Raw genomic sequence first — 55,378 nt, 5'->3', positions numbered from 1 at the left:
CCGGCTCGGCGGAATACTCCACGCGTACTCACATGCGGCTTGATCTGCACGGATGGAATTTTCGGCAGGCGCAATGCCGGTGCAGGGCGGCGCGTTGCTGTCGTGGTGGGCGGGCGGCCTGCTGTTCTCCGCCTACGTCGCGGCCCTGGTGACGGCCGCCCGCCTGATCACGCTACGCCGGGACATCACGTGAGCGCGGGACGCTCCGGGAAAGAGGGTCGTTCACGGTCGCACTCGGAACCGGGAGCCCCTGCGTGCCGGCCCGGACCCACCGACACGCAGGGCAGCGGCCGTCCACATGCTGAGTGCGCCGGTGCTCTTGCGAATGCCGACACCTACTTTGTCGTCATTCCGGAACGTTTCCTGATCTCGCCGAGGGTGAGCTGGCTGGCGCGGATGTCGGAGATCAACACGTACGCGACCAGCAGGAGGCCGAGACATAGAGCGGCGGCGCCCCACCAGGGGATCTCGGCGAGCAGCAGGTAGCCGTCGCGGTTGCTCAGGGACCTGATCACCACCGTGACCGCGGCCACCACCACGATGCTCATCAGCCAGCTCCGCAGGCGTGGCAGGCTCCCCCTGTTCCACAACCGGATCCGCCACGTCATGAACACGGCCAGCACGCCGAGCAGCGCGCAGAATCCGATCAGCCACCAGGGCAGCGCGAACGACTGCTGTTCGGCGATCCGCGCCTGGGCGGCGCGCAGCTCGGCCTCGGCCTTGCGCTGGGCCGTGACGGCGGCGTCGAGCTGCTTCTTGAGCTGCGCCACGCTCTTCTCCTGACGCGCGGGCGGCGGCGTGGCGGCCTCGGTCGGCAACATGCGCGCCACGACGGTCAACATGATCGCGACGAACGCCAGCGCCAGCACGATGGCCATGAACAGGTCGATGAACCGCAGGTCGAGCGGCGGCGCGAACGACCTGGCCGGACGCTTCCTCACGGCTCCCTCACCAGCGTGTACCTCTGGGGCCTGCTCTCGGCGGCGCTCAGTCGTTCCACCGCCGTACGCAGCGCGTCGAGGCCCTTGACCAGCTCCTCCGTGCTGCCCCTGGACTGGGCCAGTTCCTGCGTCAGCCCCTGCATGGCCGGAGCCGTCCGCTTCGCGGGCAGCCGCGCGACATAGGTCAGGAACACCTCGTCCGCGGCCACCACGCCGGCCCGCTCGGCCCGCTCGACCAGCGCCATCGCGCCGAACGCGAGCACACTCAGGAACAACGCGATCAGCGTGACGCCGAACGCCGACGCCAGCTCCGGCAGCACATGCTGCTTGAGCGCGGTGATCAGCACGGACGGGTCGCCCTGGCTGTCCAGGGCACTGGAGAACGAGCTGACCATCTCGGCCATCGTCAGGGCGGTGCCGATGAAACCGAAGACCGGCAGCGCCCAGATGAGCGTGTGGTCAAGGTGGTGCTTGTTGGCTATCTCGCCGTCGTCCAGGGCTGAGCGCGCGCTCAGCACCGCCTCGCAGTCGTTGCCGGCCTCGGCCGCCTCCCGGAACAGCTTGAGCCGCCGCGCCACGAGCGTGTCCTCGTTCGCCTTTACGGCCTGAACGTTCACCCTGGCCCGGGTGATGGCGGCGTTCTCCCGCCGGATGTCCGGCACCGCCCGCGCGATCCTGAGCATCGTGGTCAGGAACACCCCGATGATCACCGTGACAACCAGCTCCGCGGCCGCCGGGGCCGTGGTCGCCCCCACGGACACCAGCACCGTTTCCACCACTCCGGCCACCATCAGCAGCACGGAGCCGATCAGGGCGACCACCGGCGCGAACACCGAGTGATGCCAGTTGTACCTTGACACTCGTCAACCTCACTCCGGCACAAGAACTGTCAAAGCAATACCCAAGCACACGTAAAGCGACTATTGGTGACAGGGAGGCATCAGATCGCTGAGAGGCCGCTGCGCGAGTTGATGTCCCTTTCGCCGCTTGGGGTTGATCGAGCAGGCTGGCCGGGAGCGTGGCGGTAGAGTTACGAACGCGGCTGACAAACAGTCCGGGCAGTTTGGCGGGGTCGGCTGCGCGGGCGAGCGCGGCGCAGTTGGCGGCGTGGTCGAACAGGTCGTGGATCGAGGCTGCGGCGCCTTTGATCTCGGGCGTCATCCAGGAGTGGTCAGCCACCGTCAGGTCCTATCGATGCGGATGACGGCGGGCACCGGGAGGTCGAGGGCGCGGACCGCGGCTGCGGTGAGGAGCGCGGCCTGCCGGTCGCTCATGAGGTGGAACTTGAAGCGGTTCTCGCCGAGCGCGACGGCGAAGTCGAGGGCCGCTCGTTGAGTGATGCTGCTCTTGTCGAACGCGGCGCCTCGTGGACGCGGTCGCGTGCTCCGGCGTGCAGCCAAGGTGGTCATCGCCTGGGGGCCGGACAGCCCCTGCATGACCATCGCGGCCAAGGGTCGGGTCAGTTGGCGCTGGGCACGAGGCCATCAGCGCTTCGACGGCCTCAGGAAGTGCTGACCACCTCAGGTCAGCGTGTCGGTCACCGCGCTCACCCTGATCCGGTCCTGGCCAGCGAGCCGTCATCCACAGCCGAGACCAGACTCAGGCCCGCCCCCGCTTGACCTGCGGCAACGAGGCTCGAATGTCCACCGTTGCACCACTCCTACCGACACCCCGTGTTCGCCCCGCAACGTCCACGTCGCAGCGTCGCGACCCTCCGCTTCTTGGCCGACTGCGCCTGCCGACAATCCCGTCCGGCCAGGTCAGGGTCTTGTGGAGCGCAGAATGGCGTGGGTGTCTTCCAACGCCAAGGGAGCGAATCGATGTGCGGCATGATGATCGTTCGTGCTTCGCCTGGCCTGTCTCACTGTCACGAACGCCTTCGCCGCGCTACGGCTGCTGCCAACGAGTGATCGGGACAAGGATGTTGAGATTCTCGCTCTGCGTCATCAGATCATGGTTCTGCAACGGCAGTTCGGTGCCGATGTACGGGTGAGATTCGCCCCCCCGAAGACCGCATCTTCTTGACGGCGCTCCTGACCTCGTTGCCCCGCGCGGTCCTGCGTCGGCTGCGGCTTGTCGTCCGCCCGGACACCATCCTGCGCTGGCATCGCGAGATCGTGAGGCGGCATGCCCGTACCTGCCGGCCGAAGCGACCTGGGCGCCCGCCCACGGTGCGTTCTATCCGTGCGCTCGTGCTGCGCCTGGTCCGGGAGAACCCGTCCTGGGCTACCGGCGGGTGCACGGCGAACTCACCATGCCCGGCCTTAAGGTCGCGCCGTCCACGGTCTGGGAGATCCTCAAGCAGGAAGGCATCGACCCGCCACCCGAGCGGGCCTCCACCACCTGGGCCGACTTCCTGCGCTCACAAGCCGACGCCCTTCTGGCTTGCGATGTCATGGAGACCATCACCCTGAGCGGGCAGCGCCCGTACATCCTGGCCGTCATCGAGCACGCCACCAGACGCGTCCGTGTGCTCGGCACCACCGCGGATTGAGTTACCCAGGCGGTAGGAAACCTCGTCATGGATCCGGAGGACGCGGGCTGCCGGGCACGGTTCCTGATCCGAGATCGCGACGGCAAGTTTCCCGCTCTCGTGGAGGAGATTCTCACCGGCGTCGGCATCCAGACCGTACTCACTGGTATCCGGATGCCACGGAGGACTCCATCATGGAGCGGTGGGTGCAGACCTGCCGTGGCGAACTTCTGGACCGATGTCTGCTCTGGGATGAAGGCCATCTACGGCACGCCCTGACCGAGTACGAGCGCTTCTCCAATGAGCATCGCGCCCACCAGGCCCTCGACCAGGAGGCCCCACTCCGCGCTGTCCCATCCCGATCACCGAACCAGCGCGCATCATCGACCTGAACATCCACCGACGCGACCGGCTCGGCGAAGTCCTCCACGAGTACTCACATGTCGCTTGAACTGCACGGATGTAATTTTGGGCGGGCGCAGGACGAACTTTCGGCACTCACAGCGCTGGCGGCGCGATTGAAGCTGCCGTGCTTGGCCACCTCGCGCAGGATGCTCAGCCGATGAACGTCGATCAACAGTTCTCCTAATGGCCGATTGAGTGGATCGTCACTACCGCTGTCGACTACGTAGTCGGCATCCTGATGCCATGAACGAGATCTGCGTCATCGGCGGCAGCCGCGACTTCGGGAGGCGGCTGGCCGAGAACCTGCGCGACCACGGAGCCCGCGTCACGGTCGTCAACCGGGACTCGTCCGCGCCGCCCGAAGGGGTCACCCACCTGCGCAATGGCCGGGGTGACGAGAAGGGCATGCGGCTGGCGCCGCCAGCCGTGCGAGTCATGTGGAGCGCGGACCTCCCTTGTTCGCCTCCTGTCCCGAAGGCACATGGGAGGTCCATGGTGAGGAAGCGTCCGAAGCTGTTCATCGGGATGGCGGCCGCGTCGGCGGTTGTCCTCAGTTCGGGCAGGAGCCAAGCGGCGCAGGCAGCGCAGCTCAACTCGGCAGGTGGCCGGACAGCCAGCCTTGAGTCTGCCCGGTTGGCGTGCGTACGGGTAATCAACGATCGGTTCTAAGGAGATGGACATGTTCGGCAAGAGGACCGGCGCCACCCTGGGGATCATCGCCGCCACGACTTTCGCCCTCAGCACGCTGACCGCGAACCCGGCAGCTGCATCAGGTCAGTCAGCGGCGGCCGGACAGGCCGGTGTGCCGTCGTGCGTCGACTACTGGGTGTGGACCTACCGCACGGCCAAGCACGTCACCATCGCCAACAACTGCCGCTACAGGGTCAGGATCAAGGTGGTCATCGCCTGGGGGCCGGACAGCCCCTGCATGACCATCGCGGCCAAGGGTCGGGTCAGTTGGCGCTGGGCACGAGGCCATCAGCGCTTCGACGGCCTCAGGAAGTGCTGACCACCTCAGGTCAGCGTGTCGGTCACCGCGCTCACCCTGATCCGGTCCTGGCCAGCGAGCCGTCATCCACAGCCGAGACCAGACTCATCGGATGGCGGTGCGGCGCCGGGGGCTACGTGCCGGGCAGATCGCGGCCAAGGCCCTGGCTCCAGTCGGCCGGCGCCCAGCAGGTTCGGACCGACCTCGGCCCCGCGTACGATCGTTGTGGCCGCCTTTCGCGAGGCTCGGGGGCGGGCTCGCTCAGCGCGGCCAGGCGTCACGGGGGACGCGGTAGAGGACGCGTGGCGTCGCGAACCAGTCCCGGTCGAGGTACCGGCCCGTGATCCGCCCCGCCAGGATGAGGAAGTACTCCACCAGCTCCTGCAACCCGGCGTCACCCAGGTCCAGGTCCTGGGCGTAATCCTGGAACACATCCGCTCCTACCCTGCCCAAATCCTCTCCGTTGTGGTAGTAGAGCATCCCCTCGTCGGCAAGCCTGTACACGTCGGCCATGTGCCATGAGTGAGGATGCTCTTTCCTTCCGCGCTTGCTTCTTCGGACAGTGTGAAGCCCCTGTTCATGGTGACTGAGACAGACCAGCCCGGAGAGTGCGTCCCGATCCAGGCCAGAGTTTCCTGCTCGTCATTGTCGATCAGGTCGAATGCGGTATCGAGATCGCAGAGAACTCCAGAGCCTGGATCCACCCGGAAGCGCTCTGCGGCTTCATCGATCTTCTCCGTATCGATCCATGCCACATCGAAGCGGTTGTTCAGACGGTACTCATCCAGGAGATCCCACTGGCTCTCTGCGGGCATCGCGTGTGACGGGTTCAACAGACAGTTCTTTTCGAGGTTCGAGTAAGTCTGTGAGTGGAGGCGGATGACCGCCTCCACTCACAGACATTCGGCTGGGCTACCTGAGCTTTGTCCGGATCAGCTCACGATCTTGACCCAGAACTGGTCGCCGGTCACGACACGATAGTCGGCATAGAAGCTGTCGAGAGCTTCCCGATGATCCCGGTTGTGATTCGTGGGAACCGCTTGGAGGGAGTAGTTCCCGTCCTTCGTGCCGGCTTCTTCCTTCGTCGATGCGAACGGATACTCGTCACACTGAAGCCAGCCCGCCCGCGGAACCCCGTAGTCCTATTTCGTCGCCGTCTTGTATTCATCCCAGAAGTAGTACTTGCAGTGATTCACTGGAAGAAGCTCCGGTTGTAATTCCCGCCGTCAGTGTTGACCTTGGTCAGCGCCGCACCGCCCCTGGCCCAGTTTCCGGGGATCACTTTGCTGATGGGGCTCACCGTGCTGGGTCTTCAGAGGTAAATGCATCGGGTCGGCCCAGTTGTGGCCGGGGCGCTTCGGCGGCGCGGTGCCCGCGTTGACCGACGGGTTGAGCGCCTTCTCGATGTGCTTGATGACTTCGAGGAAGGTGGCGTTCCTGCTCTTGGACATTACAAACACGCGGGAGACGCCGAGGTTGATGCAACCACCTTTCCGTTGCCGCCTTCCGAACCCGGCTTTCTCCCAGTCGCACGCACCGCTGCCGACCTCGGCTTGGCGGATCCAGTCGCGCACCGCGGTCTCAGTCAGATCGAAGTCCTTGGCCACCTGGCCGACCGAGCGGTCACCACGCCAGCACAACTCGACGATCTCGGCCTTGAACTCCCGAGTGAACGAGCGGCGCGGACGCGGCTTCTTCGTCCCCATGCTCTCCATCATGGACATCCCTACGATCGATTTGTCTGGAGTGAGTCGCTCTGGATGCCCAGGACGACGGGGTGTGGCTGATGGACGTCCCCTGCTGCTGTTGTGGCTTGGAGGGAATAGCCACCCCGTCGTTCTGGACGCCCTGGCCGCTGTTTGAGATCTGATGCGAATCGTCGCTGTTAGGGACCTGCCGGCGGGGTCGTCCACGGGGTTGACCTGCGAAACGAGAAGGCGGGCCAGGGGACGGCGACGAGCGGGTGGATCGGCACCGACGCGGGCAAGAGCAGCCACCACGCGGTGGCGATCGATGCGGCGGGCAAGAAGCTGTGGTCGGTCAAGGTCGGCAACGGCCAGCGGCGGATCGAGGAGCTGATCGATCGCGCCACGCGGACGGCCACCAAGACCGATCGTCAGGCGCTGTGGGCGGTGAACCTGGTCAGCCCGGTCGCCGCATTGCTGCTGGCCACTCTGCTGACCAGCGGCCAGAACGTGGTCTATGTGCCCGGCCGGATGGCCCACGGGATGGCCGGGATCTTCCGCGGTGAGGGTAAACCGACGCCAAGGAGGTCCGGATCATCGCCGACACCGCCCGCATGCGCGGCGAGCTGACCGATCTCACCGCCACCGGCGAGCTGGTAGTCGAGCTGACCCGTCTCACCTCCTACCGAGCCGACGTGATGGCCGACTGGGTTCGCTGCGTCGACCGGCTGGGCGACCTGCTCACCGGCATCTTCCCGTCGTTGGAGGCCAGCTTTGACTTCTCCATCCGCTCGGCGCTGATCCTCGTATCGGGTACTGAACGTCCGAGGAGATCCGTCAGGGCCGGCACGACGGGCTGACCGCCTTCCTGCAAGAGCGGGGCGCCTGGCACAAAGGCATCGACGCGATGGCCGTCACCGCACTGGCGGCCTTCGTCCAGCAGACGGTCGCGCTGCCCGGCGAAGCCATCACAGCGATCCTGGTCAAGAAGCTCGCACGTCAACTGCTGGGGCTGGATCGGGAGATCAAGGACACCGACAAGCTGATCGCTGAACGGTTTCGCCCGCACCCGCAGGCGCACATCATCGAGAGCCTGCCCGGCATGGGACCGCTGCTCGGGGCCCGGTTCCTCGTGGCCACCGGCGGTAATGTCCAGGCGGCCTTCACCCACTCGGGCCGACTGGCCTCCTACGCCGGGCTGGCCCCAGTGCCGTGCGATTCGGGCCGCGTGACCGGCAACAACCGCCGGCCCAAGCGGTTCAACCGGCCGCTGCGCCAGGTGTTCTACATGGCCGCGCTGTCCAGTATCCGCGCCGATGGCCTTTCCAGGGCCTTCTACCAGCGCAAACGGGAAGAGAACAAGCTCCATACCCAGGCCGTACTCGCACTCGCGCGCCGACTGGTCGACGTGCTGTGGGTCCTGCTGCGCGACAACCGGGTCTTTCGCCGGTCCCTCCACAGCGGGTCACGGCTCTCGCCGCTTGACGTGGTCATTGAGATTCCTTCCGGAGACGAACCCCTGATCTCGGATGTCCGTCAAACCGGATCAAGCCCAGGAGCACTGCGGTCAGACTGGCGGGCACGTGCAGCGGCAGTTCCCGCTTGGCGCAAGCGCAGGATCGATCCCAAGACGCGCCGCTCGTATGAGGCGCATACCCGGGCTCTACTTCATCCCTTATCTGGGTGAGATCCGGCTGGATCGGTTGCGGGTGTCGGACGTCACGGGGATGTTTGATGCGAGCGAGGAGTTCAACGACGTCATTAGCAAGGTCAGACGCCGCAGCAGGCCTGCATCTACCAGATGCCGAGGGGAACGCGGCACAGAAGATGACGTCTGTCGAACCATTCCTCGGTGAGAGGCATACCGGTAATACGGCCGATCACCGTGAGATAGGCGTCCTCCTGGGCCCCCGACGGCCCGTCGAATGACAGACCTGCCATGTTGCGCGCGAACAGCCCGCCAGGCTGTGTCGGCGTGTGGTTGAACGCGTGGATGTCATCTGTTCTCTGGGTGTTCTCTACAAGCACGAGATCTTCGATTCCCTCCACTTCTGTGACGCACATGAACAGCAGCCGCTCGCCGTCTCTGGTGAGGCTGGCGTGGACGGCGGGGTGGGCGGCATAGTTTCCGCTGATCTGCAGGATGTGTGTCCACTGCGGGCCATGGCGTCCCACCCAGAGAGCTTCCTCGGGCTCGTCCCCAACTCCGAAAGGGTAGCTCAGCATTGCTGAAGGGAAATCGCTGCGAGATATGGTTTCGGTACCGAGTCGGCGCGCCACTTCTTCTTCATCAGAATGGTCGATCCACACGCTGATGAAGTACTCTTCTAGGCCTTTAGTTCGGACAATGTTCCAAATGTGTCCGGACACAGTTCCTTCGTTCTCGAATGGTATGGGTGACAGTAAGCGGGCTGCCCAGCCTACAGCCGAAACTGTGGGCTGGGCAGCCTCCTGGGCATTTCAACTCGGGCATGACGCGTACCAGGAACGGATCGTGCTCGTTCACTACGCGATTGCGTGAATAGAATCTGCTGAGCCAGATGAACCCGTGATTGCGGTTCTGGGTACCGGACCGCCAGCTGAGATCACGAAGAACCCGCAAGTCAGACGCCGAATCCAATTAAAGAGCCCACACGATCCGGACAAGCAGAGTTCGTGTTCCCTGTCCCGAACGTCAGGTACACGACGCATTGGTTCTGGGACCGAAAGGATTTGGCGCGAGCTCAGACCTTCAGGTGTGACAGTTCCCAGACGTTCAGGCTCTACGCCAGCGGCTGCGTTCTGGTAACCCTACGCCCGGTCTTGATCTTCGACGAAAACAGTTCAAGTGAAGGCCAGATTGCTCGCCACATCTGGACCGCACTCTACGACTTGGGCCTTACCTGGCCCAAGGTCGGCAGCGGGCCTGCGAAGAAGATACCTGGCGCCTTCATTCCAGATGGCCCATCATGTCACGGTCTTTGCCTCAGGCGGAGCATCAGCGATGATGTCGAGAAGGCCAACCGCAAGATTGCCATCCCTCAATGCAAGAGGATCCGCAACTATGTCAATCCGGACAGTTGAGATGAATATCCTTTCGCCACAACGCTCCAGGGAGGCCAGCCATGAAACTACCGGATGCAACTACTCGATGGCGCTGGTTCACCAAGACCAGAACTGCTCTCAAGGTGGCACTATTACTCAGTCGTACCAGCGCAACCGAATTCTCAACCTTTACGGCTACTGGTAGATGTCATTCGCCAAGGTGACAACCGACCGTACAGCGGCGCTCCAGGCACCGTTGCTCGCGACCCAGCGTCAACTCCCATTAATCTGGCGACCTGCACTGTCGACGGCGTAGCCGCGAATGAGCTCAGCCCCGGGAGCCGAAGCGGCTCCCGGGGCTATTCTCGCCTTGACCCTACGAGGAGTCTAGAATGTCTTTCTTTTTGGCGTACCGTGGCCTCATCGGGTCGTTATTCGAGGTGCCTGTCTGCCTCACGTGGGTGCGCGGCAACGACGTCGACGGCATCGTGCGTGCTTTCGGCGGGCGACCAGATCAGATCAGCGAGGGCCCCTATGAAGAGGTGTATGAGGCGTATGAGATGGCGGCGGACGAGGGCGTCGTCCTTATCTCACCGGTAGAAGACTGGATCATGACAGTTGAACTGACGAGATATCGGGGAGCGGGACGGGATACCCTGCGCAGCCTGTCCGCGGGTGGCGAAGCCTTGGCGCTTGCATGGACTGGCGAACTCGACGCGGCTTTCACGTATGCCGTCGCCGGGCGACTGGACGTTTCCTTCGATCCAGTTCGTCAGATGACGGATGCTTACGAGGCCGAGTACGTGGAGTGGTCCAGCAGGTATGGCATCACTCGAGCACAGTGGCAGGAGGATTGGCGGGCGGCCGCGTTCACCATCGCGGAGACCATAACTGGCGTCAGCGTGGACCAGGCGTGGAAGGATGGACCACACCTCGTTCTGAGGATCGAAGACGCGGACGATGACCCTGACGAAAAGCCTCCGTTAAAGTTGCGTGCGCCGCAACAAGAACTGCTCTCCGGTCATCCACGGGTCGCCGCGCTCGCAGGCGCCCTCCCAGTCGAGGAGTTTTCCGAGGGAACCGTGATGGTGGCGCAGTTGGCGCTTGGGGCGGCAGAGCCTTGGGAGCAGCGCGAGCGATCGCTGCTTGACGAAGCGCAGGCCGCCATTGCGGCGGGCCGCAGGGGGGCTACGGTTCATGCGCTTCAGGCGGCTTTGAACGTGGTGGCGGACCAGTTCGCCGAACGGGCTACCCAGGTTATGCCCGCAGGCGTAGACCTTGATCACCTGGACCCAGACCCCGGTGCCGAATGGGGAAGGCTTCTCATCAAGCACAACGCGGTGAAGACACTGATCAGTGCCTTCGCCGAGGATCCGTATGAGGGAGTCACCCTGGCGATCCGGCACGCGAGAGTCGCCACCGCGCCGACACGCAAGCAAACCGACGACTACCGGCTGGTAGGACTCCTGGAAACGCTCGCCTTCTATGTCTTCAAGGGCTACAGCCCATAAGGCCCACTGCCCAGTGTTCAGCGTTCGCCAGTCGGGTCCTGCATCGCTTCAAAACTCAGCTTTGCACCTTGACCTGGAGCCGGGCTGAGCATCTTGTCCCGCTCGGAAGCTCGGTTTCGTGTTCTGAACTGGGCTTTGCTGCATGATCAGGGTGGCGGCTGCGACCATCGCGAGGTGATGTTGTCGCTTGTCTGCCGGTTGGTGAGGTGCTTGTTCGGCCTGCTGGCGGTGCTGGTTCGCGCTGATCTATCCAAGGATGTTGAGTTGCTGGTGCTTCGTCAGGAGAATCAGGTGCTCCGCCGTCGACTCGGTGACCGGCCGTGATGGGGTAATGCCGATCGGTTCTGGCTGGCGGCGTTGTCGCGGTTGGTCCACCGTCGTCGATTGGCGGAGGTGTTCCCGGTCACCCCGGCGACAATCTTGCGCTGGCATCGCAACCTCGTGGCGCGGAAGTGGACCTTCACCGATCGGCGAGGCCCAGGACGGCCCGGCACCCGCCAGCCGATCAAGACGCTGATTGTTCGGATGGGGCGGGAGAACCTGGCCTGGGGGCATCGGAGAATCCAAGGCGAATTGACTCGGCTGGGCTATAACTTCGCGGCCTCGACGGTGGGGGAGATCTTGCACGCCGCCGGTATCGATCCGGCACCCCGTCGAGCTGGGCGGACCTGGCGGCAGTTCCTGACCGCCCAAGCCCATGCGATCATCGCGTGCGACTTCCTGGTGGTCGAGACGGTGCAGCTCAAATGGACACTGCAGTAGGCCCGCAACCTGGTGATGGACCTGGGGGAGCGCGTGGCCGGGTTGCGGTTGGTGATCCACGATCGGGACCCGCTCTTCACCCCCGCCTTCAGGCAGGTCTTCACAGCTGAGGGGCTGCGGATCATCACCACTCTGCCGCGGACGCCGAGGATGAACGCTATCTGCGAGCGGGTCATCGGCTGTCCGGTGCCAGAAATGATGCAGAGGGTCTGACCTGGTCTTCTAGGCTCGGCTCTCGCGCTGTTCCGTCTTCTGTATCTGCTGGCGGTTCGGGTGTTCGGTTGGCTGGTGCTGCTCGCTCGGGGCAGTGCTTCCAAAGAGGTGGAGATCTTGATGTTGCGGCATGAGGTGGCGGTGCTGCGTCGCCAGGTCGCTCGGCCCCGGCCGGACTGGGCCGATCGGGCGTTGCTGGCCGCGCTGGCCAGGCTGTTACCCGCTCGCCTTCGGCGGCATCGCATCGTGACGCCTGGCACGCTGCTTTGCCGGCACCGCAGGCTGGTCAAGAAGAAATGGACCTTCCCCGCCGAGCACGGCCGGGCCCCAATCTCTGAGGAGATCCGTGATTTGATCGTCCGGTTGGCGCGGGAGAATGCACGATGGGGGCATCGGCGCATCCGGGGCGAGTTACTTGGTCTTGGGTATCGGGTGGGGGAGGGGACGGTCCGCCGGGTCCTGGCGGCGGCGAGGCTTGGGCGCGCGCCGCGTCGGGCTTCACCGACCTGGCGCCAGTTCCTCACCTCTCAAGCCTCCGGCATCCTGGCGTGCGACTTTCTCCACGTCGATACGGTGTTCCTCAAACGCGTGTACGTGCTGTTTGTCATGGAAAGCGAAACGCGGCGCGTGCATATCCTCGGTGTCACGGCTCATCCGACCGGTGCCTGGACGGCACAGCAGGCGCGCAACCTGCTGATGGAACTGGGCGAGCGAGCCGACGGGTTCCGGTTCCTGATCCGAGACAGGGATGGCAAGTTCGGCGGAGGATTTGACGATGTACTCGCCGGGGCGGACGTGCGTGCCCTCAAGATCCCGCCGCGGGCGAATGCGTTCGCCGAGCGGTTCGTCGGCACGCTCCGGCGCGAATGCCTCGATCACCTTCTGGTTCACGGTGAGCGGCATTTGCGACGGGTCCTGGCCGAGTACGAGCGCCACTACAACCAGCATCGACCGCATCAGGCCCTGTCGCTATTCCGGCCCCTTCACGATACTGCCGAGGTGGTCGATCTCACGGCTCGAATAGAGCGACGAAGCGCTGTCTGCGGCCTGATCCACGAGTATCGCAGAGCCGTTTGACACCGCGTGAAACCGCAGGCCAGCGCTATGAGCGAGTTTTAGCACCGGACAGGCCGCGAGCGGGTTGCCGCCGGTGCGGTTGCACGACCTGCGGCACGGAGCTGCGACGTTGGCGCTGGCGTCGGGTACGGAGTTGAAGGTGGTGCAGGGCACGCTGGGGCACGCGAGCATCGTGTTGACCGCCGATACCTACGTCTCGGTGCTGCCGCAGCTGTATCGCGACAGCGCCCGCGCGACGGCGCGGCTGGTGCTGAAGGCGGTGCGGGCGACCAACGGAAGATCGGCAAGGGTCGGGAGAAGCGTGACTCACGATCAGATGACGCGACTACAGGCCCGGGTGAAGCCGCAGGTCGGCGTCGTAGGGCGGGTGGGACTTGAACCCACGACCCACGGATTATGAGTTTCCTTGATCGATGTCAGCCGGTGTCGAGTGATGGCGATTCGTACCACCATTTGCGCGATTGTCATCAGCGGGATGTCGGTGCGTGCCGCCGCATACCGGCCTATGCCGCGTACACGCGAGCAACCGCCGAGCGATCATGCGTCCTTGGCGTTCGGTCCTGTCCGGCTGGCGCTGGCACATCGTTGCGTCCCCTCGGTGCAGACCACGAGGTCGTTAGGAGTTGAGCGACCGCTCAAATCGGGCTGAGCGTTCGCTCAGACGAGGTCAAGTCAGGTGGACGAATTTTCGGCACTCACAGGGTCATCGGCACCCTGCGCCGCGAACTCCTGGACCGGATCCTGATCCTCAATGAACGCCACCCGGCCGTCGTGCTCCACGACAACGGTCGCCGGCCACACCAGTCCCGGCTCCATCGTCCCCCGGACACCACTACGCAGCCCGCCCGCGACGTGACCGAACTCAATGGCCATCGATCCATCCGCCGAAAACCTGTCGTCGCAGGCATGATCAGCGAATACCACCACGCCGCTTAACCACAGCTCAGGGCATGTAACTCAATATTCGAGCGGTACAGGCTGTAGTCGATCGCGGCCCTGATGTTGGCGCTCTCGTCGTTCTCCTCCAGGCGCGCCGCCGCGACCGGCGCACCCAGACCGCCACGATCGCCTTGTCCCGGAGCGTCCACAGTTCCTGGCCGAAGCGTGAGCAATCGGTTGTGTGCCCTTGGCAGGTGTGGCGCGGCGAACGGGTATGTCCTGAGCCGCTGGAGGAGCGGATATGCATACGGTGACGATTGATCTGGCGAGTGACGGCGGCAGCCTCAGCTTCCATGAGCCGAGTAACACGGTGTGGTTTGCTACGTCGGCCGGTGAGGTGCGGGCCGTGCGCCTGATGGATCGGCGCGAGTGGCTGTGCGGGAGTGGCTTCGACGATCCGGTGGAGGCGGTGCCTGTGCAGGACGGGCTCGCAGTGGCGGTGGTCGAACGCGACGGAAGAGTGTGCGTGGCCCGGCGCGAAGCCGCGGACGCTTTGGACGCGGCGACCGTGGCTGATCTGGGTGAGCCGGTCGTGGCGGCGCGCCTTCACCCGGACTTCGGCGTGCTGCTGGTGCTCACCGGGGATGGGCTGTACTCGGTGGATCTGACCGGCGGGGTCGTGAGAGCCGTTGCCACGGACCTGTCGGAGGGGCTCGGTCTGGCCGTGGACGATGCGCGCCGCGAGGCATTCGTCCTGCGGGCGAAGCCGGACGGGACGCAGGGGGTGTCCGTGGTTGCCCTCGACAGCGGCGATGTCCAGGATCTGCCGCAGTCGGTCTCCGGGGCGGTTTGCTTGGTCACGGCGCCGCTGGGAGATCATGGGGTGCTGGTGGTCGACGGGGCGGGGTCGGCGGCTGTTCATCGCGCCGATGGCACCAGCGGTCCCGGCGTCTCGCTCGGTCATGTCGTGAGCGGCATGGCGCGATGGGGAACGCTGCTGCTGGCGCTGGAGGGCGGACGGCTGCACGCGACGGAATGGGATCTCGACCCGGGGCCGATGCCGGTCACCGTCCCGCTGGGGCCCTTGTTCGTGCGCGGCTACGCTGATGTCCCGTTCGACCCCGCCGCGGTTGGGCTCGCGGTCGTCGACGTCGAGTTCGAGGTGGCCGAAGGCCCCGAGTGCGGAACGTTCTCGGCCGGTATCGAACCTGGCGGTGCGGCGGTGACCGTCCTGCTGGCGGCACGCCGCCAGGGCGAGTTCCACCTGCTGGCCAGGGAACGCGGCACCGGAACGGTGCTCGCCACCCGCAGGTTCCGCGTCACCGCCTGCTGGCCGGACGCCGAGGTGGGACCACCGGTCGCGGTGAGTGGTGAGGGGGCCATCCGGCCGCTGTGGGGCGGGGTGGGGGGCGTCGCCTCTTACACCCGAGGCAAGAAGCCTGCTCCGAAGGAGTTCCGGTTGGCGGTCGTGCTTGTCTCGACCAAGGACCGCCGGTTCGGCACGACGCTCGCCTCCACGCAGAGCACCTGGAAGGACTATGTGATCGGCTCGGGCACCTCCGCCCGGACATACCTGGAGGAGGTTTCGTACTTCAACCAGCCCGGTGCTGGGCCTGGGACGACAGGGACGACGGTGCGCCTGCTCGGCGGCCGGGTGCTCGGGCCAGTGGACCTCGACCACGGCTGGGGCGACCTGTTCAAGATGCGCAATGCGGGCAACCTCGACGGGGGCTGGACGAGCCTGTCCGGTGGCCCCATCACGATGGTGGAGGCGATCAGTTCCTACCTGTTGCACCAGCCGGACGGCTACGAGATCATGCGGGACGCGGACGCCCTCGTCATCGTGGTGCGCTCCGGGTCCGACATGCCCGTGTCGGTGGGCACCGGCAAGGTGCCGACGAAGTTCGTTTGGGGGCATGCCCGGCGCAGAGGGACGATGTTCTCGCTTAAGGCGCCCATCTTCCCGCCTGCGCCCCTGATCGACAAGCCCGGCCCGATTGTGGTGATGACGGACCTCTACCCTGCGGTGACGGGAAAGAAGGCCGAGCGCACCCTGTGTCACGAGCTGGGCCACGCCCTGGATCTGGACGATCTGTACGACGGCAACGGCACCTTCACCGACGAGGTGAAGCAGCACCTCGCCACTTGGGTCGATCTGATGCACACCTCCGACACGCTGCCCCACCTGTCGATCGCCAACCGGCTCCGGCTGGGCTGGGTGCGCCCGGCGTGGCTGCGCCGCTTCGACTTCTCCCTGAATCCGAACGGGGCCGTCGTCACGCTTCGCGCGGCGGAGGCGCTGAGCCGTACCGGGCCACCGCCCGGGCAGGCCGCCGGCATCGAGGTGCCGATCAACGATTCGCGCAGCTACCTGTTCGAGTACCGGCGGCAACAACCTGGCATGGTCGGCGACCAGGAGCTGAATGAAGTGACCTCGGGCGCCAACCCGCGGTTCGTGCTGGGCACCGACGTCGACGGGAGCGGCAAGTCGTCGCGACCCCCTATCCTCCTGCTGCCCGACGACAGCGACGGCGAAGGCCCCATCTTGGATGCGGGCGGAGAGGACTACGAGGACAACGACACCACCCACCCGGCCCGCATGTTCGATTTCCGGGTGACCGTCGAGTCGATCGGTACCCCCGACCCTGACACCGTCACTGTGAAGGTCGACTACATCGGCACGCACCGGCCCCAGCTTGTCGTGCGCCCGGCGCCGGGTGGCGACGACTTCAAAAGTCCCGACATCGAGCTGATCAACCCGCTGGGTGTATCTCCCACGAGCGGCTTCTTCATCGACAGCGTGATCAAGGGTGCCCCCAACGTGGTGCGGATCACCATCCACAACGTCGGCACGCTGGACGCGAAAGACGTCCTGCTCCACGTTAAGTGGATACCGTATACGACGAGTGCCGGGGGCTGGCAGACGCTGCCGGACCCGCCGCGGCTGCCGCTGGTTCCGGCCAAGGGCAAGACGTCGTTGACCGTCGTGTGGAACGTCCCCGCATCGCTTCAGATCAAAGGCGTGGAGGTCGAGCACTTCTGCTTCCGGGTGGACATCGACCGGTATTGGGATCCGGTGCACCCCGAGGATGGCGAGCTGGTGGTACACGACAACTGGGCACAGTCGAACTTCGCGACCACCTCGGTAGGGAGCGGATCACCCTCGCAGCGCATCCGCACCGTGCTCGGGGTCGCCAACGAGCTGCCTGTCGCGCTGACCCATCTGCTGGAAGGGCAGCAGTCTCGCGATCTGTTCCGGATCTACCTGGGGAACGCCTGGCTATGGCTGGACGCGGGGGAGAGTCGGTATGTCGACCTCGCCTACGAATCGCTCGCCGGGGACCCGATTCTCGGCGGAAACTTCGCCGAAGCGGCCGCGTCGCTCATCCAGGATCCGAACCAGGCGGTTATCTCGCTGTGGCGTGTCCCGCCCCCTGAAGCGGACTGCGCCACCCCGGCGCAGGCGTTCGGCGCCAACCTGCAGTTGCATGCCGGCCAGCGCTGCTGGTTCGAGGGCGTCCGCCGGGAAGGCGAGGTGATCTGGGCTCAACTGCTCACCACCGAGGAGTCCGAGGTGGTCCCGGTGACCCATGGCATCGTGTATCTATCGACCTGGTCCCCCGCTATGCCGGACATGCTTCCGGAGGTGACGACGGGCGAGGTGGAGGAGTCCGGTGTGGTTCGGGTGCGGCTCGGCAAACAGGCGCTTGCCCTGATCTCCCAGGGTGGCCCTCTGACCGGCTTGCTGGGCCGACCGGAGGACAGCTACTTCGCACGGGCGGTCTCCCCGCCCACACCGCTCGCGTAACCTGTAGGACTCAAGAACACGATTCGTCGCCAGAGCCGGGGTTCATCGCCTGGTCGGGCGTTCCTGGGACAGTGGGCGACTGGTTCGAGACGCCTGCGATCATCTTGCGTGCTCTTGTCCACGATGTACGCCGCCACTCGCCGTCTGCTGTCTCTGCCCGTGCTGTTGTTTCACAGTGAGGTCTCCAAGGAGGCGGAACTGCTGGTGCTCAGGCATAAGAACGCGGCCTTGCGCAGGTCTCGCGGGTGCGCTATGAGCCGGCCGATCGCCTGTGGTTGGCGGCGTCCTCGTCTCTGATACCCCGCCGCCGCTGGGCGGAGATCTTCTCGACTTCCCCGGCTACCCTGCTGACTTGGTACCGCAAGTTCGTGGCGAACGAGTGGGACTACAGCCGGCGTCGCCGCCCCGGGAGGCCGCCCACCGCGGCTGCGGTCAGGGTCCTGGTGCTGCGCATGGCCGCCGACGATCCCGCTTGGGGCCACCGGCGGATCCACGGCGAACCCGCCTCGGTCAAGAGAGCGCCGCTTCTACTGCGTGGAACATCCTGAACGAGGCCGGAATCGAACCCAGCCTGTGCCGCAACGGACCAACGTGTAAGCAGTTCCTGACCACCCAGGCCAAGCACATCGTCGCCGTTGACGTCCTACACGTGGACACCATCAACCTCAAACGCCTCTACGCCCTGGTCCTGGTGGAGCACCGCAGCCGCCGCGCCCACCTGCTCGGTGTCACCGCCAACCCCACGGGCGAATGGACCACCCCAGCCGCCCGCAACTTCCTCATGCACACCGACACGACGAACATCAAGTTCCTGATCCGCGACCGCGCCGGCCAGTTCACGGATGCTTGCGACACGGTATTCGCCGACGCTGGCCTGCGCGTCCTGAAGAGTCCGCCACAAGCTCCGAAAGCCAACGCATACTGCGAAAGGATCATCGGCACTCTACGACGTGAACTCCTCGACCGCAGGCTCATCCTCAACGAGCAACATCTGCGCCGAACCCTCACCCGATACCTGGAGTACTACAACACCGGCCGGCCCCACCGCGGCATCGGCCAGCTAAGCCCATCCCAAGCTGAAACCGGACCGCCATCGCCAGTTGACCTGGCCAGCCATCGGGTCCACCGCAGAGCCATCCTTGGTGGCCTCATCGACGAGTACCAGATCGCCAACTGAAGCCACCAAGAACCAGCAGGTCAGACACCGAATCCTATTTCTTGAGCCCCACAGGGGTCAGGCGAGGTCGAACCGGTCGAGTTCCATGACCTTGGTCCAGGCGGCGACGAAGTCGGCCACGAACCTGTCACGGGCGTCCTGGCTCGCGTACACCTCCGTGAGGGCGCGGAGCTCGGAGTTGGAGCCGAAGACGAGGTCGACCGCGGTGGCGGTCCACTTCACCTCACCGGTGCCAACGTCGCGAATCTCGTACACGTGCTCCTCCGACTCCGATGCCTTCCACCGGGTCTGCGGCGACAGCAGGTTGACGAAGAAGTCGTTGGTCAGCACGCCGGGGTGGTCGGTCAGGACGCCGTGCCGCGTACCGCCAACGTTGGTGCCGAGCGAGCGCAGGCCGCCGATGAGGACGGTCATCTCCGGCGGCGTGAGGTTGAGCATGTACGCGCGGTCGAGCAGGAGCACCTCCGGCTGGGTCTTCTCGCCGGAGCGCACATAGTTGCGGAAGCCGTCGGCACGCGGCTCCAGCACCCCGAAGGACTCGACGTCGGTCTGCTCCTGCGTGGCGTCGGTGCGGCCCGGGTGGAACGGCACCGTCACCGTCACGCCGGCCTCGCGGGCAGCCTTCTCGACGGCGGCCGAACCGGCCAGCACGATCAGGTCGGCGAGCGAGATCTTCGCGCCACCGGCCGCGTTGAACTCACGCTGGATGCCCGCGAGGGCGTCCAAAACCGTCGCGAGCTGCTCGGGCTGGTTGACCTCCCAGCTTCGCTGCGGCTCCAGACGAAGCCTGCCGCCGTTGGCGCCGCCGCGCTTGTCGGTGAACCGGAAGCTCGCGGCCGCGGCCCAGGCGGTTGAGACCAGCTGGGCAGTCGTCAGATCGGACTCCAGGACTTTCGCCTTGAGCGCGGCGACGTCGGCCTCGCCCACGAGTTCGTGATCGACGACCGGCACGGGGTCTTGCCACAGCTGCGGCTCGGCGACCCACGGCCCCAGGAATCGGCTGACCGGGCCCATGTCGCGATGCAGCAGCTTGTACCAGGCCTTGGCGAAGGCGAGCGCGAACTCCTCCGGGTTCTCCATAAAGCGAAGAGAGATCTTCTGGTACGCCGGGTCGACCCGGAGCGACAGATCGGTCGTGAGCATGGTCGGCTTGTGCTTCTTCGACGGGTCGTGGGCATCCGGGATGATCGCCTCGGCGTCCTTCGCGACCCACTGCTTGGCACCGCCGGGGCTCGTGGTGAGTTCCCACTCGTGCCCGAAGAGGATCTCGAAGAACCGGTTGCTCCACTGGGTCGGCACGTCGGTCCACGTCACCTCCAGGCCGCTGGTGATCGCGTCCGCGCCCTTGCCGGTGCCGTAGCTGCTCAGCCAGCCCAGTCCCTGCGCCTCCAGCGGCGCGCCCTCCGGCTCCGGGCCCACGTGGTCGTCGGCGACGCCGGCGCCGTGGGTCTTGCCGAAGGTGTGCCCGCCGGCGATGAGGGCGACGGTCTCCTCGTCGTTCATCGCCATGCGTGCGAAGGTCTCGCGGATGAAGTGCGCCGCCGCAGCGGGGTTCGCGTTGCCGCGGGGACCCTCCGGATTGACGTAGATCAGCCCCATCTCGGTCGCGCCGACGTCCGGCACCATCTCGCTGTCGGTGGCGTAGCGCTCGTCGCCGAGCCAGGCGTCCTCAGGACCCCAGAATATCTCCTCCGGCTCCCACACATCCTCGCGGCCGAAGCCGAAGCCGAAGGTCTTGAACCCCATAGACTCCAGCGCGACGTTGCCGGCCAAGACAAGCAGGTCAGCCCACGAGATCCGCTGGCCGTACTTCTGCTTGACCGGCCACAGCAGCCGGCGAGCCTTGTCGAGATTGGCGTTGTCGGGCCAGCTGTTGAGTGGGGCGAACCGCTGAGCGCCGTCGCCGGCCCCGCCGCGGCCGTCGTGGATGCGGTACGTGCCCGCGGCGTGCCAGCTCATCCGGATCATGAGGCCGCCGTAATGGCCGAAGTCGGCCGGCCACCAGTCCTGCGAGGTGGTGAGCGTCTCGGCGATGTCCCGCTTGAGGGCCTCGACGTCGAGCTTCTCGAACTCCTTGGCGTAGCTGAAGTCCTCCGGCAGCGGGTTGCCCTTGGTGGAGTGCCCACGCAAGACCGAAAGGTCTAGCTGGTTCGGCCACCAGTCCCGGTTCGTGTGCGGACGGCCGCCGGTCTTCGGCGTGGGCGAGTCGATCGCCGGGTTCTCGCTCTCGCTGCCGTGCGCGGTCGCGGAGCCAGGCGCTACCGGGCAGTCGCCAGCCGAATTCTGGTCCTGGTTGTCGCTCATCTGCTTCCTCCCGAACTTCCGGATCACTGGGTGACGCGTCTGGCCGCGCAGCCGGGGCAGCGGCCCCAGTAGACGACCTCCGCCTCGTCGACCACGAAGCCCTGGTCGTCCGCGGCGGTGAGACAGAGGGCCCGGCCGACGGCGCCGTCGACGTCCGCGATCGCACCGCATGAACGGCAGACGAGATGGTGGTGGCCGTCCCCCACCCGCGCCTCGTAGCGGGCGGTCCTACCGGCGGGCTCGATGCGCCGCACCAAACCGGCGGCGGTGAGCGCACGCAGCACGTCGTACACCGCCTGGCGGGAAACCCTGGGGAGTTCGTCCCTTATCAGGGTGAACACCGCGTCGGCGTCGACGTGCGCGTGATCGCGCAGCGCGGCGAGCACCGCCAGCCGCGGTTTGGTCACCCGCAACGAGGCCGCTCGCAACCGCGCCTCGACGTCAGACCCCATACCGTCAACATAGCCCCCCAAACTGGAATCACTCATGTTTGCCCACCGCACCGGCGTGCCGGGGTCCGCACGCGGGTCCTGCCCCCACCGGTCGGGTCCTTGGCCTCGGTGCCGATCTCGTGGAGTGCGCACGAGTTCGCGACCGGCGCCCTGATCTTTTGCCGGTCGGCGTCCACGGAGACCGCCCGGGCCGCCGGGACGGCCGCAGCCCACTCCACCACGTCGATCCCGGCCCGCCCGGCCTCGACGCGCAGGAGCGTGACGAAGGTGCTGTGGCGGCTTGACCGGGAGGGTATACGCAGATCAGGCTGGAAATGACACCTGATCTGGAGGTGGCGCCATGGCAGAAGTCCACGGACCACGACCCTCCGACCTGAATGGGGACGCGGTCCGAAAGCCGTTCGGCCTCTCCGGGGACTGCCTGAACGGCATGATCGGTGCGGCAATCATCCTCCTCGCCTGGTCGGCGATCGGATGGTGGATAGCGGGCCCCGTCGGCACGCTCATCGGCGCCGGAGCGGCAATCTGGGGCGGGCTCCTCCTGCTGTTCCGTCTGTGTCGCTGACGCGCATCGCCGGCAACGCCCAGGATGCGAACCGCAGGCCAGCCTCGTAGTGGACTTGCCGGGTGGCTGTGAGGCGGTCGGAGTCGCGGACCGCGTCCACATGGGCGTCGGCCACAGCCGTGCAGGTGAGCAGCAGTTCGCCGCGCGGCACCACCATCTGAGCTCCTGCCGGGAGCCGATCTCGGCTCAGGTCGATCGGCAGACTGGACGCCGCGAGGCGGTCGATGACGGGCCCCACACGCTGTTCTGGCGATCTACGGGTACTGCTCGGCGGTAGCGTCGACGACGCGTTCCGCACCGGGCAGGTAGAGCACCACGTGCCCGACGAACTGGTCGCCCTCCCCATGTGGCTGGGCTGACCCGTACACGGTGAAAGGCCGCGGGAGTCAGCGACAGTCAACCCCACCACTGAAGCTCCGCCGCGATGCCGAGGTGGCGATAGGCATGCTGGAGGGTCTGGCAGGCGTCGAGACAGACATTTGCGCGATGGCCGTGGGCCTTGGTCAGCCACAGCATCGGCAGCAGCACCGCCACCACCCGGGCTCATCCATCTCAACCGGCGGACGGTCCATGGCCCGGGGATCATGCCGCAGGTGCACCGCCACGGCACAGACCCAAAGCTCTTTACATGATCACCGATCTGGCGCTTGGTGACAGCCGCGTTAACGGCACCCCGTATGCGGTGGGCCGCGCGGCCCCCTTTCCTGCTGTTCAGGCTGCTGCTGCGTCTTCGATGGCGTCGTGCACGGTGAGGTAGACGTGCGGGTGCAGCAGGGTTCCACTGACGGCCAGCAGGTTTAGCGACCGGTTCAGTTGTGCCTCCAGGCACAGCATCGTGCCGTGCTGGGCAGCGTCCTGGCGGGCGCGCAGCAGGACCGACAGGCTGCTGCTGTCCAGGAACGACATCGCGCCGAAGCCGACGATGAGGCATGCGCCCGCATCCGTTTCCTGAGCGAGGACCTTGTCCAGGAAGATGGCGTTGGTGACGTCAACGTCGCCGACCACGCGGATCACGGCACGCTGCTGCAGATGTTTGCAGGTGACCGTCAGCGGTGTGGACACGAACGCCCCCTTACGGAACACGGGCGGCGTGGCTGGTTCCCGAGACCCTGATCGGGCCGCGTCGCCGGGGCAGGCCTCTGAGGGCCGCCCATCCACGGTAGCCCGTGGCCGGGCTGCCCGACACCTCGGGGCGTGAAGGCTGAGGCCGGCCGGGACGGGCAAGAGCGCCGGGAAAGGACCAGCGACCCGGGCGCTCTTGCCCCCTTCGATCGCGGGCCGGTTCCCCCCCCAGAAATCCGACCAGCACGGACTTAGTGCTATCACAGAGGCTTGCCAGGCAGGCGGCGCAGGCGGGGAGCGCGGCGTGGCGCGGGCGACAAGGGGCAACCGGGTTGGCCAGGGCGGGCTCCCCTCAACCCTTGTCTCCCATAGGCGGCGGGTACCTTCCACCAGCCACCGCCTTCTCACTATTCAGTTGCTGATCTCGACGCGATGATCGTTTCGGCCTGAATTAGGTGGTGCCGGGCAGCAACGGACGCATGAACGTGCGTTCGTGGCGCAATACGCAGCCGCTCTCGTCTCTGATGCGATCCGCTTCAATGAACTCGGGATCGCGGCCGAACAGCGTCCGGTACTCCTCGTACGCGGCAAGGCTGGGGAAACTGAACAGGGCGAGCGCCTTGTCGCTGGCGCCCTCCGCCGGCAGGAAGTACCCGTGGTGCGTGCCACCGTGCCGATCGACCAGTTCCATCCAGCGGCGTCCGAAGCGCTCGAATGCCTCGATCTCCGCCGGGTCGATCACATACTCCACCACACAAGTAATCACACGCACGAGGCTAATGCGGTCAGCGCCAACCGACCGATGACTCGTCCAAGGCGGGCGCAGGGTGGTCGCCGAACGGTGCTCGCGGGCGAACGGGGCGGCGGCGTTGTGGTGCGTAGGTGGCTACACCGGCAAAGGCAGCGGGGACGCCCGTCTTACGGAAGCGCAGGTGCAACCGGGCGGTGCCGTCGCTGAGGTCGACGCTGACCTCGTCACTGATCGGGCAGCAGGTCATGGCGGCCGAGACGGCGGGCGTCGGGCAACGTGGCCGCGTCGAAGCCGATGTCGATCAGGAGCTACCGGTTGCGTCGAAGGCCCCGAGCGTCTGGCAGGACTCGGTGAAGCCGGCCAGGACTCCCCGAGGCGAGGCGGACAGCTTCCGCTCCCGATCGACGAAGTACATGGTGACCGCATCCCACGCCTCGTCGCGGCCGGGGAGGCGGGGGCGGAGGGTCGCCGTCGTAGACAGGAGGATGCCGCTGCGGCCCAACCAGGTGGCTGAGGCTGCCCCGGGCGGTGATCTCGCCGGTTGCGGCGAGCTGGAGCGCGACGGCCGCGCCCTCCAGCATCGCCTCCTGCACCTCAGACCGCAGATATTCATATGGCCGCCACACCTTCAGGCCTGTGCGCCGCTGGTGGTCGGCCTCGCGCCAGATGCGTTCCATCATCAGGGCCCGGGCACCGGCGCTGGTCGGGATGGCCAGGCTGAGCTCGTCCGGCAACGAGCGCACCAGCCGAAACCACACACCCGCGTGCACGGTGATGGCCAGGGTGACCTTTCCGGCGGTCAGGGCCTGCCAGGTGCAACGGTCTATGGCCACCATCGCCGGCGTCGCCGACCGGTACGGCATCGGCTTGTTCCATCGCGGGGTGCCGGTGACCTCGTGTTCGACTTCGAGGCGGCAGCCGTGGTCGGGGCAGCTGAGCATAAGCGGGAGCACCGCCGCCAGCGAAACACCGCGGCCGGATTCCCTCGCGCACTCCGGATACATCCGGCGCCGCCACGCCTTGCGCGGCACCTGCGGGGTGAGGGAGCGTCCCGGCAGCCAGGCGCACCAGTCCTCGGTGCGGTGGCGGCCGGCCTGGCGCGGGGGCAGCAGGACGGAGTCCTGGCGGACATAGGTGCGGAAGGCCTCCGGCCCGTCGAAGGGGCCGAGGCTGTCCAGCAGACATGGCACCCATCCGGCGAAGGTCATCACGTGCAGATCCGCGACACTCACGCCGGTACGTTCGGCGAACGCCCCGAGCAGCTCTACCTGCGGATCCACATCCAAGTCCGGGCCCTCGAGACGGATCTTCCCTCTCTCGTGGGCCGGGCCGAGCGCGTCGGCCAACAACAGGGCGGCCGTAATGTTGTAGCAGGCGGCCAGACGGTCGATCCAGGACGACAGCGCCTCACCCGGCTGGGGCGGCGGGTGCAGCGGCCACCGCCGTACCGGCTCCGCTCTCACCGATACCGCCTCATGCCAGTTCGCGTTCAAACAGCCGGCGCCGCTCGGTCGGGCCGCCGTAACAAGCCATCAGCAGGGTGCGCTGGTCGATCGCCTCGCGCCCGGACACGATCGCGGCCACAGCGGCCGCGGTCAGCAACGCGGCGAGCTCACCGATCGTGCCCTGGCCACGGGTCAGCAGGTACTCGGCCATCTCGGTGGTGGCGATGTGGGACGGGCGGCGCAGCGGCAGTGCCGCGGCGAAACTCGCCAGCAGCGAGCACGCCTCCTCATCGGGGTTCCAGCGCGGCAACACGAACGGCTCGAACCGTTCTCCAGCTGGTCATCGGACCGGATCGCCAAGTAGGCGTCCCGGGTGCCGACCCCCGATTAGCGGAATCTTCAGCTCGTTGCCCAGGAACCGCAGCAGGTTCAAGAACTCTCGCCGCACGTCGCCCCGACCGGCCAGGACGTTATGGAGTTCGTCGATGACCAGAACGCGGACACCGGTCTGGCGCAGCAGCCGCAGCGCCGACTGCTCCTGCACCCCCAGATCGAGGCGGGCCCGCAGCGGGGGCGCCCAGCGCCGACAGCAGCGCGATGTAGAACCGCGACACCTTCGGGTCCGAGGGCATCTGCATCGTCAGCACCGGGAACTCCTCCCGGTCGGAGTGGGAGATCACCGGGTGTGACCGGAGGAACTTCTCGATGATCATCGACTTGCCGTTGTTCGTCGGCCCGAGCAGCAGCAGGTTCGGCATCCGCTGCTGGCGAGGCCAGCAGGTCCTCCAGCGGGATGAGGGCCTGGGTGGCGCGGGTGTAGCCGATCCACCGGTCCGCCATGTACCGCAGCCGCTCGGCCGACGGCAGCCGCGCGGTCCTGCGAGCGGCCTCGTTCAGGCGGGACAGATCCTCGAACTCCACCTCCCCGCCATCCGCCCTCACCACTGCTCGATCACCTCGAACGGCCGGGCCTGCCCACCTGGTGCTCAGCGACGCACGTGGTGCAGACAGCCGGGCGGCAACCATCGGCTCGGAAGGATTCCGCAGGGCCTGCGGCTGCTGTGACCTCGACGACGAGGTCTCGACCGCATGAGACGCATCCGATTCCCTCACGCTGAGGTGCGGCGTAAGGTCCGCACCCGTCAGGATCTCAACCCGTCGGTCACGGTGGCGGAATGGATGGAGGAGTTCCTGCGCCGCAAGCGCAGGATCGATCCCACCACGCGCCGCTCGTACGAGGCGCACATCCGGCTCTACTTCACCCCCCTACCTGGGCGAGATCCGGCTGGATCGGTTGCGGGTCTCAGACGTCGCGGGGATGTTCGATGCGATCGAGGAGTTCAACGACGTCATCACCGCGGCCCGCGCCAGCGGAGACCCCCACGAGCGGTTGGGGGTACGGAATCGCAGACCGGTCGGCCCGGCGACCATGCACCGCATCCGGGCCACGTTGCGGCACGCGTTGAATATCGCGATCAAGCAGGATCTGCTGATTGACTTCAACCCGGCCGCCGTGGTCGAACTGCCTGACGCCGCATCCCCGAAGGCGCTGGTGTGGACCGACGAACGCGTCGCCGAGTGGAACCGGACGCTGCAGCAGCGGCTCACCGTAGGGCAGCAGCGGCGCGGCAGCGAGCTGAGCCGGGCGGCGACGCTCAATCTCTACGCCTCCACGCGGCGTCCGTCTCCGGTGATGGTGTGGACGCCCTCGCACACCTATGCCTTCCTCGCCCACGCCGCCACCCACCGGCTGTCCGCGCTGTACCGGCTGATCGCGTTGCGCGGGTCGCGCCGCGGAGAGGCGGTCGGGCTGCGCTGGCGGGATGTCGACCTGTCGGCGGGGACCGCTGGGGTGCATTGGCAGATCACCCAGCTCGGCTGGCAGCCGATGCAGGGCAAGCCGAAGACCGAGGCCGGCGACCGCACCATCGCCCTGGACGACGACACCGTCACCGCGCTGCGCGCGCACCGCAAGGCTCAGGCCGCAGAGCGCCTGGCCGCGGGGGAGATGTGGGTGGACAGCGGATTCGTCTTCACCGACGAGATCGGCAGGCCCCTGCATCCGCAGCAGGTCAGTGACCAGTTCTATCTGCTGGCCTTCCAGGTGGGGCTGCCGCCGGTGCGGTTGCACGATCTGCGGCATGGTGCGGCGACGCTGATGCTGGCGGCCGGTGTCGATGTGAAGATCGTGCAGGAAACCCTCGGGCACGTCTCCTCCACCTTCACCCGTGACACCTACACCAGCGTCTATCCCGAGCTGGCCAAGGCCGCCGCCGAATCCACCGCCGCCCTGGTCAACACCGCGGCACGCAACGGCCAGACGGCGCGGTTGATCAACCTGCCGACCAAGACCGGCGACAACGCCTCCACCTGAACCCATTCGGCATGTGAAAGCGGGCCCGCCATGCCTTGGGCGGGCCCGCTTCATCGTTGCCAGCAGCTTCGTGCGGATGGCGACCGGGCTATGCGCAAGAGGGTGGCGTCGGGCCAGGCTCCTCGGGTGGGCGTCACCGGTGTGCCGGCTATCAGCCACATGCCGTGAACGGGCAGACAGTTGCAGACTCTGCCAGGCCCACACCTTGCGGGATATGCGTTTTCGAAGCACGGGCCCGAGTGGCTTGGCGGATGCGTGACCGAGCGGCAGAACAATCCTGATCGTCCGCCCTCAACGGGCGTTCCGGCAGGACCTTCACGTGGTCGTCTTAGGGGTCTGAGTTGAGATTGGCGGTCTCAATGATCTACCGGTTGACACCGTCCGTGCGCGCGAGCGACCACCGAGCGACCAACCATGATCAACATCGAGGTCGCAGCAGGCGAAACTCCGAGAAAGCCCAGGTCAGGCACGGTGCTAGAGAGTAGGGCGGGTGGGACTTGAACCCACGACCCACGGATTATGAGTCCGATGCTCTGACCGGCTGAGCTACCGCCCCTGGATGGAGTTGTACGGCGGCGCCTGTAGCACCGCCTGGGACATCATTCCATGCCCCGCAGCCTAGATGGAGTCCAAGGCGATCACATTCGTGGCTTTCTCGGCGCTCGGCCGAGGTAGTTTCGGACCTATGGCGGTCAAGCTGATCTATGAGACGCATGCCATCACCGTGGACAACGAGACAGGGATCGCCACGGGCTGGCTGCCGGGGGAGTTGTCTGCTCGGGGGCGGGAGCTGGCTGTGGAGCTCGGGGTTCGGCGGGCGGGCGTCGATGTGGTGTACAGCTCTGACCTGCGGCGGGCCGTACAGACTGCGGAGGTTGCCTTTGGGGGTGGGCGGGAGATTCTGCGGGACGCCCGGTTGCGGGAGTGTGACTACGGGATCTACAACGGGCGGCCCGTGGATGAGCTGGCTCGGCTCAGGCGGCGGCATATCGATGTGCCCTGGCCGGGTGGGCAGAGTTATCGGCAGGTTGTCGCGGAGACCGCCGCGTTTCTCGAAGAGGTGATGGAGCGGTGGCAGGGGCGCACGGTGCTGGTCATCGCGCATTCGGCCAATCGGTGGGCGCTGCAGAACCTGTTGCAGGGCGTGCCGCTTGAGGAGCTGGTGGACGCGCCGTTCGACTGGCGGCCGGGGTGGGAGTACTCGCTCGCCTGAGCCTTACGACCTGCGCTTATCGTGGCGCGGGCGAGCGAGTACTCGTATGTGGGGGCCTAATCTATGGGCGGTTGAGGCCCATGGTGTAGGCGCCGGAGCCGCTGTAGGCGTGGACGCGGTAGCGGTAGTAGCCGGCGGTGCCGTTGTAGCTCACGCTCTCATCGGGGTTGGCGCTGTCGCCGCGGGCCACGATGGACCAGGACGATCCACTCCACTTCTCCAGGTACAGGTCGAAGTCGACGCCGTCGGGGCCGTCCAGGCAGCCGGCGTGGGTGCCGGAGGCCGTTGACCGGTAGTAGGAGCCGTTCGGCTGGATCTGGTTCTGGTTCGAGGTGAGGGAGCCGGTGTACTTCTCCCGGTAGTTCGCGCAGCCGGTGGGCGGGTTGGGGTCGCCGCCGGAGGTGACCAGGGTGAGGCCGCCCACCGACAGCAGCTCGGCCAGGGGCTGGAAGTACGTGGTGCCGCCGCTGCTGCAGTTGCCGGAGCCGCCGGAGGTCATGCCCTGGGCCTGGTCGCCGGAGATGAAGGCGCCGCCGGAGTCGCCGCCCTCGGCGCAGACGTTCGTGCGGGTCAGCTGGTAGACGGTGCCCTCCGGGTAGTTGACGGTGGAGTTGAGTGCCTGGACGGTGCCGCAGTGCCATTGCGTGGTGGAGCCGGAGCGGCACACCGAACCGCCGGGTTGCGTGACGGCGGAGCCGCGTACCGGGAGGATTCCGGCGCTGTAGCCGTTGACGACGCCGGGGGCGGTCCACTGGGAGTTCGTCTCCACCCACGCGTAGTCGTCGCTGGGGAAGGACGAGATGCGGAAGACGCCCTGGTCGACCCGGTTGTAGCCCTGGGTGGCGTCACCGACGTCGCCGCAGTGGCCGGCGGTGGTGAAGCCGAGGGTGGTGCCGCGCCGGGCGGCGAAGCCGACGGAGCAGCGGTAGCCCTTCGACGGGATGTAGTAGGCGTCGCCGCCGCGGATGTCGTAGAACGGCTTGGGCCGTTCGGCCGAGAGTTCCACGCGTACGGCGGCCGCGTCCACGCCGCTGGCGGTGATCCAGTCGCGCGCCTCCTGTTCGGAGGCGGCCTGGACCAGGACCGCGTTGTCGCGTGGCGACAGCGCCCACGCGTGGACGGAGGCCGGCGGCTTGGCCCGGTCGAGGCCGTCCTTGACCGCGGTGAGCTGGGCCAGCGTCCTCGCGACCACCTTGACCTGGGCTCCGGCCGAGGTGATGGTCCTGGAGTCGGCCGCGTCGACGGTGGCCACGACGAGCGCGGCGTGCGGCCCCTCGTGCCAGGCGCCGGCGTAGCGCTCACCGAGCCGCTTCTGTAAGGACGGCGTGGTACGGCTCGCGCGCGCCTCGTTGGCCAGGCGGTCGAGAGCCTGTTCCCTGGTGATGCCGAGGTCGCGCTGGAGGGCGCTGATCATGCCGTCGGACGGGGGTTTGGCGACGGCGGGCGTGGTCGTGACGACCAGGGCCCCGATCGCGATCGCGACCAGAGCCGGGGTGCGACGAAGCATGGTGTCTCCTCGCTGCTGGGGGTGCCGTCACGGTAGACGGGGCCCCAGGGAGCGAGGAGTATCAGCTTGCTCATATCACCGGGTTATGGCGCGGTACCGAAACCCGGATTTCTCACCAGCCAATCCTGGTAGACGGGGCTGCGCCGTACCGCGTCGGCATGGGCGGCCTTGGCCTGGGCGAGGACCCACGCGGGGTCGGGGGCGGTGGGATGACGGCCGAGGAGCTGCCGCCAGCGCAGGGGCGCGCCGGTCAGCGGCACCTTCACCAGGCCCGCGGCGGGCTGGTGGGTGGCCTGGCAGAGTACGACGGCGCGGCCGACCTGGGCGAGGTGCGCGCAGGTCGAGACGTCGGTCTCGTAGATGGTGCCGGGGGTGAAGCCGGCGCGGGCGCACGCCATGGCGAAGCAGTCGGCGAAGCAGCCGTCGCCGGGTGTGACCGACCACTGCTCGCCGGCCAGGTCGCCCAGTTCGAGCTCCTTCTCCTCCGACAGCCGGTGGCCGGCGCCGAGCAGGACGAACACGGGATCGACGCTGATCGTCTCCCATTCGAGCGAACCGGTGGGCGCGCCGCTGTCACCGCAGGCGCCGATCAGCACGTAGTCGAGGCGGCCGAGGTCGGCCATGGTGGTCAGTTCGTGTTCCGACCAGGAGGTGTGGGTGGTGACGGGGCGCTCGGCGGCGAGGCGGTCGACGAGCCCGCCGAGGACGGGGCCGTTGGTGGCGCCGATGCGGTAGCGCACGGAGGGGGTGCTGGCGAATCGCAGGGCTTCATCCTGAAGTTCTTTGGCGGCGGGGAGCAGGACGCGGGCGCGTTCGAGTACCAGTTCGCCGAGGAGTGTGGGCCTGGCGCCGCGCCTGTCACGTTCGAACAGGGAGCCTCCGAGCACCCTTTCGATCCGTTTGAGCTGGGCGGTTAACGCGGGCTGCGCCAGGCCGAGCAGGTTCGCGGCCTTGCTCACACTGCCCGCGTCGGCGACGGCGCGGACGATTCTGAGGTGCCTGAGCTCGAGGTCCATAACGGGAAGGTAAGACGGCCTTTCTTGGGTCGCAATGGGGATAAGTCAGGAAATATGACAGATATTGTTGAGGCCCCCTAGGTTAGCCGGTTAAGCACGACTATACGGGGAGGATTTAGACATGAGTGGGCATGACGTGCGAGCCCGGTCCGACGTCGGCATTCATGTCCGCGAAGCGGTGGCGTCACTTGCCATCGCCCTCGAAACTGGCGGCCACACAGCCGCTGTCCAGAGCAGTGGTCTAGATGAGTCAGGGCCACCGCAGGGCGCGCAGGACTGCCGCCTGTTCGGCGGTGACCCCCGCCGCCCGCTGGGCCGCGGCCTGACCCGGCCCGAGCCCGGCCGCGCACCAGGCCGCCACTTCCTCCAGGGGCACCGCGCCCCACCAGTCGGCCAGCACCTCCAGGGGCGTTCGTCCCGCGCGTGCCGCCTCGGCCGCGGTGAACCCCATCGCCCTGAACACCTCAGCCCGCGCGGGCGGGATCCGGTGCCGGGCCCAGTCGCGGGCCGCGCCGCCGTCCCACCCGGCGTCGGCGTAGGCGCGCGCCACGTCCACCGGGGCTCCCGCCCGCAGCAGGGTACGCAACGCCGCCGCCTGCCCGGGTTCGAAATCGCTCAGCCGTATCCCCGGAAACAGCCGGGCCATCAGCGGCGGCCGGTGCGGAGCCTGGCCGGCCAGGTGGCGGGCGGCGGCCTCGCGGGGCTTCACCCCGTGCTCGTGCCAGCGCACCGCGTCCCGGGGCGTCAGCCCGCCGCGCTGCCAGGAGATGACGCCGGAGGGGGTGGCGCCGGTGGTACGCCAGAGCCGCGCGTCATCCGGATCTTCCACCCCGGCCTCCCGCCAGGCCGCCGCCTCCACCTCCCCGAACCCGGCCCGCCGCCACCGGCGCGTCTCGCCCTGCGTGAACCCCTTCCAGGCGCTCATGACTCCACCCGCACCACGTGCGCCCACGCGGGGACCTCCGGCGGATCGGGAGGGGCGATCAGGCAGACGACGACCGGGTGGCGAGGGCGGGAGGCCGGCCAGGGGGTGTCGCCGTCGGTCAGGACGACGGTCAGGCCGGGGCGGAGGGCACTGGCCGCCTTCAGGCCTTCGCGCAGGTCGGTGCCGCCACCGCCGGCCAGGGTGACCTCGCCGGCCCGCCGTACCCGCTGAGGAGGATGGGCGGCGGCGTCGCAGCAGATCACCTCCACCCGCGCGCCCGCCCGCAGCACGCCGTCCACCTCGCCCAGCACCCGGCGCAGTGCCTCCTCCCGGACGCTGCCGGAGGTGTCCACGACGACGGCCACGCGCGGAAGGGGCCGGACCAGGGACGGCAGCACCACGGACGGGACGGATCGGCGTGAGGGGCGGGCGTAGCTGTAGTCGGCGCGGCCGGTGGCACGGGCGAGGCCGTGGCGGACGAGGGTGGCCAGGAGGGCGCGCCAGTCCACGGCCGGGCGGAGCACCTGCCCGGCCCATCGCCGCCAGCCGCCGGGCGCCGTGCCCCGGTGGGCGTCGATCTCGGCGGCGACCGCGCGTGCCAGCAGGGAGCGTTCGACGTCGGTCATGACGGCGGGGCCGGTGTACGGCGGCGCCGAGCACGCGACCAGCCCGGCCGGAACGTCGATCAGGCCGACCAGCTCCAGGTACCGCTCGGCGAGCAGCCCGGCGGGCAGGCCCAGGGTGTCGGGGGAGACCGCGGGAAAGGGCGGCGGCGGGAGGTCGTCGTTGACCTCGGCGTCGGAGGCCAAGGACCACGCCTCGCCGCGGGCGCGGGCGGGATGGTCGCGCAGGAGATGGCTCACGTGGTGGATCAGCCACCATCCGGCCTCCTCGGCGGGCAGGTCGCCGGAGAGGTGGACGTTCCAGTTGGCGTCCACGCTCAGGCCGGGCGGGCCCGCGGGGTGCTCGATGGGGCGCAGGGCGAACAGGGCGGAGGCCAGGTACGGCGCCCGGGTGACGGCCCACAGGCGGGCGGCGGCGAGGTTCATGGCATCAGGCCCGCGGCGCGCAGGATCGGGGCCAGCTCCAGCATCGCGGCCGGGAGCGGGGTGCCCTCGGGGCGGCGGGAGGCCAGGGAGCGGGCGGCCCCCGCGGCCACGTCCGGGGTACGGCGGGCCACCCGGGCGACCAGGTTCCAGGCGCGTTGCCAGGATTCGCCGCCACCGTCGGCGCGCACGTGGGCGACGACCGAGCCGAGTACCGCGTGCAGCCGGTCCACCCGGTCGGGCAAGGGTGCCGCCGGGTCGGACAGCAGGCTCTCGGGGTCGGGGAGGTCGAGGTCGCGTACCCAGGACAGCAGCTCGAACCCGGCGGCCTCGCCCACCGCGCCCACCACCAGTTCGGCCCGCACCCGTTCCGGCCACTCGCCCGGCAGGCAAGCGGTGCAGGCGAGGGCGGTCGCCGCGAGTTCCCACGTGCGGGGGCTGGGCCACGCGCGCCCGCCGTCCTCCGGCACCGCCAGCACCAGCGAAGGGCGCACCCGCAGAAACGCCCCCACCAGTGCCCTGGCCGCCCCGACCGCGGCCGCGGTGGGCGCCCCGGCCCCCGCGAGATCCGGTACGGCGAAGCCCCCCATGAACCCGTCGGCCACCGAGGCCGCACTGATCGACCAATCCAGATGGACCAGCCGATTGGCCAGCGGCGCCGACAGATCCCACCCATCGGCCGCCAGCGCGGGCGGATTGGCCGCGGCCACGATCCGTACCCCGTCGGGCAGCGTGAGGTCCCCGGCCACCCGTTCCAGCACGACCCGCAGCATGGCCGCCTGCACGGCGGGCGGCGCCGTGGTCAGCTCGTCCAGGAACAGGATGCCGCGCCCGGCGGCGGCGAGCCGTTCGGCCCAGCGGGGCGGCGCGAACCAGGTGCCGCCGTCCCGCACGACGGGCAGCCCGGCGAAGTCACTCGGCTCCCGGACCGACCCCACGACGACCTCGACGGGCAGCCCCAGATGGTCGCCGAGGGCGAGCACCGACGAGGTCTTCCCGGTGCCGGGGGCGCCCCACAGGATCACGGGCAGGTTCGCGCTCACGGCCATGGCCAGCGCTTGCATGCGGACTCCTCTCGCGTCAACCTACATTGACGTTGTTAGGTCAACGTAGATTGACGCGAGGCCGGATGTCAAACCTCCAGGACGATCTTGCCGACGAAGTCCGAGCCCTGTGCCAGCTCGTGCGCCTTGGCCGCTTCCTCCAGCGGGAAGGTGCGGTCCACGTGCACGTTCAGCACCTTGGCGAGCTCGGCCAGCGACGCGTGGTCCGGTTCCACCTGGAAGCGCCGCCACCGCACGCCGCGGGCCGCGTACCGGGCGCCGTCCTCGTCGGAGATGTCGGCCGCGCCGAGGTAGGCGCCGCCCTCCTTCACCAGTGGCAGCGAGCGCTGCGGGTAGTCGCCGCCGACGACGTCGAAGACCATGTCCACGGGTTCGACCGCCCGCGCGAAGTCCACGGCGCGGTAGTCGATCACCTCGTCGGCGCCCATGCGCCGGACGAAGTCGTGCTTGCCGGCGCCGGCCGTGCCGATCACGTACGCCCCGCGCCGCTTGGCCAGCTGGACCACCAGGTGGCCGACCCCGCCGGCCGCTCCGTGCACGAGCAGGCGCTGGCCGGGCCGTACGTCCCAGGAGTCCTCCAAGCCCTGCCAGGCGGTGAGGCCGGACATCGGCAGCGCCGCCGCCTCCACGTGGCTCAGGCCCGCGGGCTTGCGGGCGAACTGGCGGGGCCTGGCCACCACGTACTCGGAGTAGGCGTTGGCCGGGTTCGGGAACAGGATCATGCCGAAGACCTCGTCGCCCGGCACGAACCTGCCCTGGTAGGCCCCGGACGCCTCCACCACGCCGGAGACGTCGAAGCCCGGGACCAGCGGCGGCGTCACCCAGTGCGGCGGATACGGCCCGCGCCGCAACTTCCAGTCGGGCGGGTTGACCCCGGCGGCGTGCACCTTGACCAGCACTTCGTTCGGCTCGGGGACGGGCCGGTCGACGTCGGCGAGCTCCAGGACCTCGGGCCCGCCGAAGGAGCGGTAAACGATCGTTCTCATGGCTGCCATCGTGGCCGCGGGCGGTATCACTTGTGAAGAAGGCACCCTTTTGATATCCAGGTACCTGATGGATACCACCTTTCCGGACCTCCGCGGGTACGGCGGCGCCGACGCGTTCCTGCTTGCCTGCAAGCCCCGGGCGATCCTCGACATGCTGACCGGCAAGTGGTCCACGCTGGTCATGGGCGCGCTCCTGGACGGCCCGCGCCGCTTCAACGAACTGCGCCGCATCCTCGACGGCATCACCCAGAAGATGCTCAGCCAGACCCTGCGCGCCCTCGAACGCGACGGCCTCGTCCGGCGCACCGTCTACCCGACGATCCCGCCGCGCGTCGACTACGAACTGACCGAACTGGGCCGCAGCGCGGGCGGCCTGCTCGCGGCCATCGCGGAGTGGTCGGCCGAGCACGCCGACGAGGTCTTCGCCGCCCGCCGCGCCTACGACGAACGCGCCGCGGAGCCCGTCCGGCCCATCTGATCAAGCCCCCGGCATCACCTGGGCAAGGATTGGCAAGCCGGCGCGCGCCGCCCTTCCGCCTGGGTACGGCTCGCCGTGTGAAAGCACAGGTTATCGGCGGTCTCCTGGCCGTCCTGGCGATGGCGACGGCCTGCGGTACGGCGGGCCAGTCGGGCGGCGGCAGCACCGGCGGCACCGCGCCGGGCAGCCCGAGCGCGATCGGCACCGTGGAGCAGGGCTTCAAGATCGGCCTTCTGCTTCCCGAGTCGAAGACCGCCAGGTACGAGAAGTTCGACCGGCCGTACATCACCGCGGGCATCAAGGCCCTGTGCCCCAAGTGCGAGGTCGTCTACAACAACGCCAACCAGGACCCGAACCTGCAGCAGCAGCAGGTCGACACCATGCTGACCAACGGCGTGAAGGTGCTGATCCTGGACGCCGTGGACGCCAAGGCCATCGCGGGCGCGGTCAAGAAGGCGACCGACCAGGGCGCCAAAGTGATCGCCTACGACCGGCTGGCCGGCGGGCCCGTCGACGCGTACACCTCCTTCGACAACATTCAGGTCGGCAAGATGCAGGGCCAGGCCCTGCTGGACGCCGTCAAGGCGGGCGGCGACCCCAAGCGCGGCCCGATCGTCATGATCAACGGCTCGCCCACCGACCCGAACGCCGGTGACTTCAAGAAGGGCGCCCACTCGGTCCTGGACGGCCAGGTGACCATCGGCAAGGAGTACGACACTCCCGACTGGAGCCCCGACCAGGCCAACACCGAGGCCAACGGCGCCTTCACCGCCCTCGGCGCGCAGAACGTCATCGGCGTCTACGCCGCCAACGACGGCATGGCCGGCGGCATCGCCAAGGCCATGCAGAACTCGGGCGTCAAGCCGGGCACCCCGCTGACCGGCCAGGACGCCGAGCTCGCCGGAATCCAGCGCATCCTGCTCGGCACCCAGACCATGACGATCTACAAGCCGATCAAGCCGGAGGCGCGCAACGCCGCCGAGATGGCCATCGCGCTCGGCACCGGTGAGGACGTCAAGGGCACCGCCACCGTCAACAACGGGACGAACGACTCGATCCCCGCCCAGATCATCCCGCCGATCGTCGTCATCAAGCAGAACATCGACGACACCGTCGTCAAGGACGGGTTCTGGACCGTGAAGGAGATCTGCACCCCGCAGGTCCAGGCCGCCTGCAAGGCCGCCGGGCTGGAATGACGTGGCACCGGTCCTGGCCCTGGAGGGGGTCTCCAAGCGCTTCGGCGCCGTGCAGGCGCTGACGGAGGTCTCGCTGGAGGTCAACGCCGGCGAGGTCCTCGCGCTGGTCGGCGACAACGGCGCGGGCAAGTCCACGATGATCAAGGTCATCGCCGGCGTCGGCCCATCCGACGAGGGGGAGATCCGCTGGCAGGGCCGCCCGGTCACCATCCACAGCCCGGGCGAGGCGCAGTCGCTCGGCATCGCCACCGTCTACCAGGACCTCGCGCTCTGCGACAACCTCGACGTGGTCGGCAACCTGTTCCTCGGCAACGAGATCCGCCGCCTCGGCGTGCTCGACGAGGTCGCCATGGAGAAGCGCTCGCGCGACCTGCTCAACACGCTGTCCATCAAGATCCCGAGTGTGCGGATCCCGGTGGCCTCGCTGTCCGGGGGCCAGCGCCAGACCGTGGCGATCTCCCGCTCGCTGCTCGGCGAGCCCAAGGTGGTCCTGCTGGACGAGCCCACCGCCGCCCTTGGCGTCGAGCAGACCGCGCAGGTACTCGACCTGGTCGAACGGCTGCGGGCCCAAGGACTCGGCGTGATCCTGATCAGCCACAACATGGTCGACGTCAAGGCGGTCGCCGACCGTATCGCCGTCCTGCGGCTGGGCCGGAACAACGGCGTCTTCGACGCGCGGAGCACCACGCAGGAGGAGATCATCGCCGCGATCACCGGCGCCACGGACAACGCGGTCTCCCGCCGCCGGGCCCGTTCCGAGGAGGGCGAATGACGCGGGAGAAGCCGGCGGGCCCCGCGGCCGAGGCTCAGGTCGACCCTCGGCTGCTGGTGCGCGAGAAGGGTTTCGCCGGCTACCTCGGCGAGTTCAGGCGCCGGATCAAGGGCGGCGAACTCGGCCCGCTCCCCGTGATCATCGGGCTGGTCGTCATCTGGATCGTCTTCCAGACACTCAACGACCGCTTCCTGTCGCCGCAGAACCTGTCCAACCTCAGCGTCGACATCGTCGCCACCGGCCTGATCTCGGTCGGCATCGTCTTCGTGCTGCTCCTGGGCGAGATCGACCTTTCGGCCGGCGCGGTCAGCGGCGCGTGCGCGGCCGTGCTGGCCGTACTCAGCGTCGGCCAGGGCTGGGACCCGCTGCCGTCGATGATCGTCGCGGTCGCGGTCGGCGCCGCGATGGGCCTGTTCCACGGCTTCTTCTTCGCCAAGATCGGCGTGCCGTCCTTCGTGGTCACGCTGGCTGGCATGCTCGCCTGGACCGGCTTCCAGCTCTGGGTACTCGGCCCGAACGGCACCATCAACCTGCCCGACGGCCTGATCTCCAGCCTCACCGACACCTACTTCGCCTACGTCATCGCCGCTTACCTCCTCGCCGCCGCCGCGACCGCCGGGTTTCTGCTCGTCTCGCTCGTGGGCAACGCCCGCCGCCGCGCCGCCGGGGTCCCCTCCCGCACGGTCGGCGACATCGTCTTCCGTACGGCGGTGCTGGCCGTCGTGGCGTTCGGCGTCGCCTACGTCCTCAACCTCTACCGAGGTCTGCCGCTCGCCCTGCTGATCTTCCTGGCGGTGGTGGTCGTCACCGACTTCGTCCAGCGGCGCACCAAGTACGGCCGCAGCATCTTCGCGGTCGGCGGCAACATCGAGGCCGCCCGGCGGGCCGGCATCAACGTGGCCTTCATCCGCATGTCCGTCTTCGCCATCTCCGGCGCCTTCGCCGCGCTGGGCGGCATCTTCGCCGCCTCCCGCATCTCCAGCGCCAGCCAGGCCACCGGGCAGAGCAACGTGCTCATGATGGCCATCGCGGCGGCCGTCATCGGCGGCACCTCCCTGTTCGGCGGCCGGGGCAGCGCCTACTCGGCGTTGCTCGGCATGCTGGTCATCCAGTCGATCGCCTCGGGCATGGCGCTGCAGGGGGTGAGCAACGCGATCCAGTTCATCGTGACCGGAGCGGTGCTGCTGGCCGCCGTGGTCATCGACTCGGTCAGCCGCCGCAGCCAGAAGGCCAGCGGCCGCGCCTGACCACCCGGCCGGGCGCGACAGACGCTCAGGGCCGGGTCAGGGCGCGGGCGGCCGCGGCGGCGATGGTGGTCACCAGGGCCCACCCGGCCACGATCACCACCAGGCTGACCGCCTTGGCCAGGCCCAGCGGGTTCCAGACGCCGTCGTGGCCCAAGTTGGCGAGCGGGATCAGCAGGTCGAGGGTGTAGAGGAACGGGTCCCAGGCCGGATGCTCACCGGCCTTGACCGGGCACAGGGACGGGCAGCTGACCGTGGCGAAGTAGACCGTCCCCGCCGCCAGGATCGCCACGAACGCCACGACGGCCCGCCAGGGCTGGTAGCCGTACCCGAGCACGAGGTCTTGGAGCGCCCCCCACGCCCGAGCGAGACCGCCCCGCGCCCGCGCGGTACGGCGCAGCTTCTCCCGCAGCACGCGCCCCGCCTCCCGGTGCAGCCCGGCGGCGCGGTAGGCGGCGGCGAGCTGCTCGTAGGGCTGTGGCGTGCCCGGCGCCGCCCCGCGTTCGAGCCAGGCAAGGCGCTCGTCGGCGCACTCCGGTGACAGGGGGTCGAGGCGCTGGTAGGCGAAGCCGTCCAGGTCGGTCTCGTGGCCGGCGCCGGGCTGGTCGGCGTACGCGGTGATGCGGGCGTTGCGCAGCGAGACGCGGCCGGAACCGCCGGGCGCGGGGGTGACGACGGCGGTGGCCACCTCCGCGTCCGCGAGGTCGATCATGGTGGGGTCGGACGAGGGGCGGATGAGGACGGCGCCGAGGTCGAGCTCCCCGGTGATCCGGGCGGCGCGCAGGCTGAGCGGGCCGCCGATCTCGGCCGTGGCGAGACAGGCGTAGCCGATGACGGCGCCCCTGGCCCACACGCCGTCGCCGATCCTGGCGGCGTGCAGGTCGAGGCCGCCGAGCTGCGCGCCCACCAGGTCGAGCTCGCCACCGATCGTGAGGCCGGGTCCGGCGTCGTCGTGGCGCGGGGAGCCGCGGCCGTTGAGCCAGCCGCCGGTGACGGCGAGGTTGGCGTTGAGGAACCCGGCGACGCGGGTGCGGTCCAGGTCGATGTCGATGTCGACACGCGCGCCCTGGATCCAGAGGTTCCCGTCGAGCACGGCGTCGCGCATCATGAACGTCCGGGCCCTGAGCAGCTCCGCCGACAGTTCCGGGAGGTGGGAGTCGTTGAGGCAGATCGCGCCCGCGGTCGCCGTGGTCAGGTTCACGCCGAGCTCGAACGTGCAGCCCACCAGGGCCAGCGCCGGCTCGATGACGGCGCCCTCCAGGTCGAGGCGGCCCTGGATCTCGGCTCCGGTGAGCTTCAGCGCGGCGACCCTGCCGGGCAGCGCGTCCGGGCCGTGCAGGAGGAGTTCGGCGACGACGTCCGCGCGGATCTTGCGCTCGGCCTCGTCCAGGGCGCCGAGGTCGAGCTCGGCGCCCTGGCGGAAGGAGTGCCAGAGGCGGGTCTCGGCGTGGTTCCAGTCCGTTGGGGGCACGAGTCACTTTCTACTCGCGCCCGACCGAAAAGCCCAGGGGAGATGACATGCGGGAATCGGCGCTCGGCCCGGCGCAGGCGCGGGCCAGGTTCAGGCAGGGGGAGCGGGTGCCCACGGCGGGCTGGTGCGCGGGCTGGACGCAGGCGAACCTCATCGCGCTGCCCGCCGCGTACGCCGCCGACTTCCGCCGTTTCGCCGAGCGCAACCCGAAGCCCTGCCCGATCCTGGACGCCGGTGAGCCCGGCGCCACCGCCACCCGGCTGTTCCCGGGAGACCTGCGTACCGACCTGCCCGGCTACCGGGTCTACCGGGGTGGCCGCCCGGTCAAGGACGTCGCGGACGTGGTGGCCGACTGGCGTGAGGACCTGGTCGCGTTCCTGCTCGGCTGCAGCTTCACCTTCGAGGCGGCGCTCATGGCGGAGGGCGTCCCGGTCAGGCACGTGGAGCTGGGCGTGAACGTGCCGATGTACCGCACCGCCGTGGCCTGCGCGCCGGCCGGCGTCTTCGCGGGGCCGCTGGTCGTCTCGATGCGGCCCATTCCCGAGGAGCTCGTGGACGTCGCGCGGGAGGTCACCGGCCGCTATCCGGCGGTCCACGGTGCGCCCGTCCACGTGGGGGATCCGGCAGCCCTGGGCATCCAAGACCTGAAAAATCCGGACTTCGGGGATCGGGTGCCGGTGGAGCCGGGGGAGGTACCGGTGTTCTGGGCGTGCGGGGTGACGCCTCAGCTCGCGATCGGCGCCGTGGACTTCGCCATCGGCCACCTCCCGGGGCATATGGCGATCATCGATGCCCGCGATGAGGACTTTCGAGCGACTTAGCGAGATATTTCGCCGTGTGGGTGGAGGCGTCGGCCAGCTCCGCCGGCGTGCCCGTGAACACGACGCGGCCGCCGTGCTGGCCCGCCTCCGGCCCCATGTCGATCACCCAGTCGGCGTGCTTGACCACGTCCAGGTCGTGCTCGACCACGATCACCGTGTTGCCGGCGTCGACCAGCCGGTCGAGCAGCGCCAGCAGCGTGTCCACGTCGGCCATGTGCAGCCCGGTCGTCGGCTCGTCGAAGACGTACACGTTGCCGCTCTCGCGCAGCCGGTGGGCCAGCTTGAGCCGCTGCCGCTCGCCACCCGACAGCGTGCTCAGCGGCTGCCCGACGGTCAGGTACCCGAGGCCGAGCTCGCTCAGCGCGCCGAACATGCCGAACACGCCGTCGGCCTCCTCCGCCGTCATGGCCAGCACGTCGGCGATCGTGCGGCCCTCGTAGCGGTAGGACAGGGCCGTCGGGTTGTAGCGGCTGCCGCCGCAGGCGTCGCAGACGGACGTGACCGGGTCCATGAAGGCGAGGTCGGTCTTGATCACGCCCTTGCCCTCGCAGGCCGGGCAGGCGCCCAGCGCGTTGAAGCTGAACCAGCCGGGCTCCACGCCGTTGGCGGTGGCGAAGAGCTTGCGGATGGAGTCCATGGCGTTGAGGTAGGTGGCGGGCGTGGAGCGGATCGAGCCGCCGATCTGCGACTGGTCGATCGCGATGCCGTTGGCGAAGGCCATGAGCGTGCTCTTGCCCGATCCGGCCACGCCGGTGACCGCCGTCAGCACGCCCAGCGGGACGCGTACCGAGACGTCGTGAAGGTTGTGGCGGGAGGCGCCCGCGATCGTCATCCAGTCCGACGGCGCGCGCACCTCCGGCTTGAGCCCCGTGGTACGGCGCAGCATGCGGCCGGTGAGCGTCTTCGCGGCGCGCAGGCCCGGCACGCCGCCCTCGTAGACGACCTCGCCACCGGACGCGCCGGCGCGCGGGCCCATGTCCACCACGTGGTCGGCCAGCTCGATGATGTCGCGGTCGTGCTCGACCACGATCACCGTGTTGCCGCTGTCGCGCAGCTCCAGCAGCAGTTCGCCGAGCAGGTGCACGTCGCGCGGGTGCAGGCCGACGCTCGGCTCGTCGAAGATGTAGGTGAGCCCGCTCAGCGAGCTGCCCAGGTGGCGTACGGTCTTCAGCCGTTGCGCCTCGCCGCCGCTCAGCGTGCTGGTCTGCCGGTCGAGGCTGAGGTAGCCGAGGCCGACCGCCTCGATGCGGCGCAGCGCCGCCACGGCCGGGCCCGCGACCGGGTTGCCGAGGCCCTCCAGCACGACGATCAGGTCGGCGACCTCCATCGCGCCGTAGCCGGCGATGTTGTGCGCGCCGATGCGCGAGGCCAGCGCGGCCCGGTTGAGCCGGGCGCCGCCGCACGTCCGGCACGGGCCTTCGGCCAGCATCTTCTTCGCCGACACCAGTTCCTTGTCGCGCTTGAGATAGAGGCGGTCGAAGCGGTCGGCCACGCCCTCGTAGGTGCCGCGCTCCATCTTGAAGCTCTCGCCGTGGAGCAACTGGCGCGTCTCCTCGGGCGTGAACTCGCCGACCGGCTTGTCCATGTCGAACAGGCCGGACTGCTCATACAGCTTCCACGTCCACGACCCCACCGACCACAGCCGCAGCGCGCCCTCGTTGAGCGACAGGGTCTTGTCGATGGCCAGGTCCAGGTCGAGCTGGACGGTCTTGCCCAGGCCGTCGCACTCGGGGCACATGCCCTGCGGGTCGTTGAAGGAGTAGGCGCTCGCCGGGCCGGCGGACGGCCGGCCGTACCGGGAGAAGAGCACGCGCAGGATGGGGTGGATCTCCGTCATGGTGCCGACGGTCGAGCGCGCGTTGCCGCCGACGGGCTTCTGGTCGACGACGACGGCGGGCGTCAGGTGGGCCAGCCGTTCGGCGCGCGGCCGCTCGAACTTGGGCAGCCGGTTGCGGATGAACGCGTTGTAGGTCGCGTTCATCTGCCGCTGCGACTCGGTGGCGATCGTGCCGAACACCACCGACGACTTGCCCGATCCCGACACGCCGGTGAAGACGGTCAGGCGCTCCTTGGGCAGGCGCAGCGAGATGTCCTTGAGGTTGTTCTGCTTCAGTCCGGCCAGAATGATGTCCACGGGAACTCCTCATAGCTTTAGCTACTACCTATAGCTTATGCTATGGCTGTGACAGATCGTCGAGCCCGCCGCCGGACGGAGACCCAGGAGGAGATCCTGCGGATCTCCCTGGAGGTGATGGCCGCCGACGGCGTGGCCGCGCTGAGCATGACGACCGTCGCCAGACGGCTCGGCATCCAGCCGCCCTCGCTGTACAAGTACTTCCCGTCGCGGGCCGCGGTCTACGACGCGCTCTTCGAGCGCGGTCAGAAGGGCTACCTCGACGCCGTACGGCAGGCCGCGGAAGGCATGGAGCCGGGCCTGGCCGCCATGGGCGCCTCCCTGGAGGCCGGAGCTCGCTGGATCATGGCCAACCAGATCCTCGCCCAGCTCCTGTTCTGGCGCCCCGTGCCCGGATTCACCCCTTCGGAGCAGGCCTATGCCCCGGCCCTCGCCATCCGCGGGCACTTCGCCACCCTGATCGAGGGCGCGGTCGCCCGCGGCGAGGTCGCCCCCGAGGCCGCGGGGGAGGAGGGCCTCGCCCTGGCCGCGAGCCTGATCGCCGGGGTCGTCTCCCAGCAGCTCGCCAACCAGCCCGGGGCCTCCTACGACGACGGCGTCTTCATGCGTCTGGTCCCGCGCCTGCCCGGGGTGTTCGCGGGGGCATACCCGCCGCGGTGAGCTGGTCGCCGACGCCGGGCGCGCCCCGCCGGTTGTCGATCTCCAGATGCGGTACGGCCGGCGGCTCGTCCACCCGGATCGCCGCCAGGTAGTCCTCGAACGCGCCCAGCTTGCCCGCGTCCCGCTCAAGGCCCCGCGCCACCAGCCGCTCGCGCAGCGTCGGCCCGTCGGAGCGCACCCACACCAGCCGCGCCGGGCCGCCGCCGAGCTCCTTCACCCAGTGCGCCCACAGCTCGGCCGAGTGCACCTGCGAGGTGAACGGGCCGTCCAGCATCACCGGGCAGCCGTGGCTCCTGATCGTGCGGGCCAGCCCGGTCAGGCCGCCGTACTCGTGCCGCTTGACGTGCTCGTCGTACCAGGGGCCCTCGCGCTCGCCGGGCGGCCGGCCGTACGCCCGGAGGGTCTCGGTGACGAAGCCGCCGTAGACGGTGTCCTTGTCCAGCAGCGCCGGAACCGGCGTCAGGCGGGCCAGGAGCGCGGCGGCGACGGTGGACTTGCCCGCGCCCGGCGGGCCGCTGATCACCCAGACAGGAACCACGAGGTCAGAGCCTACGCGGATCTGCGTACCCGACAGCCTCCTGCCGTCGGACGCCCTTCGCGCGGCGCATGGCCAGACTCGGCGCATGCTCACCCTGTTCGTGCGCGCGTTCCGCATCGCGGATCTGCGCCGGAAGCTGCTGTTCACGCTCAGCCTCATTGCCCTGTTCCGGCTGGGCCAGATCCTGCCCTCGCCGGGCGTGGACGTGGTCGCCGTGCAGCGGTGCCTCGGCAGCGTCCGCGGCGGGCTGGCCGAGATGGTGCAGCTGTTCAGCGGCGGGGCGATGCTGAAGCTGTCGGTGTTCGCGCTCGGCGTCATGCCGTACATCACGGCCAGCATCATCATGCAGCTCATGGCGGTGCTCATCCCGCGGCTGGACGCGCTGCGCAAGGAGGGCAAGCAGCAGAAGATCACCCAGTACACCCGCTACCTCACGGTCGCGCTGGCCGTGCTCAACGCCACCACCGTGGTGGCGCTGGCCAGGAGCGGGCAGCTGTTCCCCGGCTGCCGGGAGCCGGTGCTGCGCGACGACGGCCTGCTCAGCATCGCCGTGCTGGTCAGCGTCATGGTCGCGGGCACCTGCGCGGTCATGTGGCTGGGCGAGCTGATCACCGACAGGGGGATCGGCAACGGCATGTCGATCCTGATGTTCACGCAGGTCGTCGCGGTCTTCCCGTCCTACATGTCGACGATCTTCACGATGAACGGCTTCGCCGCCGTCGTCATCCTCGTCTCCGGCGTCTTCCTGGTGGCGGCGGTCGTCTTCATGGAGCAGGCACAGCGGCGCGTCCCCGTGCAGTACGCCAAGCGCATGGTCGGCCGCAGAACCTACGGCGGCACCAGCACCTACATCCCGCTGAAGGTCAACCAGGCGGGCATCGTGCCGGTCATCTTCACCTCCTCGCTGCTCTACATCCCGACGCTCTTCGCCGGCCAGGTGCCGTGGCTGGCGCCGTACCTCGAAGGCGACCATCCGCTCTACATGGCCGGATACTTCGCGCTCATCGTGGCCTTCGCCTACTTCTACGTGTCGATCACCTTCAACGCCGTCGAGGTGGCCGACAACATGCGGCGCTTCGGGGGCTTCGTCTCCGGGATCCGGCCCGGCAAGCCGACCGCCGGATACCTGTCGTACGTGCTCTCGCGGCTCACCGCGCCCGGCGCCGTCTACCTCGGCGTGCTCGCCCTGCTGCCGCTGATCGCCTTCGCGCTGCTGCGCGACTCGTCCACGCAGCAGAACTTCCCCTTCGGCGGCACCAGCGTCCTCATCATGGTCGGCGTCGGCCTCGACACCGTGAAGCAGATCGAGGCCCAGCTGCAGCAGCGCAACTACGAAGGGCTGCTCAGGTAGGCAGGACCAGGCCCGCCCGCATCGCGAACACCACCAGCTGGGCGCGGTCGCGGGCGTGCAGCTTCACCATCGCCCGGCTCACGTGGGTGCGGACCGTGTCCGGGCTGATCACCAGCTCCCCGGCGATCTCCTCGTTCGAGCGCCCGGTCGCCACCCACGCCACCAGTTCCCGCTCGCGCGGCGTCAGCGTCTCCACGCCCGCGACCGGCTCGGCGCCCGCGTGGCGGCCGAACAGGCCGATGACCTTGCGCGTGATGGACGGCGACAGCAGCGCCTCGCCCGCCGCCACCACCCGGATCGCGCTGACCAGCTCGTCGGGGGCGCTGTCCTTCAGCACGAAGCCGCTCGCGCCCGCCTGCAGGGCGGCGAAGACGTACTCGTCGACCGCGAACGTGGTCACCACCACGATCCGGGTGCCGCTCAGGCCCGGGTCGGCGGCGATGGCCCTGAGCGTCTCGACGCCGTCCATCCCGGGCATGCGGATGTCCAGCAGCAGCACGTCGGGGCGGGTGTCGCGGAGCAGTTTGAGCGCCTGCGCGCCGTCGGCGGCTTCGCCCACGCACTCCAGGTCGCCCTCGCGCTCGATCAGCGCCCGCAACCCCATCCGCACGACCGCCTGGTCGTCGGCCACGGCGACCCTGATCACGCGCCGCCTCTGTTCACGCGCCGCCTGTTCACAAGCTGTCTCTGTTCACGCGGTGTCGCCGGTGCGAGGGAAGCGGGCGATCACCCGGAAACCGCCGCCCTCACGCGGGCCCGCGGCGAACTGGCCGCCCGCGGACTGCACCCGCGCGCGCATCCCGGTCAGCCCCCGGCCCTCGGCCGCGCCCGACCAGCCGGCGCCCCGGTCGGCCACCTCCACCACGTACACTCCCGGGTCCGCCGACAGCCGCACCAGCGCCCGGGTCGGGCCCGCGTGGCGCAGCACGTTCGTCAGCGACTCCCGCACCACCTTGTAGACGGCGCCGCTCAGGTCGGCGGGCACCTTCGGCTCGGCGGGCTCGACGTCCACCGGCAGCCCGGCCGCCCGCACGCCGTCGATCAGCCCCGGCAGGTCGCCCTCGGCCTCGATGCCGTCGAGCGCGGCCCGCAGATGGGCCAGTGCCTGGGTGCTGGTCTCCTTGATGGCCAGCAGCGAGGCGCGCGCCTGCTCGGGGTTCTCGTCGAGGGTGACCAGGGCCAGCCCCGCCTGCATGGCGATCGCCGCCAGGCCGTGGCCCGCCGCGTCGTGCACCTCTCCGGCGATCCTGGCCCGCTCCATCGCGACCGCGTCACGCCGCGCCGCCATGCCCCACGTCTTGTACGGCCCGGCCTGCCGGACCGTTTCGGCCGGCCGTACCGGATCGTCGGCGGGAGCGGCCCCGCGCCCCTCCCCGACCGCGGCGCGCGCTTCCGCGACCGAGGCGCGGACCTCCGCGGCCGGAGCGCGGACCTCGGCGGGAGCGGCGGCCTCGCGGATCTCGGCGGCGGCACGGGCGGGATCGTGGGGAACGGTCTGGGCGGCGGCCTCCGCGGCGGCGGCCTGCGCCTGGGCGAGGCCGCTGAAGGACCACGGGACGGCCAGCCAGCCCGCCCACGCCAGCACGACGACCGCGGGCAGGTCGCTCAGCTTGGACAGGCGGGGGAGCTTGCTCACCCCACGATCCTAACCAGTCGTCAGCCGGTCCCGGTGAGCCAGCGCAGCGGGTTGGTGTGCGTGAGCAGGTGGCGCGTCTGGTCGGGCACGCCCGCCTCGCACAGCCGGGGCAGCAGCGCGTGGAACAGGTGCGCGTAGCCGGGACCCTCGTAGCGCTGGAGCTGGGCGACGCGGCTCATGCCGGAGCCGAGCAGGATCCGCTCGGCGTGGCCGTCCTCGATGAGGCCGAGCACGAGACGCGCGGCCTGCTCGGGGCCCTGGGCGAGGGAGGACAGGCCGACGTACGCGCCAGCCTCGGCGATCTTGCGGGCGGCGCCCAGGTCGGTGCCGGTGTAGCCGACGCTGACGCGCCGCGCGGGCAGGCCCTGGCCCAGCATGATCTCCAGGATGCCGGTGGGGTCCTGGCCGTGGGTGGCGACCGGCAGCCGCGAGGACTGCGAGGCGCGGGCGGCGGCGACCAGGCAGCGCTCCTCGACCGCGGTGGGCTCCTCGCCCCAGCAGCCGACGGCGCCGATGACGCCGGGGAAGACGCCGGTGCCGTCGAGACCGGAGGTGATCTCGCTCATCAGCCGGCCGGTCAGCTCCTCGACGCTCGCGTCGCGGGCGTCGGCGAACGGCTCGGCGTACAGGCCGGTGGCGGCGACGACCGGGACCCGGCTGCCGGCCGCGATCCTGGCCAGGGAGGCGGCGTCGCGGCCCATGCCCATGCAGGTGAGTTCGACCACGAGGCCGAGCCCGTCCTGCTGACGCAGCGAGCGCAGTTCCTCGGTGACGGGACGCTCCTCGTCCAGCCAGCGGTGCGGGTCGGAGTCGACGCCGGCCGCCCAGCGCATGTCGTTGCGCAGGTGCTCATGGGGGAGAACGGCACCGGTGATCGCGGCCGCGCGTATGGGGCCGGTGACGGTGCGAAGCATGACCTCGGGCATGCCAGACATTAACCGATATTTGCCGCTCAATGCCTGTTTTGAGGCGAAGATCTACCTGCAAGGAGAATGAAAGCGGCACCGGTATCGTGGTTCGCACACCGACAGTCGCGGGGGAATCGTGCCTATCCAGAACTCCGAAACCGGCGACGCCGACAAGCTCAAGGACGAGGCGGCGCGCAGGTCCGGCATACACGGGTGGCTGGACGGAGTCAGGTCGACCCGCTCCGGCGCGCTCACGCTGAAGATCGTCATCGGGGTCATCGGATCCGTCATGGTCATCGGCGGCCTCATCATGGTGCCCTTCCCCGGACCGGGCTGGCTGGTCGTCTTCGCCGGCCTCGCGGTGCTGGCCACCGAGTTCCACTGGGCGCACAAGGTGCTGGAGTTCGGCAAGCGCACGCTGCACGCCTGGACCCAGTGGTACAAGCGCCAGGGCTGGACGGTCCGCATCCTGGTCGCCGTCGTGACCGTCGCGGCCGCCGGCGTGATCGTCTACTTCGGCCTCAGGACCCTCGGCGTCGACCTCCTGCAGATGGCCAAGGACTACCTCTAGACCCGTTCGGCATCACGCGGGACTTCGTCCCCAGGAGTGTCTAATCTGCGGGCGTGCTCGTCAAAAGCGTCCTCGCGGTGATCGCGCTGCTCGCCCCCGCCGGCGTGGCCGCCAACGTGCCCCTGCCCGGCACGGGCGTAACCGTCCAGGAGCAGGCCAACGATCCGGTACGCCTCGGCTCCTACGGATTCGGCACCAAGCGCACCTACCTGAGGGCGCTGACCGGCGACACCTTCGTCCGGCAGAAGGGCTTCTCCGAGGCGGCGCTCTCACCCGACGGCCGCAGGGTCGCCGCGGTGCCCGACGCCTACCGCTCCGGCTGGGACTCGGTCGTCGTCACCGACCGGGTCGCCGGCAAGCCCGCCCGCATCCGCACGGTCAGGAAGCCGCTCACCGCCTCCTACGCCTCGTGGTCGCGCGACGGCACCAAGGTCGTGCTGACCGTGGAGAAGAAGGTGGGCGGCAAGTGGCGCACGACCGGGTTCACCGTCGTCGACGCGCTCGCCTCCACCGCCCGCACGGTCACCGTGACCGGCACCGCGGCGCGCGCGGGCTTCTGGTGGACGCCCGACGGCAACCTCATCGCCGAGTACGGCAAGGGCCTGCGCGTCTACAACCCGGCCGACGGCAAGGTGGTGCGGACGTTCCCCTCGATCGGGCTGCCGACCGGCCCCGAGGACGCCTTCTCACCGTCGGGCAGGCAACTGGCCATGTGGTGCCCGTCGTCGTTCACCGAGCAGCTGTGCGTCGTCGACCCGGCCACCGGGAAGATCGTCCGGCGGGTGCGGGCCGAGCCGGAGGCGTTGTTCGGGTGGTGGGACGAGAGCCACGTGATCGCGGTCACGGCGTGGCAGGGCGCGTACCGGCTGGTGGTCCTGGATCTGACGGGCAAGACCAAGCGCGTGCTCGCCGGGGTCCCGGCCAAGGCGTGGCGCGGGGGGCTCTGGCTGCACTTCGTCCGCGATCAGTGATGCGTGCCTACAGGTAGAGGCCGGTGCCGTGGTCGGTCTCGGTGGTGGCCACGGCGTGCAGGTCGCGCTCGCGCATGACCAGGTAGGTCTGGGCGTGCAGTTCGACCTCGAACTGCTCCTCCGGGTTGAGCAGGACCTTGTCGCCGACCTTGACCGTGCGCGCGCTCGCGCCCACGCCGCAGACCTGGCCCCAGGACAGCCGGTTGGCGAGCTTGACCGTCGCCGGGATGACGATTCCCGCTCCGCTGCGCCGCTCTTCGGCCTCGCGCTCCAGCCGGATCAGCACCCGGTCGTGGAGCATCTGGATCTCGAACTTCGGTTCTGCCACATCCGCAGTTTACGTCCATCGGGAACCTCGGCCCGCCCGCATGCCCCGGATGGCCGGGCGCTCTGGCCGGGGGACATACGCCGCGTCAGGCCTTTCACGCGAAATTTGCGGAAAAGTCGGTGAATGGTGTTTGCGCAGGTCAGGGCGTTGTTTGCGGGAACTTCCGGCGGGCTTTCCCGGGGCTCGGCTATAACTTGCTCAGCCGCGGTGTCAAGGGGGGCACGTGGCTGAGCGCGGGGTTGTGGTGATATGGGGAGCGGCTCACGGTGATCGTGATGTTCGGCGCCGCCGGCTTCATCGGCCGGCACGTACGGGCCGCGCTGGGGGAGCGGAACGTCGTCGCCGTCCCGCGCGGCCGGATCGACCTGGCCGCCTCCGGGCACGCCGAGCTCACCGGGCTCATGTACGAGATCGCCCCCGACGTCGTGATCAACTGCGCCGGCGCCACCGGCGGCGACCCCGCCACCCTGGCCAAGGACAACGTCGTCGCCGTAGCCCGCCTGCTGGCCACACTCGCCGTCGCGGCCCCGCGGGCCAAGTACGTGCAGGTGGGCAGCGCCGCCGAGTACGGCCGGGTGCCCATGGGCCCGCCCATCTCCGAGGACGACGCCTGCGACCCCCTCGGCGCCTACGGCCTGGCCAAGCTGGCCGGGACCGAACTCGTCCGGGCGGCCGCCGCCGACGGCCTCGACGCCTCGGTCCTGCGCGCCTTCAACGTCATCGGACCCGGCGCGCCGCCCGGTTCGCTGCCCACCAAACTCGCCCTCGCCCTGCGCGACGGCGGCGACCTGGTCGTCGGCGGGCAGGACGTCTACCGCGACTTCGTGGACGTACGCGACGTCGCCGAGGCGGTGGCGATGGCGGCCGGGGCCGACGGGCCGCTGCCACCGGTGCTCAACATCGGCAGCGGGCGCGCCACCCCGGTCCACGACCTGGTCTCCATCCTCGTGGAGGTCGCCAGGCCCGGCGCGCGCGTGCTGCCCGGCGGGCAGGGTCAGCCCGCCGTTCCGTGGCAGTGCGCCGACATCACCCGCGCGGCCGACTCCCTGGGCTGGCGGCCGCGCACGACGCTGCGCGACTCGCTCCAGGCCCTGTGGTCGGCCCTGAACGCGCCGGCCCGGCCGGTGGAGAGCGGCACGACACCATGAGCGGGAACGCGGCACGGGACTGGACACCGGGCGGCACGCCACCCGGCCACGAGCGGCCCACGCCACCGATGCCACCCGGCGGCCCGGACGTGCGCGTGCTGCCGGATACACACGTGACGCCGGACGCGCACGTGACGCCGGTCGAGACCTGGCCGGAGCCGCAGGCCGGGCCCGGTACGAGGAGAAGCGCGCCGGTTTTGGGGAGAGGTGGCGGAAGGGTGAGCGAGCAGGAGGAGGTGCGCTTGCTGGAGGTCGGGCAGGCGCTGGTCGGGGCCTGTGTGCCGGCCTACTTCAGTCCCGGGGAGGCGGCGGACACGTGGCGGCGGCTGCTGGCCGTACCGCCGAGGCTGGTGGTGCTCGACCTCGGTGAGGAGCGCGAGGCCGCCTACGCGCCGATCGTGGGCCGGCTCGTCGCGGCGGGCAGCGAGGTGCTGGCGCGGGTGGACACCGACTTCGGGCTGCGCGCCGCCGCCGACGTCCGCGCCGACCTGCGCAGAATCAGGTCCTGGTACGGCCTGCGCGGCGTCTTCCTCGACCAGGTCGCCGCCGACGCCGACCGCCTGGAGCACTATCGCGAGATCGTCGACGGCGTCCGCGGCACGATCGTCCTCAACCCGGGCGTTTACCCCGACCCCGGCTACGCGGCACTGGCGGACGTCCTGGTGACGTTCGAGGGCCCGCTGGCCGCCTACCGCGCGATCAGGGAGCCCGCCTGGGCGAGGGCGCTGGCGCGGGGCCGCTTCTGCCACCTGATCCACGGGGTGGGCGAACGCGTCCGCGTGGCGACGTTGCGGAAGGCCGCCAGGCTGGCGGGAACGGTCCACCTCAGCGACGGCCCGGGTTGGACAGACCTGCCCGCTTACTACGGCCGGAGGATCGTGGCAGGATAAATCCATGATCATGGCCTTCGGCGCCACGGGCTGGCAGTGGCTGAACCCTCCAAGGGAGTGGACCGCCGACGACGGCCTGACCCTGTTCTGCGACGGCGGCACGGATCTGTGGCGGCGCACCCGCTACGGCTACACCTTCGACAACGCCCATGTGTTCGGCCGCACGCAGAGCGGCGACCTGCGCCTGTCGGTGACCTTTACCGGCGAGTACGCCGAGCAGCACGACCAGGCCGGCGCCGTCCTGCGGATCGACGAGACGACCTGGATCAAGGCGGGCGTGGAGTTCACCGATGGCGCGTTCTGCCTGGCCACGGTGGTGACGCGCGACTACTCCGACGCCTCGATGCTCCCGTTGCACGAGAGCCCGGACGGGGTCACCTTCGAACTGGACCGGGTGGGCGACGCGGTCAGCGTCCGGTACGGCCTGGCCGGCGAACCCCCCGAACACCTGTTACGCGTGGCCTACTTCCCGCCCGAGGCCCCCGTCCTGGCCGGCGCGATGGCCGCCGCCCCGGTGGGCAAGGGCTTCCCGCTCCGCTTCACCGACGTCCGCGTCGCCACCGCCTGATCCCGGTCACGGCAGCCTGAGGCTGGCGAAGACGGGCCGGTGGTCGGTGCCGGGCAGGTCGTGGACGCCGAACCGCGTCACCGCGATCTCCCGCGAGGCCAGGATGTGGTCGATCTGCACGCCCGGCAGGTACTTCCACCCCACCACCGGCCACGTGTGCGTGAACCCCTGCCCGGTCACGTCGGCCGCGTCGCGGTAGCCGGAGGCGAGCAGAGCGCGCATGGGCGGATGGTCGAGGGTGGCGTTGAAGTCGCCGGCCAACACCCGCAGCCCGCCGCCGCCCCGCAGCCCGCCGCCGCCCCGCGGCCCGCCCCCGGCCCGCGGCAGGGCGTCGAGGCCCTGGCGCCAGCAGGTGACCCGGCCGTCGTAGCGGGGCGCGCACGGATGCACCGACACCACCTCGACCGGAACACCCGACACGGTCAGCGTCGCCCGGGTCTGCCGGAAGTTCCCGTGCGCGATCATCGGCAGCTCGGTCACCGGATACCGCGCGTACACGGCCGACCCGCTCGCCCCCGGCGCGGAACGGTCCACCCGGTGCGGCAGCAATCGGCCGAGCCCCAGCGCGTCGATCCGCTCGCGGGCCTGCGCCGTGAACTCCTGCAGCGTCAGCACGTCGGGACGCAGCCGCCGTACCAGCGCGATGAGGGCCTCGGGCTCGGCCTGGCCCACGCGGAGGTTGACCGACAGCACCCGCAACCGCGCCCCCGCGGCAGGCGGGTTGGCCTCGGGCAGTTGACGGGGCAGCACGCTCCCGGCGAGGGCCAGGCAGCTCACCGCGGCCACTCCGGCCGCCACCCACCGCCGCCGCGCGGCGGCCAGCGCCAGCGGCACCACCGACGCGATCGCCACATACGGGGTGAACGCCACCAGCGGCACCCACGGCCAGGCGGGCACCACTCCGGCCACCCGCAACACTGCCCACCCCGCGAAGGGAACCACCAGAATCCACATCACATGGCTGTATTGCCGGACAAGCCGGATACGGTTCACCGTATGCGTGATGTGGAAGCCCGCGTCCTGGACGCCATCGACGACGCGGACACCGTGAACCTGCTGGCCGAGGCGGTCAGGATCCCGAGTGTCACCGGCACCGACGCCGAGTCCGACCTGCAGCACCGCTTCGCCCGCCTGCTCACCGAAGCGGACATGGACGTCGACGTCTGGAAACTCGACCTGGACGACCTGCGCGCCCGCGACGGCTTCCCCGGCACCGAGGCCCCGCGCGCCGAGGGCTACGGCGTCGTGGGCACCACCTCGGGCGAGGGCCCGCCCGCGCTGATCCTTCAGGGCCACGCGGACGTCGTCCCCACCGGTGACCTGGCCAAGTGGGCGGGCAGTGACCCCTTCGCCGCCCGCGTCACCGGCGACACCCTGCACGGCCGCGGCGCCTGCGACATGAAGGCGGGCGTGGCCGTCAACCTGGCCGTGGTCCGCGCGCTCCACCGCTCCGGGGTACGGCTGGCCAGGCCGCTGGCCGTGCACTGCGTGGTCAGCGAGGAGGACGGCGGCCTGGGCGCCTTCGCCACCCTGGCCAGGGGCCACACCGGCGAGGCCGCGGTGATCACCGAGCCGACCGGCGGCGCGGTGATCACGGCCAACGCCGGCGCGCTCACCTTCCGGCTGGAACTCGCCGGTCGCGCCGCCCACGGGGCCACGCGGTACGAAGGGGTCAGCGCGATCGAGGTGTTCTGGCCGGTGTTCCAGGCGATCCGGCGCCTGGAGGCCGAGCGGAACCGGAACCTGCCGGTCATCTTCGACGGCAACCGCATGCCGTACCCGATCGAGGTCGGGACGGTGCGGGCCGGCGACTGGGCCAGTAGCGTGCCGGACCTGCTGGTGGCCGAGGGCCGGATGGGGGTGCGGCTGGACGAGGATCCGGCCGAGGCGCGCGAGGCGTTCGAGGAGGCGGTGCTGGACGCGGCCGACCCGTGGCTGCGGGCCAACCCGCCCGTCGTCACCTGGCCCGGCGGGCAGTTCGCGAGCGGGCGGCTGCCGGCGGGCCATCCGCTGACGGCCGAGGTCTCCTCAGTCGTGGCG

Annotated in this window: 56 protein-coding genes, 1 tRNA gene and 3 pseudogenes (2 of these 60 only partly in view); 28 read left to right on the top strand and 32 right to left on the bottom strand. The window is 69.1% G+C overall.

Annotation, left to right across the window (positions count from 1 at the left end):
- Positions 1-22 carry the 5' end (the start) of a hypothetical protein gene (locus ACIBKY_RS50785; RefSeq protein ID WP_397109153.1) on the bottom strand. 242 nt of this gene lie to the left of the window's left edge, so only the first 22 of its 264 coding nucleotides appear in the window; it begins with the start codon at positions 20-22; its stop codon lies off the left edge, out of view.
- A 30-nt stretch (positions 23-52) separates the two neighbouring features.
- On the opposite strand from ACIBKY_RS50785, the gene ACIBKY_RS50780 reads away from it, so the two are divergent.
- Positions 53-193 carry a hypothetical protein gene (locus ACIBKY_RS50780; protein ID WP_397109139.1) on the top strand — a complete coding sequence of 47 codons (141 nt, stop codon included), beginning with the start codon at positions 53-55 and terminating at the stop codon, positions 191-193.
- Between the two features lie 142 nt (positions 194-335).
- On the opposite strand, the gene ACIBKY_RS50775 is transcribed toward ACIBKY_RS50780, so the two are convergent.
- The 3 genes from ACIBKY_RS50775 to ACIBKY_RS50765 all read right to left on the bottom strand — a co-directional run bounded on the left by ACIBKY_RS50775 (position 336) and on the right by ACIBKY_RS50765 (position 2,383).
- Complete coding sequence (locus tag ACIBKY_RS50775) at positions 336-941, bottom strand: hypothetical protein (RefSeq protein ID WP_397109138.1); 606 nt, start codon at positions 939-941, stop codon at positions 336-338.
- Positions 938-1,801 (bottom strand): hypothetical protein, encoded by an 864-nt coding sequence (locus ACIBKY_RS50770; RefSeq protein WP_397109137.1) that lies wholly within the window; start codon positions 1,799-1,801, stop codon positions 938-940. The genes ACIBKY_RS50775 and ACIBKY_RS50770 overlap by 4 nt, the downstream gene beginning before the upstream one ends.
- Before the next feature lie 321 nt (positions 1,802-2,122).
- Positions 2,123-2,383: a hypothetical protein gene (locus ACIBKY_RS50765; RefSeq protein ID WP_397109136.1), complete on the bottom strand. Its 261-nt coding sequence runs from the start codon at positions 2,381-2,383 to the stop codon at positions 2,123-2,125.
- A gap of 812 nt (positions 2,384-3,195) precedes the next feature.
- Here ACIBKY_RS50765 and ACIBKY_RS50760 point away from each other — a divergent pair.
- The 3 genes from ACIBKY_RS50760 (at position 3,196) to ACIBKY_RS50750 (ending at position 4,828) form a co-directional block, all read left to right on the top strand.
- Positions 3,196-3,435 carry a hypothetical protein gene (locus ACIBKY_RS50760; RefSeq protein ID WP_397109135.1) on the top strand — a complete coding sequence of 80 codons (240 nt, stop codon included), beginning with the start codon at positions 3,196-3,198 and terminating at the stop codon, positions 3,433-3,435.
- 627 nt (positions 3,436-4,062) lie between these two features.
- A complete protein-coding gene (locus tag ACIBKY_RS50755) occupies positions 4,063-4,488 on the top strand; it encodes a hypothetical protein (protein WP_397109134.1) in 426 nt (141 codons plus the stop codon).
- Positions 4,489-4,498: 10 nt separating this feature from the next.
- Positions 4,499-4,828 carry a hypothetical protein gene (locus ACIBKY_RS50750; RefSeq protein ID WP_397109133.1) on the top strand — a complete coding sequence of 110 codons (330 nt, stop codon included), beginning with the start codon at positions 4,499-4,501 and terminating at the stop codon, positions 4,826-4,828.
- Positions 4,829-5,068: 240 nt separating this feature from the next.
- Here the strand turns inward: ACIBKY_RS50750 and ACIBKY_RS50745 are convergent, their stop codons facing one another.
- The 4 genes and pseudogenes from ACIBKY_RS50745 to ACIBKY_RS50730 form a co-directional block, all read right to left on the bottom strand.
- Positions 5,069-5,239: a hypothetical protein gene (locus tag ACIBKY_RS50745; RefSeq protein ID WP_397109131.1), complete on the bottom strand. Its 171-nt coding sequence runs from the start codon at positions 5,237-5,239 to the stop codon at positions 5,069-5,071.
- Between the two features lie 8 nt (positions 5,240-5,247).
- Complete coding sequence (locus ACIBKY_RS50740; RefSeq protein WP_397109129.1) at positions 5,248-5,700, bottom strand: hypothetical protein; 453 nt, start codon at positions 5,698-5,700, stop codon at positions 5,248-5,250.
- A 39-nt stretch (positions 5,701-5,739) separates the two neighbouring features.
- Positions 5,740-5,907, bottom strand: a pseudogene (locus tag ACIBKY_RS50735) (hypothetical protein); the annotation flags it as partial.
- Positions 5,908-6,033: 126 nt separating this feature from the next.
- Positions 6,034-6,513 (bottom strand): transposase, encoded by a 480-nt coding sequence (locus ACIBKY_RS50730; protein ID WP_397109127.1) that lies wholly within the window; start codon positions 6,511-6,513, stop codon positions 6,034-6,036.
- Between the two features lie 216 nt (positions 6,514-6,729).
- On the opposite strand from ACIBKY_RS50730, the pseudogene ACIBKY_RS50725 reads away from it, so the two are divergent.
- Positions 6,730-7,939 (top strand): annotated as a pseudogene (locus tag ACIBKY_RS50725) (IS110 family transposase); the annotation flags it as partial.
- Between the two features lie 347 nt (positions 7,940-8,286).
- On the opposite strand, the gene ACIBKY_RS50720 reads toward ACIBKY_RS50725, so the two are convergent.
- Entirely contained in the window at positions 8,287-8,862 is a 576-nt protein-coding gene (locus tag ACIBKY_RS50720; protein ID WP_397109125.1) for a hypothetical protein, read from the bottom strand.
- A gap of 432 nt (positions 8,863-9,294) precedes the next feature.
- Here ACIBKY_RS50720 and ACIBKY_RS50715 point away from each other — a divergent pair, with 432 nt between their 5' ends.
- The 5 genes from ACIBKY_RS50715 (at position 9,295) to ACIBKY_RS50695 (ending at position 13,479) form a co-directional block, all read left to right on the top strand.
- Positions 9,295-9,555, top strand: a complete 261-nt coding sequence (locus tag ACIBKY_RS50715) for a hypothetical protein (protein ID WP_397109123.1) — start codon at positions 9,295-9,297, stop codon at positions 9,553-9,555.
- Positions 9,556-9,908: 353 nt separating this feature from the next.
- On the top strand, positions 9,909-11,027 hold the full coding sequence (locus ACIBKY_RS50710; protein ID WP_397109121.1) for a DUF6461 domain-containing protein: 1,119 nt from the start codon (positions 9,909-9,911) through the stop codon (positions 11,025-11,027).
- A 384-nt stretch (positions 11,028-11,411) separates the two neighbouring features.
- Positions 11,412-11,789 carry a hypothetical protein gene (locus ACIBKY_RS50705; RefSeq protein WP_397109119.1) on the top strand — a complete coding sequence of 126 codons (378 nt, stop codon included), beginning with the start codon at positions 11,412-11,414 and terminating at the stop codon, positions 11,787-11,789.
- Positions 11,790-12,062: 273 nt separating this feature from the next.
- Positions 12,063-13,079: an integrase core domain-containing protein gene (locus ACIBKY_RS50700; protein WP_397109117.1), complete on the top strand. Its 1,017-nt coding sequence runs from the start codon at positions 12,063-12,065 to the stop codon at positions 13,077-13,079.
- Between the two features lie 64 nt (positions 13,080-13,143).
- On the top strand, positions 13,144-13,479 hold the full coding sequence (locus ACIBKY_RS50695) for a tyrosine-type recombinase/integrase (protein WP_397109115.1): 336 nt from the start codon (positions 13,144-13,146) through the stop codon (positions 13,477-13,479).
- A 272-nt stretch (positions 13,480-13,751) separates the two neighbouring features.
- On the opposite strand, the gene ACIBKY_RS50690 is transcribed toward ACIBKY_RS50695, so the two are convergent.
- A complete protein-coding gene (locus ACIBKY_RS50690; RefSeq protein ID WP_397109113.1) occupies positions 13,752-13,952 on the bottom strand; it encodes a hypothetical protein in 201 nt (66 codons plus the stop codon).
- A 307-nt stretch (positions 13,953-14,259) separates the two neighbouring features.
- Between ACIBKY_RS50690 and ACIBKY_RS50685 the strand changes: the two genes are divergently transcribed.
- On the top strand, positions 14,260-17,766 hold the full coding sequence (locus ACIBKY_RS50685; protein WP_397109111.1) for a hypothetical protein: 3,507 nt from the start codon (positions 14,260-14,262) through the stop codon (positions 17,764-17,766).
- A gap of 649 nt (positions 17,767-18,415) precedes the next feature.
- Positions 18,416-18,943, top strand: coding sequence for an integrase core domain-containing protein (locus ACIBKY_RS50680; RefSeq protein ID WP_397109109.1), 528 nt, complete (start codon positions 18,416-18,418; stop codon positions 18,941-18,943).
- 57 nt (positions 18,944-19,000) lie between these two features.
- On the opposite strand, the gene katG is transcribed toward ACIBKY_RS50680, so the two are convergent.
- Positions 19,001-21,247, bottom strand: a complete 2,247-nt coding sequence (gene katG / locus ACIBKY_RS50675; RefSeq protein WP_397109107.1) for a catalase/peroxidase HPI — start codon at positions 21,245-21,247, stop codon at positions 19,001-19,003.
- Between the two features lie 23 nt (positions 21,248-21,270).
- Positions 21,271-21,699, bottom strand: coding sequence for a Fur family transcriptional regulator (locus ACIBKY_RS50670; RefSeq protein WP_397109105.1), 429 nt, complete (start codon positions 21,697-21,699; stop codon positions 21,271-21,273).
- Between the two features lie 340 nt (positions 21,700-22,039).
- Between ACIBKY_RS50670 and ACIBKY_RS50665 the strand changes: the two genes are divergently transcribed.
- Positions 22,040-22,264 (top strand): hypothetical protein, encoded by a 225-nt coding sequence (locus ACIBKY_RS50665; RefSeq protein ID WP_397109103.1) that lies wholly within the window; start codon positions 22,040-22,042, stop codon positions 22,262-22,264.
- Positions 22,265-22,660: 396 nt separating this feature from the next.
- On the opposite strand, the gene ACIBKY_RS50660 is transcribed toward ACIBKY_RS50665, so the two are convergent.
- The 5 genes and pseudogenes from ACIBKY_RS50660 to ACIBKY_RS50640 all read right to left on the bottom strand — a co-directional run bounded on the left by ACIBKY_RS50660 (position 22,661) and on the right by ACIBKY_RS50640 (position 26,443).
- On the bottom strand, positions 22,661-22,798 hold the full coding sequence (locus tag ACIBKY_RS50660) for a hypothetical protein (RefSeq protein WP_397109101.1): 138 nt from the start codon (positions 22,796-22,798) through the stop codon (positions 22,661-22,663).
- Positions 22,799-22,975: 177 nt separating this feature from the next.
- Positions 22,976-23,326 carry an STAS domain-containing protein gene (locus ACIBKY_RS50655; RefSeq protein WP_397109099.1) on the bottom strand — a complete coding sequence of 117 codons (351 nt, stop codon included), beginning with the start codon at positions 23,324-23,326 and terminating at the stop codon, positions 22,976-22,978.
- Between the two features lie 451 nt (positions 23,327-23,777).
- Positions 23,778-24,077, bottom strand: a complete 300-nt coding sequence (locus ACIBKY_RS50650; RefSeq protein WP_397109097.1) for an NIPSNAP family protein — start codon at positions 24,075-24,077, stop codon at positions 23,778-23,780.
- 308 nt (positions 24,078-24,385) lie between these two features.
- Complete coding sequence (locus ACIBKY_RS50645; protein ID WP_397109095.1) at positions 24,386-25,540, bottom strand: TniQ family protein; 1,155 nt, start codon at positions 25,538-25,540, stop codon at positions 24,386-24,388.
- Positions 25,541-25,550: 10 nt separating this feature from the next.
- Positions 25,551-26,443, bottom strand: a pseudogene (locus ACIBKY_RS50640) (TniB family NTP-binding protein).
- A gap of 397 nt (positions 26,444-26,840) precedes the next feature.
- Between ACIBKY_RS50640 and ACIBKY_RS50635 the strand changes: the two are divergent.
- Positions 26,841-27,896, top strand: coding sequence for a tyrosine-type recombinase/integrase (locus tag ACIBKY_RS50635; protein WP_397109093.1), 1,056 nt, complete (start codon positions 26,841-26,843; stop codon positions 27,894-27,896).
- A 482-nt stretch (positions 27,897-28,378) separates the two neighbouring features.
- On the opposite strand, the gene ACIBKY_RS50630 is transcribed toward ACIBKY_RS50635, so the two are convergent.
- Positions 28,379-28,452 (bottom strand) — tRNA-Ile (locus ACIBKY_RS50630).
- 129 nt (positions 28,453-28,581) lie between these two features.
- Between ACIBKY_RS50630 and ACIBKY_RS50625 the strand changes: the two genes are divergently transcribed.
- Positions 28,582-29,109 carry a histidine phosphatase family protein gene (locus tag ACIBKY_RS50625; protein WP_397109091.1) on the top strand — a complete coding sequence of 176 codons (528 nt, stop codon included), beginning with the start codon at positions 28,582-28,584 and terminating at the stop codon, positions 29,107-29,109.
- A 61-nt stretch (positions 29,110-29,170) separates the two neighbouring features.
- Here ACIBKY_RS50625 and ACIBKY_RS50620 read toward each other — a convergent pair whose 3' ends face one another.
- The 6 genes from ACIBKY_RS50620 to ACIBKY_RS50595 form a co-directional block, all read right to left on the bottom strand.
- On the bottom strand, positions 29,171-30,616 hold the full coding sequence (locus ACIBKY_RS50620; protein WP_397109089.1) for a S1 family peptidase: 1,446 nt from the start codon (positions 30,614-30,616) through the stop codon (positions 29,171-29,173).
- Positions 30,617-30,699: 83 nt separating this feature from the next.
- On the bottom strand, positions 30,700-31,632 hold the full coding sequence (locus ACIBKY_RS50615) for a LysR family transcriptional regulator (RefSeq protein WP_397109087.1): 933 nt from the start codon (positions 31,630-31,632) through the stop codon (positions 30,700-30,702).
- A 250-nt stretch (positions 31,633-31,882) separates the two neighbouring features.
- The gene (locus ACIBKY_RS50610; RefSeq protein WP_397109085.1) at positions 31,883-32,557 is read right to left on the bottom strand and encodes a hypothetical protein; all 675 of its coding nucleotides are present in this window, start codon (positions 32,555-32,557) and stop codon (positions 31,883-31,885) included.
- Positions 32,554-33,606 carry a VWA-like domain-containing protein gene (locus tag ACIBKY_RS50605; protein ID WP_397109083.1) on the bottom strand — a complete coding sequence of 351 codons (1,053 nt, stop codon included), beginning with the start codon at positions 33,604-33,606 and terminating at the stop codon, positions 32,554-32,556. Before ACIBKY_RS50605 ends, ACIBKY_RS50610 begins: the two co-directional genes overlap by 4 nt.
- Positions 33,603-34,667 (bottom strand): ATP-binding protein, encoded by a 1,065-nt coding sequence (locus ACIBKY_RS50600; protein WP_397109081.1) that lies wholly within the window; start codon positions 34,665-34,667, stop codon positions 33,603-33,605. The genes ACIBKY_RS50605 and ACIBKY_RS50600 overlap by 4 nt, the downstream gene beginning before the upstream one ends.
- 68 nt (positions 34,668-34,735) lie before the next feature.
- Positions 34,736-35,653: an NADP-dependent oxidoreductase gene (locus tag ACIBKY_RS50595; protein ID WP_397109079.1), complete on the bottom strand. Its 918-nt coding sequence runs from the start codon at positions 35,651-35,653 to the stop codon at positions 34,736-34,738.
- Between the two features lie 67 nt (positions 35,654-35,720).
- Here ACIBKY_RS50595 and ACIBKY_RS50590 point away from each other — a divergent pair, with 67 nt between their 5' ends.
- From ACIBKY_RS50590 to ACIBKY_RS50575, 4 genes are all read left to right on the top strand, one after another.
- Positions 35,721-36,131: a winged helix-turn-helix transcriptional regulator gene (locus tag ACIBKY_RS50590; protein WP_397109077.1), complete on the top strand. Its 411-nt coding sequence runs from the start codon at positions 35,721-35,723 to the stop codon at positions 36,129-36,131.
- A gap of 77 nt (positions 36,132-36,208) precedes the next feature.
- Positions 36,209-37,327: a sugar ABC transporter substrate-binding protein gene (locus ACIBKY_RS50585; RefSeq protein WP_397109075.1), complete on the top strand. Its 1,119-nt coding sequence runs from the start codon at positions 36,209-36,211 to the stop codon at positions 37,325-37,327.
- 1 nt (position 37,328) lies between these two features.
- Positions 37,329-38,099, top strand: coding sequence for an ATP-binding cassette domain-containing protein (locus tag ACIBKY_RS50580; protein ID WP_397109073.1), 771 nt, complete (start codon positions 37,329-37,331; stop codon positions 38,097-38,099).
- On the top strand, positions 38,096-39,346 hold the full coding sequence (locus tag ACIBKY_RS50575; RefSeq protein ID WP_397109071.1) for a sugar ABC transporter permease: 1,251 nt from the start codon (positions 38,096-38,098) through the stop codon (positions 39,344-39,346). Before ACIBKY_RS50580 ends, ACIBKY_RS50575 begins: the two co-directional genes overlap by 4 nt.
- Before the next feature lie 25 nt (positions 39,347-39,371).
- Here ACIBKY_RS50575 and ACIBKY_RS50570 read toward each other — a convergent pair whose 3' ends face one another.
- The gene (locus ACIBKY_RS50570) at positions 39,372-40,814 is read right to left on the bottom strand and encodes a hypothetical protein (RefSeq protein WP_397109069.1); all 1,443 of its coding nucleotides are present in this window, start codon (positions 40,812-40,814) and stop codon (positions 39,372-39,374) included.
- Positions 40,815-40,861: 47 nt separating this feature from the next.
- On the opposite strand from ACIBKY_RS50570, the gene ACIBKY_RS50565 reads away from it, so the two are divergent.
- Positions 40,862-41,635 carry a putative hydro-lyase gene (locus ACIBKY_RS50565; RefSeq protein ID WP_397109067.1) on the top strand — a complete coding sequence of 258 codons (774 nt, stop codon included), beginning with the start codon at positions 40,862-40,864 and terminating at the stop codon, positions 41,633-41,635.
- On the opposite strand, the gene ACIBKY_RS50560 is transcribed toward ACIBKY_RS50565, so the two are convergent.
- Positions 41,598-43,769, bottom strand: a complete 2,172-nt coding sequence (locus ACIBKY_RS50560; RefSeq protein ID WP_397109065.1) for an excinuclease ABC subunit UvrA — start codon at positions 43,767-43,769, stop codon at positions 41,598-41,600. The two genes, ACIBKY_RS50565 and ACIBKY_RS50560, sit on opposite strands and share 38 nt — an antisense overlap.
- 48 nt (positions 43,770-43,817) lie before the next feature.
- Here ACIBKY_RS50560 and ACIBKY_RS50555 point away from each other — a divergent pair, with 48 nt between their 5' ends.
- The gene (locus ACIBKY_RS50555; protein ID WP_397109063.1) at positions 43,818-44,429 is read left to right on the top strand and encodes a TetR/AcrR family transcriptional regulator; all 612 of its coding nucleotides are present in this window, start codon (positions 43,818-43,820) and stop codon (positions 44,427-44,429) included.
- Here ACIBKY_RS50555 and ACIBKY_RS50550 read toward each other — a convergent pair.
- Positions 44,371-44,967, bottom strand: a complete 597-nt coding sequence (locus tag ACIBKY_RS50550; RefSeq protein WP_397109061.1) for an AAA family ATPase — start codon at positions 44,965-44,967, stop codon at positions 44,371-44,373. The two genes, ACIBKY_RS50555 and ACIBKY_RS50550, sit on opposite strands and share 59 nt — an antisense overlap.
- 85 nt (positions 44,968-45,052) lie before the next feature.
- Between ACIBKY_RS50550 and secY the strand changes: the two genes are divergently transcribed.
- The gene (gene secY, locus ACIBKY_RS50545; RefSeq protein ID WP_397109059.1) at positions 45,053-46,318 is read left to right on the top strand and encodes a preprotein translocase subunit SecY; all 1,266 of its coding nucleotides are present in this window, start codon (positions 45,053-45,055) and stop codon (positions 46,316-46,318) included.
- Here the strand turns inward: secY and ACIBKY_RS50540 are convergent.
- The 3 genes from ACIBKY_RS50540 to ACIBKY_RS50530 are packed head-to-tail and all read right to left on the bottom strand — an operon-like array spanning position 46,311 to position 48,868.
- A complete protein-coding gene (locus ACIBKY_RS50540) occupies positions 46,311-46,964 on the bottom strand; it encodes a response regulator (RefSeq protein ID WP_397109057.1) in 654 nt (217 codons plus the stop codon). The two genes, secY and ACIBKY_RS50540, sit on opposite strands and share 8 nt — an antisense overlap.
- A 45-nt stretch (positions 46,965-47,009) precedes the next feature.
- Positions 47,010-47,954 carry a sensor histidine kinase gene (locus tag ACIBKY_RS50535; protein ID WP_397109055.1) on the bottom strand — a complete coding sequence of 315 codons (945 nt, stop codon included), beginning with the start codon at positions 47,952-47,954 and terminating at the stop codon, positions 47,010-47,012.
- Between the two features lie 20 nt (positions 47,955-47,974).
- On the bottom strand, positions 47,975-48,868 hold the full coding sequence (locus ACIBKY_RS50530; RefSeq protein ID WP_397109053.1) for a phosphotriesterase: 894 nt from the start codon (positions 48,866-48,868) through the stop codon (positions 47,975-47,977).
- 130 nt (positions 48,869-48,998) lie between these two features.
- Between ACIBKY_RS50530 and ACIBKY_RS50525 the strand changes: the two genes are divergently transcribed.
- Positions 48,999-49,433, top strand: a complete 435-nt coding sequence (locus ACIBKY_RS50525) for a TIGR02611 family protein (protein ID WP_397109051.1) — start codon at positions 48,999-49,001, stop codon at positions 49,431-49,433.
- A gap of 53 nt (positions 49,434-49,486) precedes the next feature.
- A complete protein-coding gene (locus ACIBKY_RS50520; RefSeq protein WP_397109049.1) occupies positions 49,487-50,404 on the top strand; it encodes a hypothetical protein in 918 nt (305 codons plus the stop codon).
- Positions 50,405-50,411: 7 nt separating this feature from the next.
- Here the strand turns inward: ACIBKY_RS50520 and ACIBKY_RS50515 are convergent, their stop codons facing one another.
- A complete protein-coding gene (locus ACIBKY_RS50515) occupies positions 50,412-50,732 on the bottom strand; it encodes a GroES family chaperonin (RefSeq protein WP_379625626.1) in 321 nt (106 codons plus the stop codon).
- Positions 50,733-51,007: 275 nt separating this feature from the next.
- Between ACIBKY_RS50515 and ACIBKY_RS50510 the strand changes: the two genes are divergently transcribed.
- Genes ACIBKY_RS50510 through ACIBKY_RS50500 form a run of 3 tightly spaced genes read left to right on the top strand, consistent with a single transcriptional unit; the run spans position 51,008 to position 53,338 of the window.
- Positions 51,008-51,880 carry an NAD-dependent epimerase/dehydratase family protein gene (locus ACIBKY_RS50510; RefSeq protein ID WP_397109151.1) on the top strand — a complete coding sequence of 291 codons (873 nt, stop codon included), beginning with the start codon at positions 51,008-51,010 and terminating at the stop codon, positions 51,878-51,880.
- Positions 51,877-52,770 (top strand): spherulation-specific family 4 protein, encoded by an 894-nt coding sequence (locus ACIBKY_RS50505; RefSeq protein WP_397109046.1) that lies wholly within the window; start codon positions 51,877-51,879, stop codon positions 52,768-52,770. The genes ACIBKY_RS50510 and ACIBKY_RS50505 overlap by 4 nt, the downstream gene beginning before the upstream one ends.
- 4 nt (positions 52,771-52,774) lie before the next feature.
- A complete protein-coding gene (locus tag ACIBKY_RS50500) occupies positions 52,775-53,338 on the top strand; it encodes a DUF1349 domain-containing protein (protein WP_397109044.1) in 564 nt (187 codons plus the stop codon).
- Between the two features lie 6 nt (positions 53,339-53,344).
- Here the strand turns inward: ACIBKY_RS50500 and ACIBKY_RS50495 are convergent, their stop codons facing one another.
- A complete protein-coding gene (locus ACIBKY_RS50495; protein ID WP_397109042.1) occupies positions 53,345-54,292 on the bottom strand; it encodes an endonuclease/exonuclease/phosphatase family protein in 948 nt (315 codons plus the stop codon).
- Positions 54,293-54,334: 42 nt separating this feature from the next.
- On the opposite strand from ACIBKY_RS50495, the gene ACIBKY_RS50490 reads away from it, so the two are divergent.
- On the top strand, positions 54,335-55,378 hold the 5' portion of the coding sequence (locus tag ACIBKY_RS50490) for an ArgE/DapE family deacylase (RefSeq protein WP_397109040.1). The gene runs 210 nt beyond the window's last position; the window shows 1,044 of its 1,254 coding nt (coding positions 1-1,044); its start codon is at positions 54,335-54,337; the stop codon falls past the right edge of the window.

Source organism: Nonomuraea sp. NPDC050394 (assembly GCF_044459065.1).
In the GTDB taxonomy this organism is placed as follows: domain Bacteria; phylum Actinomycetota; class Actinomycetes; order Streptosporangiales; family Streptosporangiaceae; genus Nonomuraea.
This window is presented reverse-complemented; position numbering and strand designations above follow the sequence as displayed.

Excerpts from the sequence above, each read along its gene's own strand:
- ACIBKY_RS50780 (WP_397109139.1), top strand. The coding sequence starts at position 53 with ATGGAATTTTCGGCAGGCGCAATGCCGGTGCAGGGCGGCGCGTTGCTG.
- ACIBKY_RS50765 (WP_397109136.1), bottom strand. The coding sequence starts at position 2,383 with ATGGTCATGCAGGGGCTGTCCGGCCCCCAGGCGATGACCACCTTGGCT.
- ACIBKY_RS50760 (WP_397109135.1), top strand. The coding sequence starts at position 3,196 with ATGCCCGGCCTTAAGGTCGCGCCGTCCACGGTCTGGGAGATCCTCAAG.
- ACIBKY_RS50755 (WP_397109134.1), top strand. The coding sequence starts at position 4,063 with ATGAACGAGATCTGCGTCATCGGCGGCAGCCGCGACTTCGGGAGGCGG.
- ACIBKY_RS50750 (WP_397109133.1), top strand. The coding sequence starts at position 4,499 with ATGTTCGGCAAGAGGACCGGCGCCACCCTGGGGATCATCGCCGCCACG.
- ACIBKY_RS50730 (WP_397109127.1), bottom strand. The coding sequence starts at position 6,513 with ATGGGGACGAAGAAGCCGCGTCCGCGCCGCTCGTTCACTCGGGAGTTC.
- ACIBKY_RS50710 (WP_397109121.1), top strand. The coding sequence starts at position 9,909 with ATGTCTTTCTTTTTGGCGTACCGTGGCCTCATCGGGTCGTTATTCGAG.
- ACIBKY_RS50690 (WP_397109113.1), bottom strand. The coding sequence starts at position 13,952 with ATGGCCATTGAGTTCGGTCACGTCGCGGGCGGGCTGCGTAGTGGTGTC.
- ACIBKY_RS50685 (WP_397109111.1), top strand. The coding sequence starts at position 14,260 with ATGCATACGGTGACGATTGATCTGGCGAGTGACGGCGGCAGCCTCAGC.
- katG (WP_397109107.1), bottom strand. The coding sequence starts at position 21,247 with ATGAGCGACAACCAGGACCAGAATTCGGCTGGCGACTGCCCGGTAGCG.
- ACIBKY_RS50670 (WP_397109105.1), bottom strand. The coding sequence starts at position 21,699 with ATGGGGTCTGACGTCGAGGCGCGGTTGCGAGCGGCCTCGTTGCGGGTG.
- ACIBKY_RS50665 (WP_397109103.1), top strand. The coding sequence starts at position 22,040 with ATGGCAGAAGTCCACGGACCACGACCCTCCGACCTGAATGGGGACGCG.
- ACIBKY_RS50635 (WP_397109093.1), top strand. The coding sequence starts at position 26,841 with ATGTTCGATGCGATCGAGGAGTTCAACGACGTCATCACCGCGGCCCGC.
- ACIBKY_RS50625 (WP_397109091.1), top strand. The coding sequence starts at position 28,582 with ATGGCGGTCAAGCTGATCTATGAGACGCATGCCATCACCGTGGACAAC.
- ACIBKY_RS50620 (WP_397109089.1), bottom strand. The coding sequence starts at position 30,616 with ATGCTTCGTCGCACCCCGGCTCTGGTCGCGATCGCGATCGGGGCCCTG.
- ACIBKY_RS50615 (WP_397109087.1), bottom strand. The coding sequence starts at position 31,632 with ATGGACCTCGAGCTCAGGCACCTCAGAATCGTCCGCGCCGTCGCCGAC.
- ACIBKY_RS50610 (WP_397109085.1), bottom strand. The coding sequence starts at position 32,557 with ATGAGCGCCTGGAAGGGGTTCACGCAGGGCGAGACGCGCCGGTGGCGG.
- ACIBKY_RS50605 (WP_397109083.1), bottom strand. The coding sequence starts at position 33,606 with ATGAACCTCGCCGCCGCCCGCCTGTGGGCCGTCACCCGGGCGCCGTAC.
- ACIBKY_RS50600 (WP_397109081.1), bottom strand. The coding sequence starts at position 34,667 with ATGCAAGCGCTGGCCATGGCCGTGAGCGCGAACCTGCCCGTGATCCTG.
- ACIBKY_RS50595 (WP_397109079.1), bottom strand. The coding sequence starts at position 35,653 with ATGAGAACGATCGTTTACCGCTCCTTCGGCGGGCCCGAGGTCCTGGAG.
- ACIBKY_RS50590 (WP_397109077.1), top strand. The coding sequence starts at position 35,721 with ATGGATACCACCTTTCCGGACCTCCGCGGGTACGGCGGCGCCGACGCG.
- ACIBKY_RS50575 (WP_397109071.1), top strand. The coding sequence starts at position 38,096 with ATGACGCGGGAGAAGCCGGCGGGCCCCGCGGCCGAGGCTCAGGTCGAC.
- ACIBKY_RS50565 (WP_397109067.1), top strand. The coding sequence starts at position 40,862 with ATGCGGGAATCGGCGCTCGGCCCGGCGCAGGCGCGGGCCAGGTTCAGG.
- secY (WP_397109059.1), top strand. The coding sequence starts at position 45,053 with ATGCTCACCCTGTTCGTGCGCGCGTTCCGCATCGCGGATCTGCGCCGG.
- ACIBKY_RS50530 (WP_397109053.1), bottom strand. The coding sequence starts at position 48,868 with ATGCTTCGCACCGTCACCGGCCCCATACGCGCGGCCGCGATCACCGGT.
- ACIBKY_RS50510 (WP_397109151.1), top strand. The coding sequence starts at position 51,008 with ATGTTCGGCGCCGCCGGCTTCATCGGCCGGCACGTACGGGCCGCGCTG.
- ACIBKY_RS50505 (WP_397109046.1), top strand. The coding sequence starts at position 51,877 with ATGAGCGGGAACGCGGCACGGGACTGGACACCGGGCGGCACGCCACCC.
- ACIBKY_RS50500 (WP_397109044.1), top strand. The coding sequence starts at position 52,775 with ATGATCATGGCCTTCGGCGCCACGGGCTGGCAGTGGCTGAACCCTCCA.
- ACIBKY_RS50495 (WP_397109042.1), bottom strand. The coding sequence starts at position 54,292 with ATGTGGATTCTGGTGGTTCCCTTCGCGGGGTGGGCAGTGTTGCGGGTG.